A 56,102-nucleotide genomic window follows, 5' to 3' on the forward strand; every position below is an offset into this window, starting at 1 on the left:
CGATTTCGATCCGCGACCGCGGCTGGTTGGGCAGCGGCCATGGCTGGGCCGGGGCCAACTACGTCTCCTGGAATACCGAAAACGAACTCACTTCGCAGCAGCCGCCGACGGCGCAAAACTACGCGATCGGACATGTGGGGCCAAAGGTGCCCGGTCTCGTGCCAAGCGATTACGATCCGCGACCGCGCAGCGAAGGTTACTGGGAAAGCCTCGGGAAACACGTGAAGGTGGAAAGCTTGTACAAACAGCAGCTGCTGGAACGTCTGGGGAAAAAAGCGCTGGACAATATCAAGCAATAGCTTCGGTTTTGTAAGCAAAGCTATGGATGCCGTTACTCGGTATCTGTAGCTTTCTTTTTCGTTCACACTAAGATAACTCGTTCTGGGATGGACTCTTTGCCTGGATTGCAAGGAATACGAAAACGCAACGTCGAATCAAAAGTAGAATAGGTTAAACGTATAAAAAGGAGCATACCCAATGGCTGATGAAAAAATAGTGATCGGCGCTGAAACAAAATACCCCCTCCATGGAATATTGACCCTTCCTAATGAAAATCACCGCTTGTTTCCCGCGGTCGTTTTGGTTCAAGGCTCCGGCCCAAGCAATATGGACGAAAAAATCGGAAATAATTATCCTTTTAAAGATATTGCCGAGGGCTTGTCGGAAAAAGGAATCGCAGTGCTGCGTTACGATAAGAGAACATTCGTATATGGCAAGGAAATGAAAAACGACACCGGGTTAACGGTAAAAGAAGAAACCATGGAAGATGCCATTCTTGCGGCTGATTTCTTGCGGAAAGATGCACGTATTGATTCAAGCAAAATTTTTATTTTAGGCCATAGTTTAGGAGGAATGCTGGCGCCTCGGATTGACGCGGAAGGAGGAAATTTTGCCGGATTCATTATTCTGGGCGGTTCACCGCGTAAACTGGAAGAAATTATAATGGATCAGAATCATCTTGTTTTAAACTCGTTGAATAAGTTTTTGAAAATGATTGCAAAGAAACAAATCGCAAAATTATCGTCCAGGTTTCAGAACATCTATAACCTTAGCGATGAGGAAGCAAAATCAACCGTAATCTTCGGGAAGCATTCCCGGGCATACTACTTTAAAGAAATGGGTGAACATCCATCTACGGATTATCTCAAAGTACTGAATAAACCCATACTGATTTTGCAAGGGGATAAAGACTTTCAGGTATCCGTAGAAAAAGACTTTAATGGTTATAAAAACTTGTTGGGCGATAAACCCAATGTAACGTTTAAACGATATGCGAACTTAAATCATTTGTTTATGCCTGCTGTTTATGGAGACATTCTTAAAGCCAAAAAAGAGTACAACGTTGCACAGCATGTCGATAAGCAAGTCATAAGCGATATTTCAGACTGGATTTTTTCAATATAAAGCTTATCGAAGGAATCATATAATGTGTATCCAATGGAGGTAGCACGTCACATGAGAAACGAGCAGCAATTTATGGATTTGCTCGTCGACTTCGCCGTCAATGATCCCCGGATCCGAATGGTGACGCTGGAAGGGTCGCGAACCAACGCCAACATCCCTCGGGATGAGTTTCAGGATTTCGATATTTCGTATTTTGTGACGGATATGGATTCGTTTAAAGCAAGCGATGAGTGGATGAACGTCTTCGGGGAACGCCTGATGATGCAAAAGCCGGAAGATATGGAGCTTTTTCCGCCCGAACTCGGCAATTGGTTTTCGTACATCATTCTTTTTGAGGATGGGCTTAAATTGGATCTGACGCTGATCCCGGTGGACGAAACCGATAATTATTTTGAGAGCGGCGACGGTTTGGTTGAAGTATTGCTGGATAAGGACGGTCTCGTCAAACATGACGTTTCTGCGAGCGACCGGCAGTATTGGATCCAAAAGCCGACCGCCAGGGAGTTCGACGATTGCTGCAACGAATTTTGGATGGTATCCACGTACGTCGTCAAGGGACTGGCCCGAAAAGAAATACTGTTTGCCATCGACCATTTGAACGAGATTGCCCGGCCCAATTTGCTGCGCATGATGTCCTGGCAGATCGGGACAGAGAAGGGCTTCTCTTTTAGCGTGGGCAAAAACTATAAATTCATCGACCGCTATCTTCCGCCGGAAGATTGGGAAAAGCTGCTGTCCACGTATGCCGGGCACGGTTACGCAAGCATGTGGCAATCCTTGTCGGTCTGTTATGAGCTGTTTCGAAAATATTCCAAAATGGTCGCCGCAAGCCTGGGATACGACTATCCGGATTATGACGCGGCCATCACCGGCTACACGGAACGGATTTATGCAAAATCTAACACTCCATGACAAAGATCGATAAAAGTGCTATGCTGAAATAGAAAGAAAACACAACTTTTTTTCGATGAGGGAGATTGAAAAATCTCTACGATTTCATGCGGCTTCTTTTTCTGAAAGAGGCTGCTTTTTACGGAAAAGTTTGTGAAAAATATCATTTGTTCGGTGGCTTTGTTTTTGCGCCGAATCCATATTCCCGAAAGAATAGGGGTATCCTTAGAAGAAAGGAGCATCGGTGAACATGCTCAAGCAATTTCGAAAAGCTTCCCGGTTCGGCGTCGTGCCGGTCATGCTCATCCCGGTTGCACTCGGGGCGCTTGGCGCTTTCGTATGGGACGGCGTGTTTAACGTCTGGCTGTTCCTGATTACGCTTGTCGGGGCTGCGGCGGCGCATTTGTTTTCCAACATGATCAACGACCTGTGGGATTACAAAAGCGGGACGGATACCGCAGCGAAAGAAACGGTGGACGCCGTATCGACCAACTCCGGGTTTTTGACCAACCAGGTGTGGAGCGTCCGCAAGTTTGCGGCCGTCACTTGGGGGTTGTTTGCGTTGGCGGCCGTTTGCGGCATCGTGCTGGCGATCTATTCCGGCATCTGGGCGTTTGTTTTCGGAGCACTTGGCGGGCTGATCGCCTACTTTTACGTGGCGCCTCCGCTGAAGTTCGGTTACCGGGGAAAAGGGTACAGCGAAATCGCGATCCTGCTTTCCTTCGGCGTGCTTCCTGTGATGGGGGCCTATTACGTGCAGACTTCCCATTTGGATCTGAGGGCATTGCTGCTTTCGCTGCCGATCGGACTTTTGACGACGCTGATTTTGTTCAACCACCATTTCCTGCATTGGCAGGCCGACCGTCAGGCGGGCAAACGCACGCTGGTCGTCGTGTGGGGCGAGAAGCGGGCTTTGGCGTTTTCCAGGTATCTTCTTTTCCTTGCCGCCGTCATGCTGATCGTCAGCGTACTTGCCGGAGCGCTTCCGGTTTACGGGCTGCTGGCTTTGCCGGCCATGATCCCGCTGTACCAGGTATACGGCAAGCTGAAGCCGCAAAACAGCTCTCATGCTTATTTGCCTTTGATGGGCGCATCCGTCAAATCGGCGCAGTTAAGCGGCCTGATTATGATCGTGTGCCTTGTGATTCAAGGACTCATCTGATGACAAGATCGGTTATTGGCGATTTCGCCCGCCGGATTTTTAATATTCTAACCGCAAGCAGAAAGGAAGTCTTAGACACATGGAACAACAAAAAGTGATCGGCGATTTTCATACCATTTTATCGGAAGGCGAGGTTTGGAAAATCGGCGGATTTCCGCTGCCGGACGGTTCGTTCTGGGAATACCGCGAGCCGAATGCGGTCGTCATCGTCCGCAACGGCATCCTGTACGTGCGAGCTCCGCTGAGCCGCCAAAACGACCAGATTCAAATTTTGGACAACGCCAAACATATGTATTACTCCGTGGAAACGATCAAAGTGCCGGAATCCGGCGAAGTCAGCTTTGAGCTGCAAATCCGCGCGCGCACGCAAAATACGGTTCCGGGCGATTTGTACGACGGGTATGTTTCCCTTAATTTGCTTGATTTCACGACCGGCGCGGCGCTCGACTTTTTTGCCGGAAACGACAAGTACGCCAGCGTCTACGCCGTGCTTCCTTTCCCTGGGGTAGAGGTGCCGCCGTCCGATAAGACGCGCTACTTTTGTATTTTCAAGGAAGATACCAACTTCAAAGCGCGCGAGTTCAACACGTACAAAATTACGTATGACCGCGGGAACGACGAAGCGATCTTTTATCTGAACGGCGTAGAAATCCGCCGCGAAAAACAGATCCCGATCAAATTCAACGAATTTACGATCGCGCTTGGCATCATGACCGAAAAAGACATTTCGCCGGAGGGCAGCGTGTCCGTTCACGGGCAAACGGTCACCGCGGAATATTCGCCGGTCACGGTTACGATCAAAGACGGAAGCAAGCAGACAAATACCTCGGAAGAGAAGTAATGTCCGATGGAACAAAGGCGACCCTGCTCCAGCATTGGAGATCGGGGCCGCCTTTTTTTAGCGAATTACCGGAGACGCCGCAATAGTACCTTAAACCCGCTTTGAAGTGTTACATGCCCCGCTTTGGTGGCGATTTTACAGAACGCGGGAACGACGGGAGGCTTGCGCCGCCGATGGCGTGAAAATCCGGTCCGACGGCGTATTGCGAAGCACAAATACTCCAGCGAGAAGCGAGACCAGGAAGCATGCGCCGGCCGCAATCGGCAGGAATGACCATTCGAGCACCGCATGGCCAAGCACCGTCTGCCAGCCGATCGCGACCAGACCTAAAATGTAGCTTACGCCGGTGACATGAATCATCCGCTTCCGCATAGCCTTGGGAAGGGAGGAACGCTCCGCCAGCCAGGCGACGAGCGGGATGGCCTGAAGCGCATGGAAGCCAAGGCCGTGCAGCCAAATGATGTTGCCGTGAAGGCCTACCATCCGGCCTTGGTTCATCGAAATCCATATTCCCGCGGCGAAAGACATCATGACGGCAATCATCGCATAACGAATCCCGGCCGCCATCTCCGGATAACTCGCGTATATTCGGGGGCGGAAATAAGCGATGGCCAGAACCAGATAAAAAAGGACGAGCAGCAATGCCACCGTAGCGAAAATGGAGCCGACGGCCGCATCGAAAGGAACGCCATCCTTGACAAACCTGGGATTCACGCCCCGAAAGTTTTGTACGGTTTCGGCTGCATAGGCATACAGCGCGAGGACGATATAAGGATAGCGGAAGAAGGCTCTGCCCGTTCTCCCCAATCCCGAATACGGCAAAATGGCCGCCGTCGACAGCAGAAAGATGCCGATCGCGGCATTAAAAGAGAACGCATTGAGGATGTTTCCCCCCGGAGGCGCTTCGCTCCCGAACGCGAGCACCCAAAGCCCGCAAAACGCCGACAGCAAAAAACCGAGGACGGACGTAAGGACAAGCCCTTTTTCCCCTTCGAATAAACGAATCGTTTTGTTTCCTTCTAAGCTCCTGACCGTTTTCATCATTCTCATCTCCCCATCCGATACAATTTAAGATTAATTGTATTTTATTGGAATTCGAAAGCTCGAGCCTCCACCGGCGGACCGGACTTTATTCTGGACTTTGGTCGATAGGTTTCCCCGACCAAAGCCTGAGCCCATTTGTTTCAAGTTTGTCGCGAGCATCCTTCCCGAAATCCGAGGAGAACGTCTATAGGGGGGGTTCATTTTCGAGGTAATTTAGGTCTCAATACTCATAAAAAAATATCGAACCATGTCGATAAACTACATTAGATTGACTACAAGCCGGCCGGCTCTTAGGCGGCCCTCAAGAATGCAGGGAGTGTTCGAAGTTAGTTCATATAGGCCGGCTGAATAAAGCAATCAACTTTGAAGGAGATGAGTCTTCGTTGAAAACAGCTAGAAATCTGCTCATGCTTGCGCTGGTCTTCATCCTGACCGTCGGCTTTTCCGGGCTGACCTCGGCGGCAAGCGACAAAAAATCGGCGGCAAAAGACGCGGTATCCCCGTTTGCCCTCGACTTTAAAGATATCGAGGATGCGAATTGGGCCTCGGCCTACATCGCGAAAATGAAATCGAAAAACGTCCTTCAAGGGTTCGAGGACGGATCGTTCCGGCCAAACCAGCCGGTTACCCGGGTAGAGGCGATTGTCATGGCCGTCCGGCTGCTTGGGCTGGAGGATCAGGCTAAAGCGCAGAAGCCGGATGCCAAACTCTTTTTCAAGGATGCCGAACAGATCAACAAAAAATATCCTTGGGCGAAAGGTTATATTTTGACGGCACTGGAAAACGGCTTGTTTGACGCATCCGAGCAATCCGTCCAGCCGGAAAAACCGGCAAGCCGCGTATGGATTGCGGGGCTGCTGGTCAAATCGCTCGGTTTGCAGCAGGAGGCGCTGCATGAAATGAACAAGACGCCTTCCTTCAAGGATGCGGCTTCCATTCCGGCCGGCTCCATCGGTTACGTCAACGTTGCGGTCGAGAAAGGAATCATCGGCGGTTATCCGGACGGCACGTTCAAACCGAACAAAAGCGTGACCCGCGCCGAAATCGCCGCGCTGCTGGACAGAACCGGCGGAGGTTTGCTTGATCAAGCTGGGGCCGTTAAAGCAAGCGGCGTGATTCAAAACATCGAGTTTAAAAAGACTGCGGAAGGCACATCTCCATCGACGGTCAGCGGCAGCGTGTACGGTTCCGTCGACGGAAGCGTCACCATTGCGACGTACGACAACAAGTCGCTTACCTACGGCATTTCTTCGGAGCTGCTCGTGACGTACCATAACAAATACGTTCGCGCAGACCAGCTCGCGGTCAATGATTCCGTGCAGTTGACCGTTTTGGACAACATCGTCCGGGAAGCCGTACTGCTGGATTCAAAGCCGGATGAAGGCGCAAAAGATCCCGCAACGAATCCGGGAAACTCCTCCAAAGCGACGGTCGTGGAATTGGATCTCGAGATCAAGCTGGGCGGCCAGGGAGAAGTGAACGTGGAGTATAAAAACAAAAAAGGTAAAATCGAAGCGGAGTTTGAACTCAAATCCGGCCAAATGAAACAGAAGCTGGAGGGCAAGGCAGCCGCGGCGGCGATCGAAAAATTGATCGGCGACGCAGCGATTGCCGAGGAAACGACGGCCGAGGAAGCCGTAAGCAAACTGGTATCCGCGTTGAAATTGAACAACGACGACATCCAAAAGCTGGAGCTTTCGGTGAAGTTCTCGAACGGAAAAGAAATCAAGATCGAGAAAAAGCAGTCGGAAAAAAACCTGAGCAAAGGCAAAGATAAAGAAAACGATCAGGGACGCGGGAATGAAAAAGGTCACGGGAATGAAAAAGGCCGCGGGAACGGCAAAAAATAAATAAAGAAGAAACGGCACGAGCCTTGGGCTTGTGCCGTATTTTTAGGTATGCCCAGCCATTCATATTTCCGCCCGAAAGGTCTTCCCTAACGGCTTGCCAAGGGAGAAATAATGCCTGAAATTGTAAATTAATGGGCCCCATTTTCGAGGATCGATATGATGTTCTCCCGTCACGATTTCTTTATGGGCGTGCACCTGCACGGACTGCGTCTCCACAATGGCAAACATGGGGGAATGGTCCGGGATACGAATATGTTTGACCTTCGCCTCGATTTGAATGGGGCATTCCGCGATCCGGGAAGGTTTTACGGCAATCGATGCTGTAGGAGTAAGCCCGCCGATGTCGTATTTTTCTTTTCCATATAAAAATCCGTTCTGTTTTTTGAAATCCGGAACCGGATTTTTTCCCGTATAAGGAGCCAGCCTTTCCACGTTCTCCCAAAGCGAAGGATCCGGAACGTTGATGACGCATTCGGGATGCCGCTGCACGTTTTCGATGGCTTTTCCTCCAAGGCCGAGCCCCAATACGATGCAGTCTCCCAGTGCCCAAGATGATGAGATCGGGCTAATATTGACGGTTCCATCCTCGTTCAGCGTGTTCAGCAGAATCACCGGCGTGCCATAGTATAGAATTTTAGGTTGAATCGTCACGGCTTCAAAAATCGGATTTTGTATTTCCATGCTGCATGTTCCTCCTTTTCGTCTTCTTTGTGATTGTAAAGCATAAATATTTCAATTATCATCGAAGTGTGGATTGCATATTTTGAAGGGGGATACTTCCAATGCGTACAAATTCCAATCCGAATGTGGCCTTGATCGCTTCCCTTGTGAGCGAGCCTTCGCGTGCAGCCATGTTGACGGCCCTGCTCGACGGCAGATTTCACCCTGCAAGCGAATTGGCCAATATGGCGGGCATCAAGCCGCAAACGGCCAGCTTTCATTTAGCCAAAATGGTCGAAGGTAACGTCATTGTCTTTGAAAAACATGGAAGACACCGATACTACGGCATACGGGATTCCACAGTCGCGCAGACGATGGAGTCGCTTCTTGCCCTGGCTCCGCCGGTTGAAATTAAATCGCTGCGGCAAGCGACGGAGGATCAAGCCATCCGATGGGCCAGAACTTGTTATGATCACTTGGCGGGCAACGTGGGGGTGCAGCTGACGGATTCTATGAAACAAAGGGGAATCATTCAAGAGACAACCGAAGGGTTTGCAGTGACCGAAAGCGGAGAGGCGTTTTTCGAATCCCTTCAAATCAACATTGCGCAGGTCAAGAAAAAGCGGCGGTCGTTCTCCCACAAATGTTTGGATTGGAGCGAAAGGCGCCACCATCTGGGCGGTGCTTTGGGGAACGCTTTGCTTGACAGGCTGGTAGAGCTGCAGTGGGTACAGCGCGTGCCCAAAACGCGGGCGGTCAGCATCACTTCGGAAGGCAAGCAGGGGCTTAAAGAAACATTTTCAGTAGATATTTGATCCAAAAGAAAAACGTCGATCGACGTACTCCCTAAGAAGACAGACCGCGTTTAAAGGTAGTTTTTTTGCAATATCAGGACGAAATAACTCCGTAGTTAATACTCTCTCATATTATAAAAAAAGACCGCCCAAATTGCGTTTGGGCGGTCGGAACGTTTCCAGCGTTATGCTTGGCTTCGGGACCGAAACCTCATTATTTTTTCAAATCCTCGATCGAGTTGATGTCGACGTACGACGGCACGACCAGCCCGGTTTTGACGCCGGTCATGTTGGGGCCAAGGTCATCGACTTTATCCTTGTATTTCTCCATGTAGTCCGCGTGGGTCAGCGGCAGCCAAGCGGCGGCGGATGCGTCCACATCGCCGTTTGCGACGCCGGTCCACATCGGGCCGGCTTCGACCTGGAGCGCGGTCACTTTGTAGCCGAGCTTATCCTGCAAAACGTATTGCAGCAGGTTGGTGCTGGCGATTTCCGAATCCCAGGCGACATAGCTGAGCTTCAGCGGCTTGCCGTTTACCGGCTTCAGATCCTTGATCCATTCGTTCACGCGGTCCGGATGGTCGTCGGCCCATTTTTTGGCCGCGTCTTCGGGTTTTGCGCCTTCTTCGATGGCGGTCATGATTTCGCCCATTTCATCCGAGGTCCACTCGAAACGGTCCAGGAACTGATAGGCGGTCGGCTCATCATCCTTCAAGCCTTGACGGGCGATGGTATGAATTTCTTCCGCTTCGCCGTACACCTTCTTCGGATCGTCAAGGTACTTCAGATCGTATTTGGAAAACATCCAATGCGGCGTCCAGCCGGTAATCACCACGGGTTTTTTGGCTTTGATATCCTTAGCCAGCGTCGCCGTCATGGCAGCGCTCGAGCCTTCGACCAGTTTCCAGTCGGACAAGCCGTATTCCTCAATCGCTTTGCTGGTGGCCTTCATGATGCCGGCGCCCGGGTCGATCCCGATGATTTCGTGTTTGACCTGTTTTCCGAAGGATTCGGCGCCGTTCCCGCCACTTGCCTTGTTATCCGCGCCGCCGCTCGTGTTGCAGGCCGAAAGTGTCAGTACGCCGGCGAGTCCAAGCAGAAGCATCCATTTACTTTGTTTTCTCATCTTATCTTCCCCTTTTTCGTTCGGATTTGAATAAACCTTGCGTAAAACGGTCAAGTACAATGGCCAAAATAACAACAACGAGACCGGCTTCGAAGCCCTTGCCGATTTGGAGCTGGGTTACGGCCCGGTACACTTCCGCGCCGATGCCCTGCGCGCCGATCATGGAAGCGATGACGACCATGGACAAGGAGAGCATGATCGTCTGGTTCACGCCTGCCATCAGCGTCGGCAGGGCCAGCGGAAGCTGCACCTTGAACAGCTTCTGGCCGGAAGTGGAACCGAAGGCGTCCGCCGCTTCGGTCAGCTCGCCTGACACCTGCTGGATCCCCAGCAGGGTCAGGCGTATGGTCGGCGGAATCGCAAAGATGACCGAGGCGATCACGCCAGGCACGACCCCCAGGCTGAAGAAGAAGACGGCGGGCAGCAGGTACACGAACGCCGGCATGGTCTGCATGAAATCAAGCAGTGGCGTAATGATCCGGGCGGCGCCTTTGCTATAGGCGCACCAGATGCCGATCGGAATGCCGACCACAACGGAGATGAGGGCCGAGGTAATGACGAGGCTCAGCGTATCCATCGTTTGCGACCAGTAGTCCAGGTTGTAGATGAGCAAAAATCCGACGACGGAGAACAGAGCCAGCGGCCAGCGTCCCACCAAGTAGGCAAGAATGCCCAAAATAACGATAAAAAGAAACGGATGAGGCAGCATAAACAGCCAGGTGAAAGCATTCACGATGCCCTCAATGGCGCCCGAGATGATATCGAATAAAAACGTCAGATGATCCTCCATCCAGCCGACCAAAGTTTCGACCCAATTATCCAGCGGTATTTTCTGCATCCGGGTTCACCTCCTTCGAGCCGTTTTCTCCCGCAAGAGCGCCGAGCAGGGCGCCGCGGACAATGACGCCGAGGAGACGGTTTTCGTCGTCGACGACGGCGAGAGGCACTTTGGCGAGGCTGGTTACCTCGAACAATTCGTTTATGACGACGTCCGGATGGACGCGCGGCCCGTCGACGATCAAGATGTGCTCCAGCGACTGCCCGCTGCGCATCGCGGCCGACGCGTCTTCCGCCGTGATGACGCCGAGCAGCCGTTTGGCGCGGTCGACGACGAACAGGTTGGAAATGCCGCGTTCGCGCATCATTTCCAGCGCCACGCGCGGCCCCCGTTCGACCATGATCGTTTCGGGACGGCGCATGACATGCGAAGCGGTCAGCACCTTCGACAGGTCGACGTCCTCCACGAAACGTTCCACATACGCGTTGGCCGGCTGCGTCAATATTTCCTCCGGCGTTCCGACCTGCACGACGGCCCCGTCCTTCATCAGGGCGATGCGGTCGCCGATCCGAAGCGCTTCATCAAGATCGTGGGTGATGAAGATGATCGTCTTTTTCATCTTCTCCTGCAGGTCCAGCAGTTCGTCCTGCATATCCCGCCGGATGAGCGGATCAAGCGCGCTGAAGGCTTCGTCCATGAGCAAAATTTCGGGATCGTTCGCCAGCGCTCTGGCCAGGCCGACGCGCTGCTGCATCCCGCCGCTCAGTTCATCCGGGCGTTTGTCCTCCCAGCCCTTCAGCCCGACGAGCTCCAGCGACTGCTTCGCTTTTTCCCGCCGCAGGCGCTTCTCCGCCTTTTGGATTTCAAGGCCGTATTCCACGTTTTCGAGCACGGTGCGGTGCGGAAAAAGCGCGAACTTTTGAAACACCATGCTGATCGTTTGACGGCGTACGGTTCGCAGCTGCTCCTTGTTCATTTTCATCAAGTCTTTGCCATGCACCAGGATTTCCCCGGACGTCGGCTCAATGAGGCGGTTCAGCATCCGCACCAGCGTCGACTTGCCGCTGCCGGACAATCCCATGATGACGAAAATTTCGCCTGCCTCGATGTCGAGGCTGACGCGGTTGACGCCGACGGTCACGTTTTTCTCCTTGGCTATTCTTTCTTTGGTCCAACCTTGTTCGAGCAGCTCCACGCAGCTCTCCGCGTGGGGTCCGAACAATTTGCTTACCTTCTGAAGCTGTAAGATGGACAAATCAATCCCCCCTTAAAAACCAGTTCGAGCAAAAAAATGGCAAACTCCCCATTACCCGTTCCGGCGGTTCCTTAAACAGCAGAAAAAAGGAACGCCGGTTTGAATACGGGGTGTTGAACTGTGCAACAACTAAAAACTATCGTAACAAAGGTTTTAACCGTATGTAAAGAACGTACAGTAAAAACTGTACAAACCATTTCTTGATTTTCCTCGCGGATGCTCCTGTTTGCGGCTTCTGAGGCTTCTTTACTTTTAAAAGGCGTTTTTTTACAATAGACCAAGAAGGTTGTTGCCTCTGGATTTTCGTCTAAGCGATGAGTGATCTAACGGAAAACACCCGAGAGTATGGCTGAACATAAGGAGGTTGCAAGCATGGGCTTGGACCCGGGCAAGGAAACACAGCATGCGGCGCTGGACAAAATACGAAAACGCGTGATCGAAACGATCGGAAGAAACATGGACTTATACGGCATCTCTTTATCTACGGGGCATCTCTATGGTCTGCTTTTTTTTGCGGACAAGCCGATGACGCTGGACGAGATGGGCTCCGAGATGAAGATGAGCAAAACCAGCATGAGCACGGGCGTCCGCACGCTTCTCGATTTGAAAATGGTGAACAAGGTTTGGGAAAAGGGTTCGCGAAAAGACCTGTACGAGGTGGAATACGACTGGTACCAAACGTTTACCGACTTTTTTGACGTCAAATGGAGAAAATCCGTGGAGTCCAACATGACGGTCCTTCGCAAGGCGACGGAAGAGATCGAAAAAATGGAGAAAGAATACGCGGAAGATCCGGAAATGGCGGAAATGCTGCGGAAGGACAAAGCCAAGCTCCGGGATGCGTTTGCTTATTACGAGTGGCTGGACCGGCTGATCGACACTTTTGAAAACGGGGACATCTACAAGCTGGTGCCGAAAGTGCCGCCACGGGAAAATTAAACATATAGGACCGGGATGTTAGGACATCCAAGGTCCTTTTTTTGTTTTGAGCGTCTGACTTCCGGTTATGTAACCTTTCCCAAAAGGGGCCGTCAACGGGGTTCTTTTGCATTTTCAACGGATCGGTTATTTTGATTTTGGTTATTTTGATAGCGAATTTGAATATACCTCGGGTCGCCGTTTCCAGTATATTAGAACTACAGGGAATGAATAGAAAGGCGTGAGTACATGGCTTCGAACATACTTCTTGTAGAGGATGACGCCTCGATCGGCGAAATGGTGGAAAGTTATTTGACGATGGAAGGTTTTCAGGTGGTGCTTGCCAAAGACGGGGAGGAGGCGCTCCAGCGGTTTGCCGAACGTGATTATGACCTGGTGCTGCTGGATATGATGCTGCCCAAGATCAGCGGGATGGATTTCCTGAAAAAGCTCCGGGAAAGCAGCCATGTGCCGGTTCTGATCGTATCCGCAAAGGATGGGGAAGTGGATAAGGCGCTTGGCCTCGGTTTTGGCGCGGACGACTATATTACGAAACCTTTTTCCATGATTGAGCTGACGGCGAGGGTGAAGGCCGCGATCCGCCGCGTGACGGCTTATGCGCAAGCGGCCCCGGCCCAGCAGAATCGAATCATCCGGGTGCATGAACTGGAGATGGATCTGGATCATTTGACCGTGACCAAAAACGGCGAGGAGATCAAGCTGACGGCCAAAGAACTGCAAATTTTGAAGCTGTTTATGACGAATCCGAAAAAGGTATTCACCAAGCAGCACATTTTCACCTCCGTCTGGAATGACGACTATTTCGGCGATGAAAATGTCATTAATGTGCATATGAGCCGTTTGCGCGAAAAAATCGAAGATCAGCCTTCCGATCCGCAGTATATCAAAACGCTGTGGGGCATCGGCTACCGTCTGGGGGAATTTTAGTGGTTGCCGTTCTGCTGATTCTTTCGATCGTGCTGGCGCTGCTGAACGTGATGCAGTGGGTGGGCCGGAAAAAAAGAGCCGGGCAGCTTGGGTACATCATCGATAAACTGAATGCGATTGTGGATTCGTCTTCGCAGGAGCAGCTTTTGCTTTTTACGGAGTATCCCGAATATCGTCAACTGCTGATTGCTGTCAATCGTTTGCTTTTGCAAACCAGGCAGTCGGAGACAGGATTTATGCGTACAGAAATCGCGATGCGACGGATGCTGGCCAACATATCGCATGATTTGAAGACGCCGCTTACCGTGGTGCTCGGATATATTGAAACGTTGAACCGGAAGGGCGGCTTGCCGCAGGAGGAAAGGGAACGGCTGCTGGATAAGGTGCATGCGAAGACGGTGGAGATCGTGGAGCTGATCAACCGTTTCTTTGATCTGGCCAAGCTGGAATCGGGAGATAAGGAGCTGCCGCTGACCCGTTTACATATCAATGAAGTGTCCAGAAACAGCATGCTGATGTTTTATGATCTGATCGAATCCGAAGGGCTGCAGACGGACATCGACATTCCGGATAAGCCGCTTTATGCTTGGGGGAATGAAGAAGGACTGAAACGCGCATTAAACAATGTGCTGAGCAATGCGATCCGTTACGGGTCACAGGGCAAGGTGGTCGGGATGAAGCTGCGGGAAGAGCAGGGCCGGGTACTGATCGATGTTTGGGACAAGGGCAAAGGCATCCAGGAACGCGATCAGGAGCTGATTTTCGAACGGATGTACACGCTGGAGGATTCAAGGAATAAAAGATTTCAAGGCAGCGGTTTGGGCCTGACGATTACGAAAAGACTGATTGAGCTGATGGGCGGGGAAATCCGGGTGGCGAGCAAGCCGTATGAACGGACCGTTTTTACGATCTCGTTAAAAAAGCTGCCTTAACGCTAGCGAAAGCAGCGAAGGGGACGGAATCGTTCTGAAGATGCTTACCGGAGCGGCCACCCCGCACACTTAAGAGATTCGTAAGAATTGCGCAAGAAATATGAAAATGTTGGCGGTTATACTGTGATCAAGCAACAAAGGAGAGGGGCAAAGATCAATGGGTTATGTCATCAGTACCCGCCATGTCAGCAAAACCTATAAAGGCAAAGAAGTTGTCTCCGATGTCAGCATGAATATCCAGCAGGGACAAATTTACGGACTGCTCGGTCCAAACGGAGCGGGCAAAACGACGCTGATGAAAATGATGCTGAATCTTGTTAAACCGACCAGCGGCGAAATTGAAATTTTCGGAGAGAAGCTTACGCCTTCGTCGGTTGAAATATTTAAACGCATTGGCAACATCATCGAGTATCCGATTTTTTACGAGAAAATGACGGCGATCGAGAATCTGGAGCTGCATGCGGAATATATGGGTTATTATAACAAACGAGAGATCAACGAAGCGCTAGAGATGGTCAACCTCACTTCCATCCAAGGCAAATCGGTATCCGAGTTTTCGCTTGGCATGAAGCAGCGATTGGGCATGGCCCGCGCGATAATAACCAAACCCGAGCTGCTTATTCTGGATGAACCGATCAACGGGCTCGATCCGGTCGGGATCAAGGATTTTCGCAATCTGCTTCGTATGTTGAGCAAGGAGTACCGGATGACGCTGCTGGTCTCCAGCCATTTGCTGAGCGAGATCGAGCAGGTTGCAGATACAATCGGCATTCTCCAGGGCGGCAAATTTATCCGCGAAGTGTCCATGAGTGAGATGCGCAGCGAAAATACCGATTATATCGAACTCGTGACCCCGCATTGCAAACAAGCTGTTTTTGTATTGGAAAACGAACTGGGTGTCAGCAATTTTAAAATCGTCGGCGATTCGGTCATACGCATTTATGAGTCCAAGTGGACGCAGCAGGAATTAACCAAAGCGCTGGTACTGAACGATGTGGCGATTGAAGCCATAAACCATAAGCATACTTCGCTTGAGGAGTATTTTATGCATCAGATCAGCGGAGGTGGGCAGCATGCTTAGGCTCATCCGGCTGGAGATGAAAAAGCAGAAGTTAGGCTGGTTTTATAGAGGCACGGTTATTGCGACGATCCTGATGGCTGGATTCATATTTCTTATAGTCTTCACGGAGGGGAAAGGAGATCCTGCATTCGGGAGTTTCGCCGATGCGTTATCGACAGTGGGGCTACTTTGCCGTGCAGTATTTATCGTGTTTGCTTCCGTTTTGCTCAGTAAATTGATTATCGAGGAATACAGAAATAAAACGATTAGCTTATTGTTTACGTACCCGATCGAGCGTAAAAAGCTGATCATGGCAAAAATGCTGCTGGTCCTGGCTCTTACGTTTGGAGCGATGCTCATCTCGACTTTTATTATCTGTACGTCGTTTCTGGCTCTGAACAGCCATTTTCAGTTTGTTTCGGGAAAACCGGAGGCTGGCGTATTATTGCATACTGGGATCCAATTGTTGATCCAAACGCTGTCAGCAGCGGGCCTCAGCCTCATTCCTTTATTCTTCGGGATGCGAAAGAAATCCGTACCGACAACGATCGTATCCTCGATCCTTATCGGGGGCTTGATCAGTTCCAACAACCAGGGATTTTCGCTCGGCACAAATGTAACGGTCCCGTTGATCCTTGGGGTTATCGGTACCCTGGTTGCTTATCTTTCGTTCCGCAACGTAGACAAGAATGATATTAATTAACTTAAAATAGCACCTTCTTAGCGGGAGATGATCCCGAAAGGAGGTGCTATTTTTATGATTCAGCAGGGACGTCTGTATTCCAAGCATCACTTTTCCATAACCCCCAGCATTGCGTCTTAAGAAAACCGTAAGAAACAAGAAAGGGAAACGATAGATTCATTTTTTAAAATAGTGGCATGGATTTCCGGTTTGCCGTCGTCTAACTAAACAAATGCCTTTCCTGCAGGAATAAAGGCGCCGGTCTAACTGCAGAAGACCAAATCAAATATGGAAAAGAAAGATGTGACCAATCGTGAACATGTTAGCTGCCATTACGAAGGCAAGCGCACAGTCGGCATGGATGGCTTGGGAAGCGGTTTTTGACCAAATTACGAAACTGCGCAGCGCCGCAGTAAAAAGATACGGGATTTGCAAGCTGGTTGTCCGTCGGCATCACGGAAAAAACCTGAAGTGCCAGGACGGGGAGTGGATATATTCGGGGGATTGGGTCGGCGAGCTCCATTTGGATAACCGGCAGGTATTGGAGCTCTCCAGAGAGCTGGGGGCTGACCGGGCTGCGCTTTTGACCGCAAGAATGCTGCGGAGATCGATCAAGCAGATCAGCGAGGCGATGAAGACGGAACCGGAGCTTGCGCAGGTCAAAGCGTTGACCGGAATTACGCTGCTGCACCGCGGTATCATTCACGGGCTCGGTTTTGAGCTGCATCCGCTGGAATCCAAGGGGTTTCGCGTGTTTTCCACCCATTATTTACGGCTTTTGCTCAAGGTGCTGCATCCGGTGGGCCGGGAACGCACGAAAAAAAATGCGCCCAAGCTTGTGCCCAAAATGCTGATGCTGACCCGAAAATCCTTGCTTTTGCGTTATGCTAAGGAAACGGCATGAGTATGGCGATCGTGAATCTGCTGCTGCTGTTTGTCCTTGTATATATGATCATTCCGTATGTGATCACCCGGATCTGGGGATTGGGGGTAACGATGCGGGGCCGGCGCGGCAGGCAGATCGCTTTTACCTTTGACGATGGCCCTGACCCGCTGCATACTCCTAAACTGCTGGATCTTCTTAAGAAAAAAAGGATCAAAGCGACATTTTTTGTCCTGGGCGGCAAAGCGGAGCGGCATCCGGAGCTGATGAGGCGGATTCACAGGGAAGGGCATCAAATCGGGATCCACAACTATTCCCATCTTCCCAATTGGCTCATGAGTCCGCGCCATATCCGGAACAAGCATGTCCGCAGGTCAGCCGATATCATCGAGCGGATCACGGGCGAGCGCCCGACATTTTACCGTCCTCCATGGGGGATTTTGAATTTAGGCGATTTGTTCGCTTTGCGAAAATACCGGATCGTATTGTGGTCGGTCATGGGGTGGGATTGGGGCAAAAAAAGCAGGAACAAACCGCTTAAAGAGCGGATCCTGGATCAGCTTGAGCCCGGCTCGATTATTTTGCTGCACGATAGCGGGGATACTTGGGGAGCGGAGCCTGATGCGCCGGGTCGAATGATCGCAAGCCTTGAGGAAGTCCTTGACACGGTTCATATCCAAGGGTATAAATGCGTCCGTGCCGACGAACTGCTGCATAAACCGAATGGTTTAAGTAACAAGTTTTCGGAAGGATTCCGGGTCGGTTGATGGGCGATCATAAAAAATGAATAATCAAGGTGATAGGCATGTTGCGATGAAGCCGTGCTCGATCATACAGGTACAGCCTGATGTTTTTGAGGTTGTACCTTTTTATTTTGCCTATTTACAAATGGAAAATGGCGGGTTATTATCGATTCATAATCGATCTAGAAAATTAGAATGAATAAATAATGTAGATTGTACTAAATAAATTAGATTGGAGCGATTGGGATGAAAGACGAACAACCTCAATTTGCCGAGGTTTCCGTAGAGCAGGCTAAATTACTGGGCAGCGCGCAGAGGGTTAAAATTATTAAGGCGTTGGTTGATACGGCGAAAACCTCCAAACAGGTGGCGGATGAACTGGGAGAATCCCCCGGAAGCATCCATTACCATATTCAAAAGCTCTACGACGGTGGGTTGATCGATCTGGTGGAAACCCGGACGGTGGGCGGTATTGTGGAAAAATATTATAAGTCCAAGGCCAAATGGTTCAACACCCGCGGGGCCCATTTAATCGATCCTGTACTGGCTGATGAATATGATGCGGCTTCCAGTACAAAAATCAACCTGCGTGTACAGCTTTCGCCTGAACAGAGGGAAGAGATGCTGGCGGAATTCAGGTCATTGCTCGAGAAGTGGGTTACGGTTTCCACAACCTCCAAGACGGCGGACAGCGAGGAATATGCGGTCGGCATTAAAGTGGTTTCAGCGGAAAGCCCGAAAGAAAAAGCTTAATCCTGAACAGCTCATTATTATGGAATGGTGGTGTTCGCATGGAAATCTTTAAAAATCGCAATTTCACGCTGCTTTTTATCGGCCGTATTCTGACGAATATCGGCGATAGTTTATATGGCGTTGCGGCCATGTGGTTGGTCTATAGTCTGGGGGGATCAACTTTATATACGGGGCTTGCAGGTTTTCTGTCGATCCTTCCCCGGATCATTCAACTGTTTTCAGGTCCCATGATCGACCGGGTCCCGCTCCGGGGCCTGCTGGTATACACCCAGCTGTTTCAGGCGCTTTTACTGCTTGTGGTGCCCGTTGCCTACTACTTTGATTTTTTGACCGTGGGACTGGTGCTGGCCATTACCCCGATCTTGTCGACAATAAACATGTGGTTCTACCCCGCCCAAATGTCCGCACTTCCGAAAATACTCGACAAAAAGCAGCTGACGCAGGGCAACTCTTTGTTTTCAATCGCTTATCAGGGGATTGACGTCGCGTGCAATGCGGCATCGGGGGCGCTGATTCTATTGCTCGGAGCGGTTGCGATTTACTTCTGGAACTCGCTAGGGTTCTTTGTCGGAGCGCTGCTGTTTATGCAGCTGAAAATCAAGAAAACATCAAACGATTCATCTAACAACGGGAAAACGACGTCTAAAAATAAAACTTCTGAATTAAAATCCCGGTACAATCCTATGAAGAAATACGTATCGGATATGAAAGATGGGCTTAGGTTCATCTTCGCTACGCCGCTCTCGCGCATCCAGCTCGGGATGATCGTCATCAATGCGGCGGGCGGGGCTACCTTTACGGTCATGCCCGCTTTTGCCAACAGCCTCGGCGGGGCCGGAATTTATGGAATGCTGCTCATGGCGGGGGCTTGCGGAAGTTTGCTTGGCGCGTTCCTTGCGCCTTACATGAGGCTGGAGCGTGTTCGCCTTGGCGTTGTTTTTGCCGCAGCCTTTTGCTTGTCCGGAACCGCCTGGTGTCTGAGCATATTCAGCACATGGACGTGGCTTATCATCCTGGTTTACGGCTTAGCCTGGTTTCCCGGAGGCGTAACGAATGTCATCATCAACACCGTCATCCAAAAAGGCGTGCCGGAAAAGAGCATGGGCACCGTGTTTGCGGCGGCTTCCAGTTTAAGCGGAATTGCGATGCCCCTTGGCAGTCTGTTTGGCGGTATCGCCGGTACAGCGGTGGCAGGCTCGTCCGTCATTGCCGTTTCCGGGCTCGCGGTATTTGGCGTCGGCGTTTATTGGATGCTGGATCCGGTCACGCGGCGTCTTCCGACGGCTCATGAGACGGACCAATCGTGGTTCGCTTCTCCTGAAAAATCGAATGCCGCGCATGCGACCACAACTTTATGATTCCTCGTATTTTGCTTCATAATAACTGGGCTTCTAGTTTTAGATGAAGAAGGTTGCGAAGAAAATACTAGGGTATGGCCCAGACAGGGAGGGGAGCATAGACTTCTTATGTACGTACGGCCCCGGAGGATGAATCTTAACGGGGCCGTACATATAAAACCGGCTGCCTGCGGGCATGTGATTACGAAATGGCAATTCTTCCTCCAGGGTTTTAGTTGCTTTCCCTAAGAGCAGTACCCATGGCTGCCGGCGCTTCAGAGTTGTAGAGACTAATATTGGCACCCAGTGCGCGAAAGGAACCGACAACATCTTCATAGCCGCGATCAATATGCTGCACGCCGGCTATGGTCGTCGTCCCTTCGGCGCAGAGGCCGGCAAGAATAAGGCAGATGCCCGCCCTGACGTCCGACGCATGCACCAAGCTGCCGTGCAGTTTCGTACCGCCTTTAATGTACGCCACGCCCGAACGAACTTTGATATCGGCCCCCATCCGGTTAAGCTGGTATGCATGGTTGAATCTTGCCGGATAGATGCGCTCGCCGATAATGCTTTTACCGCCTGCTTGCGTTAACAGCGCAGTTAACGGCTGCTGCAGATCGGTGGCAAACCCCGGATACATCGCGGTTCGGACCCTTGTCGCCCGCAAAATCCCTGTAGAATGTGCCATGATGGAATGGTTGTCTACTTCAATCTCTATGCCGATTTCACGCAGCTTGGCAATGCATGAAGTTAGGTGCTCCGGGATGACGTTTTGTACTGTCACCGAGCCGCCGGTAACGCCTGCCGCCATTAAAAATGCGCCTGCAATCAACCGGTCCGGGATGACGGTGTACGTACACCCTTTTAATGCGGACACGCCTTCGATTCGAATGGTGTCGGTACCGGCTCCTGTTATTCTGGCGCCCATCTGATTCAAAAAGTTCGCGGTATCCGTTACTTCCGGATCACGTGCGGCATTGAGCAAAACGGTGGTCCCTTTGGCGCGAACGGCGGCAAGCATGACGTTAATTGTCGCGCCGCAGGTGATCATATCAAAATAAATGGTTGCACCCTTTAATTCCTTGGCTTCCACCGTATAATAACGGTCGAAAAAAGCGAATGAAGCTCCCATCATCTTCAAGGCTTTAATATGCTGGTCCATCGGCCGGCTGACGAAGTCGTCCCCGCCCGGATAACCGATGGATACTTTGCCGAATTTGGCCAAGAGGGCACCAACAAAATAATAAGCCGATCTGAACGTGGATGATTTCACCGGATCCATATGGGCGCTGCTGATGTTTCTCGGGTCGATCAGCACAGCTCCGTCTGCTGCGTGTTCAACGTTCAGACCGATTTCAGATCCCAGTTCATAGATGACCCTTAGATCGGCAATGTTCGGAATGCCAAGCAGCGTAACCGGCTCATCGGCCAAGCATGCTGCCGCAAGCAGGGCGAGAGAGCTGTTTTTCGAGCCGGGAATGTTCACGCTACCTTGTAATGGCGAGGATTGTTCGACCTTAATCGCTTCCATGTTCAGCTTCTCCTTCGTCCGGATTCATTTCATCCGCGATCATAATTTTGACGTTCAGGCTTTCGATTTCACGTATCGTTTTATCCGAAGCGCCTTGATCGGTAATCAGCAAATCGATGTGATGCAGGGGGATGGAGGTGGCGAACATCTGGACGCCCATCTTCTCGTGCGGGGCAAGACATACCGTGCGCCGCGAAACCTCGGCGACCGCTCTGGTCAAAGCGGCTCCCTCCGGCGTAGCCGTGCTGATACCGTTAAGGGCTATTCCGCCTCCGGTAACGAAGCCGATATCGAAGTTAAACTTTTTGATCATTTCGAACGCAATCGTATCGATCATGCTGTCGCCGTTCGCCCGCAGCTTGCCTCCAACGAGATAAGCCTCAATATGGTGGAGGTTGCGAATCGATTCTGCAATCGTCAGCGAATTGGTGACGATCGTAAATGGAATGTCATCCGGAAGAAATTTGAGCATTCCATACTGAATGCCGGCCCCGCCGATAAAGACGGTGTCATGCTTTTGAATCAGCGATGCCGCATATTTCGAAATGGCGTCTTGATGCGACGCCGCATTTCCGTATCGAATGGACCGGGGCTGGGCTAACGTGCGCACCTTCGGAGGCGGAGTCAGCGGAATGGCGCCCCCGTATGTTTTCTGCAGCAATCCCTGTTCCTCCATCATGGTCAGGTCCCGCCGAATCGAATCGATCGAAAGTTCAAACATGACGGCCAGGTCTTTTGCGATCACCCTGCCGTCTTTCGCGAGCAGCTCCAGTATCCGCTGCCGACGTTCCTCAGCTAACATAACGATCCCCCATGATTGGATATAATGGTACGCTTTTATCCTATTCCTGATTCTTCATTATTGTCAATCAAATTATTCATGTTGTTTCATTTTCATTCGTTTTTTTTATGCTGGTTACCCTATCAAGGGGATGGCCTTCCGCAACTGTGGCCCTTTTCTGTGCTTGTCAGGCTAGTCTGCATAATGTGAACAAGTCCCTCATAGACATGTATCAATCAAGTAAAACATGTGCCAAAGGGGATGATGTCATGCGCCGGATGTCATGGGTACTCGCCATGATCGTGTGCGTTACCGTCGTATTTGCCGGGTGCGGCAAAAAGGACGCCGATACCGTAGTTAAAGGACTAAATGATGTGGCCGCCACATTGCAAAGCAAGGAGGGATCTTATAAAGGAACGGGGAAGATGACGCTCTATACGGGTGAAAAGCCGCAAGAGTACAATATTGAGGTCTGGTACCAAAATCCTTCCTATTACCGCATCAGCTTGACCAATGCCCAAAAGGACGTGACGCAGATCGTCCTCCGCAATGACGACGGCGTGTTCGTCCTGACGCCAAGCCTTAACAAAAGCTTCCGCTTCAAGAGCGACTGGCCGGAAAACCAAGGGCAGGTTTACCTGTACCAGACGCTGGTGCAGGGCATTTTGAACGACAAAACGCGCCAGTTCGCCGAGGATAAAGACAGCTACGTATTTGACGTTGCCGCCAATTATCACAGCCAGTCGCTCGTACGCCAAAAAATTTGGCTCAGTAAAGACAATTATGCTCCGAAGCAGGTGAGGGTATCCGATGCCGAGGCGCATGTCATGGTCGAAGTGAAGTTCAGCGAGTTCAAGTTCGACGCCAAATTCGAAAAGGATTCTTTCGACATGAAGCGGAACATGGCCGCCGTCGACGACCCGACGCTGGGCATGGTGACGGAGGTCGACGAGAACGGCAACCCGATCTCGGCGGACGATCCGCAGGCAGCCGAAAACGAAAACAATTCCGCGGCGGCTCCGAAAGAACTAGGAGACTTCGGAACGATCGAGCCGGTATACATGCCGGAAGGCGTTGAGCGGAAGGATATCAACAAAATGGAAGATAACCCGAACCATTCGGTTCTGATCCGTTATGACGGAACCTATCAATACACCATCATAGAATCGCGTTCCTCGGACATGGCCGTGTCCTCCGTGGCATCGGGAGAAGTCGTCGATCTCGGCTTCACGGCAGGCCTTTATACCAAGGACGAGCAAAAAACGCTGACCTGGATGAATGACGAAGGCATCGAATTCCGGATCACGAGCAGCAACCTTCCGCTTGACGAAATGAAGTTAATCGCCGCGTCGCTCCAGGAGCAAACGGGCAAATAATCCTTTACGGGCGGGGTCCCGCGCCGCAGAGCATCTTTCTGCCGCCGGGGGCTCCGCCTTTGCCTTTGGCTGCCGTGGTACGGTAAAGACGCCTGAATCCGCCCTGCCGTGGTTCATTGACAGGGGCCTTCTCGGACATTACGCTTAATAAGCGAGCTAGGTGCAATACGTAAGAGAAGGTGACTGCAAACAATGCAAGTTCAATATAGAGCGACACAAGCGGAAATCAATTTGGATCATTTGCGGGATAACTACCAAGCATTCCGCCGGGCGCTTCCCGAAGGGATGCGTCTGCTTGCATGCGTCAAAGCGGATGCGTACGGGCATGGCGCCGTCGAAACGGCGAGAGAGCTGGAGCGGGCCGGCGCGGACTATTTGAGCGTGGCTTTTTTGGATGAGGCGATTCAGCTTCGCCGGGCCGGCATACAAGCGCCCGTGCTTGTGCTGGGGTATACGCCGCCGGAAGGGATCCGGGCCGCCTGGGAGCACCGGATTACGGTAACGGCGTTCAGCCCCGAGGTGCTGGAAGCCATCCGGAACCTGCCCGAAGAAAGCTTGAAGCAGCCTTTGAAGGTCCACATCAAAATCGACAGCGGCATGGGTCGGCTGGGCCTGCTTCCCGGCGACGCGGCGGTGTCCTTCGTCGAGAAAGCCTTGGAGATGCCGCAGGCCGAGGTCGAAGGGTTGTTCACCCATTTTTCCAGAGCCGACGAAGAGAACAAAAGCTACACGCACGAGCAATACCGCCGCTTTGCAAGCGTCGTAGCCGCGCTGGAGCAAAAGGGCATCCGCCTCCCGATTCTTCATACCGGAAACAGCGCGACGGCCATCGATATGCCGGAGCTGTCATTTAACATGGTCCGGATCGGCATCAGCATGTACGGCCTGTACCCTTCGGACGAAGTCAACCGGCAGCGGATCGCTTTGAAGCCCGTGTTGACGCTGAAGACGAAAGCCGCGTTCGTCAAAAAGCTGCCGCCGCATTGGGGCGTCAGCTACGGCGCCAGATACGTGACGGAAGCAGAGGAAATGATCGCTACGCTTCCGATCGGTTATGCCGACGGCTACTCCCGCATGCTGAGCGGCAAGGCGGAAGTGCTGATCCGCGGGCGCCGCGTGCCCGTCGTCGGTACGATCTGCATGGACCAGTGCATGGTTTCGCTGCGATCTTTCGGCAAAGATGCGGAAGGGATTCAAGCCGGCGAAGAGGTGGTACTGATCGGAAGCCAATCCGGTTCGAGCATCACGGCGGATGAGTTGGCCTCCTGGCTCGGCACGATCAACTACGAGGTCGTCTGCATGATCGCGGGCCGGGTGCCGCGTTTGTATGTTCGCAGCGGTCATCCCGTCCGTTTGGTCAATTCCTTGCTCCCTGATTCCGAGGAAAAAACTGGATAAAACCCTTTTGCACACGATAAGAAGGAATAACTTGCCTGCGGCTCGAATAAGGATTTATGCCGAGATTGTCTGTACGGGAACGGCGGCTGTAGTTTATAATGGAATGCAGCATACCTGATATACCTTCGGCATATATATTCCTTTGTATAAAATTCCTTGAATAAAGTAATACTGGTGCACAAGGGTGTGAAGGTTGTGGGGGTGGAAGAAAAGGTGGCTAATATGCAGAATACCAAACGAATTATGATCAGCTTGCCGGATCATCTTTTGCAGGAAGTGGATGGCATCGTTGCGATGGAAAATTCCAACCGCAGCGAATTGATTCGGCAGGCCATGAAGCTGTACTTGCTGGAACGGAAAAAACGTTATATCCGTGAATCCATGCAGCGCGGTTACATGGAAATGGCCAAAATCAATTTGACGATGGCCTCTGAGGCGTTTCATGCGGAGGAAGATGCAGACAGCACTTTAGGTCGCTTAGTGAGCGGGGTGTAAACATTGATCGTAAAACGCGGCGACGTTTTTTTTGCGGATCTGTCACCCGTTGTCGGTTCTGAACAAGGCGGAGTGAGACCGGTGCTGGTCATCCAAAACGATATCGGCAACCGCTTCAGTCCTACGGTCATCGTAGCGGCGATCACGGCCCAGATTCAAAAAGCCAAGCTGCCGACGCACGTGGAAATCGACGCGGCTTCGCATGGCTTTGACAGGGACTCTGTCATATTGCTGGAGCAAATCCGAACCATTGACAAGCAAAGGCTGACGGACAAAATCACCCATCTGGACGAAGAAACGATGAAAAAGGTGGATGAATCTTTGCAGATCAGCTTAAGCTTGATCGACTTTTAACCAAACAGTGCAGTGAAAAGGCGCGCCCCAAAGGCTCGCCTTTTTTCGTTGGCCGACTTTTCTACTTGCCGACGCCTTGATGAAACTTGTAAAGAGATTGTAAAATACAAGCCTCGGCGGAGCATCCTTCGGAAACGGCAGGAAATCAGGGGAAACATCGCCCCGCGAAGAAGCTTCTCCCATCCTTGTTTGCCTCTTCCAAAGATGTCCGCTGGAAATGTAGGCAAAAGTTTGTGATAATATACAAGAACCTTGCTTTACTTTTTAGAAAAATATCTAAATTTTATTTACGAGGATTTTACGATCATTTTACGCAAACGTTGAACTTGAAGCTCCGGAACCCGCTCGGAAACCGCGGACGGAGAACGAAATTTTACATGACGAACTTAAATGCATAAAAAGCGCCAATAAACGAACGAATCTACGGACTTTGAAATATCGCCGAACCAGGCGAATCGAACGGGAAAGAGGGATTTATCAATGACGGAAAAGGCAGTAGTCGACATGAATACGGAAGAACAGAAAGCGAAAGAACAGGAACGCATCATTTCGCAGACCGCAAAGGAATTGCAGCTTTCGCTGAAGCAGATCCGCACGACGGTCGAGCTTTTGGACGAAGGGAACACCATTCCTTTTATTGCGAGATACCGGAAGGAAATGACCGGGGAACTGGACGAAAACCAGCTGCGCGACATCGAAGAGCGTGTCCATTACTTGCGCAATTTGGAGGAACGGAAACGCGAGGTTATCCGGATCATCGATGAGCAGGGCAAACTGACGGGCGAGCTGAAGACGGCCATCGAAAAGGCGGTCAAGCTGCAGGAAGTGGAGGATTTGTACCGTCCATACCGGCAAAAGCGGAAAACCCGGGCCAGCGTCGCGAAGGAAAAAGGCCTTGAACCGCTGGCGGAGTGGATCATGGGGCAGCCGAAGCAGGGGGATGTGCAGCAGGAAGCTTCCAAATACGTCGATGCGGAAAAGGGCGTGGAAAACGCGGATGAAGCCATTGCCGGCGCGATGGACATTTTGGCGGAAAACTTGGCCGATGACGCGACGATCCGCTCTTGGGTGCGCCGTTATACGATGGATCACGCCATGCTGACTTCCGAAGCCAAAGACGCGGAGCAGGAATCGGTGTACGAAAATTACTACAATTACCGTGAGCTTGCGAAAAAGATGCCGCCTCACCGGATTTTGGCGATCAACCGGGGCGAACGCGAAAACGTGCTGAAGGTAGGGCTCGAGGTATCGGCGGAGCCGATTCACAACTTTATGGCCCGCCAGACGGTCAAGGGGCCGTCCGTCGTGCAGCCGATTCTGACGGCGGTTATTGAAGATGCCTACAAGCGCCTGATCGCGCCTTCGATCGAGCGGGAAATCCGTGCCGAGCTGACGGAAAAAGGAGAAAACCAGGCGATCTCGATCTTCTCCGGCAATCTGCGCAGCCTGCTGCTGCAGCCGCCGGTCAAAGGAAGATGCGTGCTTGGCGTGGACCCGGCGTACCGGACCGGATGCAAGCTGGCCGTGGTCGACGAGACGGGCAAGCTGCTTGAAGTGGCGGTCACCTATCCGACGCCCCCGAACAATAAGAAAAAAGAAGCCGCGGACAAATTCCGCGAGCTGATCAACAAATATGCGATCGAGCTGATCGTCATCGGCAACGGCACCGCTTCGCGCGAAACGGAGCAGTTCGTGGCCGAGGTGATCGGGGAGCTGCATGATTCGAACCTGGCGTACCTGATCGTCAATGAAGCAGGAGCGAGCGTGTATTCGGCGTCCAAGCTGGCGCAGGAGGAATTCCCGGGTCTGGACGTGGCGGAACGCAGCGCGGTTTCCATCGCCCGCCGGGTGCAGGATCCGCTTGCGGAGCTGGTCAAAATCGAGCCGAAAGCCATCGGCGTGGGGCAATACCAGCATGACGTATCGCAAAAACACTTGGATGAAAGCCTCAAGGCTGTCGTGGAATCGGCCGTAAACCATGTGGGCGTGGACGTCAATACGGCTTCGCCTTCGCTATTGTCTTACGTGGCCGGCGTCAACGCGACCTTGGCGAAAAACATCGTGAAATACCGCGATTCGAACGGCAAATTCGTCAGCCGCAAGCAGCTGCAAAACGTGCCTCGCCTTGGAGCCAAAACGTACGAGCAGTGCGTCGGCTTCCTCCGGATTTCCGATGGGGAGAACCCGCTCGACCGGACGCCGATCCACCCGGAATCGTATCCGGTGGTCGACCGTCTGTTCAAGGAGCTGGGCATCGGCATGGACAAGCTTGGCACGCAGGAGCTGTCCGATTTGCTGGCGCAGCAGCATGTAGGGCAGCTCGCCGAAGCGCTTGACGTCGGCGTGCCGACGCTGCGCGACATTCTGGAAAGCTTGCAGCGTCCGGGCCGCGACCCGCGCGAGGAGCTTCCGCTTCCGATCTTCCGTACGGACGTGCTGAAGATTGAGGATTTGGCTCCGGGCATGGAGCTTCAGGGTACGGTGCGCAACGTCATCGACTTCGGGGCATTCGTGGACATCGGCATCAAAAGCGACGGGCTTGTCCATATCTCGCAGCTTAGCGAAGGTTACGTCAAACATCCGATGGACGTCGTCTCCGTCGGGGACAATGTAACGGTGTGGGTGCTGAACGTAGATTTGAAAAAGGGCCGCGTCGGGCTGACGATGCGCAAGCCGAAAGACCAGCAGTAATAGACCGGAAAAACAAATAAGCCCCTGTCAAAAAAATCGGATGATCGGGGCTTATTTAAGCATGTTCTTTTTAAAATGTTTCGTCATTCTTTAGCGGTTTGGTCCGCGTCGGCCGAAGTTAGGGCGGAGAGCTTCTTTTTGGCTCGAAAACGCCGAACCTTCATCAGATTGCCGCACATTTTATCGTCGCAATACCGCTTGGAGCGGTTGCGCGTATCGTCGTAATAAACCCAAAGGCAGTCCGGATTGCCGCAAATGCGTATTCTGGACGTTTCGCCTTTTTCCAGCACGGACGCAAAGGAGGCTGCAATTTCGGCCATACTCTGCGTCCAATTGGCGTTGGCCGGAATATACGCAAGGCTTACCGTTTGATCGGCGGAACGGGTCACCTTGCGGTACACCGGCTCTTTTTCCATCCAGCCGTTTAGCATGGCGATCTGAAGGTCGGTCAACCCTTCACCGGCAACGATCTGACGAATCAGCTCCAGCAAAAACGCCCGGAGCTTTTTTAGCTCGCCCAATTCTTTTTTATCCGGAAGGTTGGCGGCCGTAATGCCGTCTTCCTGCATAAAACGGCGAAGCCATTTCTCCTGCTCCAGACGGTCCTCCTCGCGTCCGCTGCCCCGCCAATCATGCCAATGGCTGTTCACTAAATCATCCCAAAGCATCGCGAGAATCATCCTTTCTATATGAGCATTGTAGCAATCGCGGATTGCTTTTGCCATCTCCGGCTGCGAACCGCCAGGAGAAAAATCGTTTAAAACAAACTTGCGCTTGTGCAGGAAGAATATGTATGTTATCGTCGTTGTAACCATCATAGTTGAATATGGTGGTTACAAACGAATGGAGGCGATGGAATGAGCATCCGGAATCTGCTGCTGGAATATTGGGATTCTTGCATGGAAAAAGAAGATTGGTATCCGCCGCTGCAGTCTGCCCTTCAGAATGTATCAATCGAGCAGGCGGTGTGGAAACCCGCGGAAGGGGCGGCCAACAGCATTTGGGAAAACGTACAGCACCTGTTGTATTATAAGGAGCGCTTGCTCGCCCGGTTAAGGGGGACTTCGGAAGTATTCAACTTAACCAACGATGAAACGTTCCGGATTCCGAAAGCCGGCAGCGAGGAGTGGGAGCAGGTCAAGTCAAGGCTTGTGGATGTGCACACGGCGCTGCAAAGCGAGCTGGAGCGGCTGCCGGAGGAGGAACTCGAAGCGAATCCCCAGCGTTTTATGAGCCTGATTACACATGATGCCTACCATACCGGGCAAATCATATTATTGAGCAAACTGCAGGGCTCCTGGCCGGCGACAAGAAGCTTTGAATAAGCGGCAGAGGTCCGGTTTTCGCGGCTCATTTTCTCTACAGCGAAACGATATCGCCATATATATGGATACGACATAAAAAATATGCCGGACGTTCCCGTCCGGCTTGGCATTTTTTGCTTTCGTTATGGATGTCAAAGCCTATGAGTGATCCGAGCCCTCGCTGGCTGAATTCCGGTAAAAGAACCAGCAGTCGTTCAGCAGCTTGATTTGGCGTCTGTCCTTTTTGCGGAAGGCGCGTGTCAGTTGATTGCAGAGCCATTGCGGCAAGGGTATCTCCTCCTCTTGCTAAAACCGTCTGTATGGATAGCATATGGGGGAGACGCCCAAAGCGTGCAGGTCTACATCGTTAAATTGGCGGGGAAGCCGGCAGCCAAAAACGGGCGAAGCCGGCTCCGGCTCCGGCTTCGGCTTCGGTTAGGTCCATTCTTGAACATCTCTATCCGTCAGATCCTCAAGGCACGCCTGCGGGCCGCTTAAACGATGAGAATGGGATCAGACGGCTTCTTCTTCGTACCACTGCTCCAGCTGCGCCTGCAGGGCACGGATTTCCGTGAGCAGCGAAATGAGCGGATAATTCGTTTCGTCGAGGGAAGCAAAGGACTTCTCCAATTCGTTGATATAATCGAGGCCGCTCACGATCGAAGAAGTCTCCTGCAGAAGCTCGAGATGATCACATTCGGCCACGGCCAGCGGCAGGTCCGGCGTTCCTTGCGCGGTGAGCTTGCTGACTTCCTTATGAAGCCTCAAATTCAGGGCGCTGAGCTGATAGGCATAATCGGCAGGCATCTCCACGTATTGTAGCTTGTCTCCAAGCTGTAGAATAACGTATCGCATGTTTGGCATAATGAAGTTTCTCCCTCCGTACTTGCTGCTTGCATAGGCTTGCAGATCGGTCAAAACAATCCTTACTTGACAGTGTAGCTTAGGGAGAAGTTAAAATTCAAGTAGATTCCTGTGCGGAAAAATGACATGTCCGTGCAAATAGATGGAAAGGGAGCATTCGGTAAGGACATGGCGATGATGAGCAATGAAGAACTTCAGGCTTGGGTGGAGCGCGTGTCGCTGGAAAGCTTCGGCGTACCGTTCAGGCATCGGGCGTCATTTAACGCAAGGCTGTCCTCTACGGGGGGACGTTATTTTACGCATACCCATGACATCGAGATCAACCCGCATCAGCTGGCGGAAAACGGCAGGGAAGAGGTGGAGAAAATCATCAAGCATGAGCTCTGCCACTACCACCTGCATCTGGCCGGAAAAGGGTACAAGCATCGCGACCCCGATTTTAAAACGCTGCTCCGGCATGTCGGGGGAAGCCGGTTCTGCAGCGCGCTTCAGAGCCGCGGGAGTAGAAAAACGCAGCCGTACCGTTACGTGCTCCTATGCCAGGAGTGCGGGATGAAATATATGCGCAAGCGGAAGGTCGATACGAGACGTTTTCGATGCGGCAAATGCAGGGGCAGGCTGCGGCAGGCAACGCTTGACTCGCCCCAAAAATCGTGATAAATTATTACTTGTCACCATATTGAAAACGTTCCCCGATAGCTCAGTCGGTAGAGCACTCGACTGTTAATCGAGTTGTCACAGGTTCGAGTCCTGTTCGGGGAGCCAGTATCTTGGAGAGATACCCAAGTGGCTATAAGGGGACCCTCTGCTAAGGGGTTAGACTGCGTAAGCGGTGCGAGGGTTCGAATCCCTCTCTCTCCGTTGAACATACATCGAATAAAGGCTCCCGGCGCTATTGCGCTGGGAGCCTTTGCTGTAAAGGGATGAGAACCCTCGAAGAGGGGGCGTCGGAGCGTAGACATCGGTAGGAACAGCGTCGCAGTCCCGACCGAAGGGAGGGTATCCCTCTCTCTCCGTTGAACATACATCGAATAAAGGCTCCCGGCGCTATTGCGCTGGGAGCCTTTGCTGTAAAGGGGTGAGAACCCTTCGTCAAACTTATTGGTTCTTTTCATCCTGATATTCGGCTTCAAAGCCTTCGATGGCTCTTTCGCGTTTCGTGTTTTTATGCTGCAGATTGTGAAGTTCCTTCCCGGAGATTTCATCGGCATGCTCATCCAGGTAGTCGTTTGTCTTTTGAATGTTCTCGCGCGTATTGTCGATGGCGTTTTGGAGTTTCTCTGCGTTATCGGAGCGGTCATCAGGTTTAGCCATGGTTTTAATCTCCTTTTGATGTGTATTTTTTAGGTCCAGGACGAGATCATCCCGGTGATGACATATCAATCCTAAGATGCCATGATTAAGTCGAACTTATTCATTCATAACGGGGGAAAATGGCCGTCCAAAAACAATTAAAAAAATTCAAAAAAAACACTTGTCATGTCCCAAAATTTCTGTTAAGATAATTTTTGTTGTCACGCTTGATGATATGGCCCGTTGGTCAAGGGGTTAAGACACCTCCCTTTCACGGAGGTAACAGGGGTTCGAATCCCCTACGGGTCATCTTGCAATATTGCTTCGATTGGGATGAGAACCCAAAAGGGTCGGAGCATTAACTTCGATAGGATTGCATCGCAGTCTCGAACGAAGGGAAGCGTGGACTTCTAGAAATTTTGGCGCACATCTTAGTGAGTCAGCGAGAGCCATTAGCTCAGTTGGTAGAGCACCTGACTTTTAATCAGGGTGTCGAAGGTTCGAGTCCTTCATGGCTCACCAGTTTTTCATTTCTCAAACGTGCGGTAGTGGTGGAATGGCAGACACGCTATCTTGAGGGGGTAGTGGGCGTACGCCCGTGGAGGTTCGAGTCCTCTCTACCGCACCATAATATAACAACGACAATCCTTGCGAAGCCAAGGATTTTTTTGTGTTAATAATGAAATAAAAAAAGCGCACCCGCGCTGTTTCAGGAGGGGCCCATTTCCCTTTAGGAGCTTCTTTCCCTGGCAACAAGAGGTGTGCTTTTTTACGATAAAATGGAATTTTGATCATTTAATTGCATTCCGGCTAAGCAAGTTACGGATTATGGCAATTCGTCGGCGGATCGTTTGCTTTTTGCGGTATTTGCGGCATGGATTAAGGGGAGATATACTGCTCGAAGCATTAGGCTGCAGGCTTGAAAACAAGGCTCGACGAAAGCGGGGGGCGAAGAAGTCCATGCCTATCGTTTAGGCGATATGAGGGCTGCTTGCCTTGGATTCAAAACGTTCTTTCGTCAGAGCGTCTTTTTCGAGCAGCCAAGCTTTTTCCATTTCGGCTGTCCATTTGCCGGCCAGCATCTTGGCTTCCGGACGAGGAATGTTCAGGGGGCGGGCGGTACCGTAAACGCATGTGTATACCGCGGACTGCATGTAACCGTACACGGCTTGGTCGCAGCTTGTGCCCAATTGATAATTGATGTAAGCGTGAACGGTAGCCAGACAGGCGGGGGTTATGTTGTTATGGACCATTTCCTCCAGTACGGCGAGGTTTAGAAAAGGATATAGGGCCTGCGCCAGTTTTACCAGCTTTTTGCCCCGTTTGCTTGCGGCTTCGAGTTCTTGCGCCTTTAAAGTTTGGCCGAGCAGCAGCCGGTCGATCCGGGCGATCGAAGGGATATCCAGTAGCTCGGCAGCCTCGTAAATGGCTTGGATCGCGGCGCCGTCCTGTCGTACCAAACGGTCCGTCATAGGATGCAGGAAAAATCCTTCAAGTTCGGCTTGCGTCTGGATGCGTCCGTCCGAGATGCGATTTTTTAAGTCCGGTAGGCAGCTGAAGCTTCCAACCGACAAGTCATGATCCAGCATTTGCACGTAATCAAGTAATTTGGTGCTTTTGTCATTCAAAACAGTCACCCCCAGTGAAAAATAGGTTAAGCAAAGTGAAGTAAAACGCAAAGATATATAAATGTTATATAATGTAACACTAATTTCGGATTTGCCCTCGATATAATAGAAATTTGTAAAATAATATCACATAAAAATCCCCTTTTGTCAATGGAATTCTGAACTTTTGTTGTGGATCAAATGATTTGTGTTAGTTAACATAACATATTATTGCATAAAAAGCGAAGGTAGCGGGTTTATTTGCTCCTTCGGTTTAGCTTCCCTTGTGTATTACGTGCAAGGTGGGTGTCTTAGACAGAAGGCATCGTTAGAAAGGATTTCCGGTGAGCTTCATGATCCAAAAAGGTTAAGGTTATTGGTTCAGACAGGGCGGAAAATTTACTGGGATGCTGTTTAAGCTTCCATGACGCATCCATGAACAAGCCGCATCAAAAAACCTTCCGGCAATCCGGAAGGTTTTTGTACACGGTGCGGGTTACCAATGATTGACCGCATGCTCGACGAAAGCCAGCATGTCTTTCACTTCGATGACGGTACCGTCGTCCAGGACGGCTTTACCGTTTAACCGTCCGAAGATCTGATGGCAGCGATTGTCCACAAACAGCATTTTCGTTTCCGTATAACGGTCGTACAACGGCTCAAAATCCATTTCAAACCGCCCGTCGTCGCTGGCGATGGTTTTCGGGGACATATAACCTCCTGCCGCCAGATCCACGTACACCTCGTTTAGTTTATGGGCGTTTCCGTCGTAAAACAGCATGTTTTCGGTGGCGTCCTCCGTATTGCCGAACCCGAAGCCGATGTTGAAGCCGAACCGTTTGCCGCCGATCCAGGCGCTGCCGTTGCCCCAGACCCACTCGTGGCTGAACGGCCACGCGCCGCGTCCCCAGTCGAGAAGCCCAAAGGCCGTTTCCGGCTCAAACACGATGGTCCGGCCGCCCATGCTGACCGTGCCGCCGGCGGGCATGCAGTTGATTTTGTGGTTGTAGTAAAAATAACGCGGATTTTCGTCAAACGGCGTCGCGATGACCAGCGATTCCAAATCGGGCTGGCAAAGCTCGAGGTCGATGTCCACAGGCTGCCCCGCACGGGGACTCCGGGTGCGGCAGCGCAGCCGCCGGCCGCCTTTGTATACTTCAAAGCTCATCTCGATATTTTTGCGGCGCACGGCCAAATCGCCATGCTCTGCGGAAGCCGGCATCCTCAGCCGATTGAACGGCAGCGCCAGCATTTCCCTGACGGCGTATGTCTTTTTCTCATTCAAATCGATCAGCATCACGGAAAGTTCGCCCGCGTAAGAAGTATGGCCGATGGTCAGCTGCAGGCAGAAGTCGTCGTTCAGCACCTGGTAAAAATCCCACTCCTTGATGCGCCACGGCGGGGCTTTGATCTGTTTGCGGTTGTAGCGCATGACCGCCTTGGTCGAATACCCTTTTTGCATCAAGGTTCCGTTCGGGTACAGCAAATCCGAGAAAGTGGTGATCCGGTGGTTGCGCATCGTTTCATCTCCTTATGTGCGAGTCGTCGGGATGAGGTAAAAGCGATTCAGGCCATTGCCGGCAAAAGCGGTTCAAGGTCGGAGGACGAAAGCCGCGGTTATTTGCCTTGAGTAAGCGTTTTCAAAATGGATGGCGCGGCTGCAATAAATCTTAAGACCATTATATGGGAAAGCCGGGCGGAGAATCACCCTTAATTTCATTTATCGCTTTGAGAAGCGTTTTGTCCGGGATTAAAAAGGGGATCTCGCCATAGCCAATGACGCTCAATATAGCAAAAAGCCCTTCCGCTGCATGCGGAAAGGCTTGAGGGTTTAACCGTTGATCGAGGTATTGTCCGGGGATAACTTCGGCGACGCCTGTTCTCCTTCTTTCGGCCGGGTCAGCAGATACAATACGTAAACCGCGATGAAAACGCCAAGGAACAGCGAAGAATAGCGGTACATGGTGCCGTACGTGCTAAAAGCGGCGATCTGTCCCAAAATCAGGGCGCCGACCGCGACGCCCAAATCAAGCGAATTGAAATACATGCTGTTCGCCATCCCCTGACGCTGCGGCGGAACCAGCTGAAGCATCCAGGATTGCAGCGTCGGCTGCAGCGTCCCGAACCCAAGCCCGTAGCAGAGTGCGGCCAACGCGAGAAACCAGGTCGACGTCGAAAAGGACAACAGCCACAGCCCGACGATCAAACATGCCGCCGCCGGAATGAGCAGTGCTTTATGTCCTTTTTTATCATAAATTTTACCGGAAATCGGCCGGATTAAAATAACGGCTACCGCATTAAACAAAAAGAACAGCGAAGCGTTGGCCAAATGGACCTCTTTGCCGAACAGGTTCATGAAGCTGAGCAGCCCCCCATAAGTCACGGACATGAGCAGGTTCAAAAGGCTTGGCAGCAACAGCGCCTTCGGAAATCCTTTGTTTTGCGGCACGGCCGAAAACTCCTTCGGTACGGCGGCGGGGCCGGGCTGCTTTACCTTTTTCGCCAGCGGATAGACGAGCGGGAAAATGAGGGCGATGACGATCAGCGTCGTGTAGACCAGGGCGGGAAACCCCTGCTTGTCGAGTATCGTGCTTCCGATAACCGGACCCAGCGATAAGGCGATGCTGGTGGACAAGCCGAAATAGCCCATGCCTTCGCCCAAACGGCGGACCGGAACGATGCCGGATGCCATCGTCGGAAGGGTGGTGCTTCCCATGCCGAAGCCGACGCCGAACACGATCCGCATCGCAAGCAGCAAAGCCAACGAGCTGCTCCACAAATAGCCCAAAGTGGCTAGAAGGGCAAGGACGAGCCCGAGAAAAAGAATGGCGTTGCGTTTTCCTTTTTCCAGCGCCTTGGCCGAAAAAAGGCGGGAGACGATGGCGGATAAAGCGAACATGGTCGTAAATAAGCTGACCGTCAGCGCGCTTGCGTGAAAATGTTCCTTGACGTATCCCGATAGCGGCGACAATATCATCTGCAGGTTCAAAAACAGCAGCAGATTGCAAACCGTCAGCATGATGAACTCCCGCGTCCATAATTTGTCTTTGATGTCTTTCATGATGTGTTAGCTCCTACTCTACGAATATTCGGTCAATATTGGCATTGATCTGTTTCATGATTTGGTCGAGCATCTGCAGCTGTTCGTCCGAAATGCCGGCGATCAACTCGTCGTTCAAGCTGAGCTCGAGCGGTTCTGTTTCGTTTATGAGCTGCTTCACGTCCGGGGTGGCGTAGATCAAATAGGCTCTGCGGTCGCCCGGGTCGGGTTTGCGCTGGATGAACCCTTTCTTGTCCAGAACGTCGAGGATCCGGGTGATGGAGGGCTGATCCTTGCCGGATCGGAGCGCCAGCTCTTTTTGGTTGATCCCTTCCTGAAGATATACCTGGTACAGAACCGTCCACTGCTCGGGCGTAATGCCGTAAGGCTTCAGTCTGCTTGCAAAAAGCGAGGACATTTTACGCGACATGTTGCCGAAACGGAAACCGATCGATTGGTGGGTCAATTTGGACCTTTTCAGAGAGATACACCCCTTTAAATTAATTGTTATAACAATTATATTCATGTAAAAAGAATTCGTCAATGATGTCTTCCTGAAAATGGAATAATATGCAATGCCGCGGACGAAGGTTATGTATACGATACAAAGATGCAGCTGGATGACGGTTAGGAGTAGGATGATCCGTCCAACACGGAGGAATATTTCGGGTACAGGCGCCGGATGCAGTCCGGGCAAATGTCATGGGTGAACTCCGCATGCGTATGTTTTTGGAGAAAGCTCTCGACGGAATTCCAAATATCGTGCTCGTCGCGGATTCTTTTGCATACTGCACAGATCGGGAGAAGGCCGCGAAGCGTTCGAATTTGGGTCAGGGCTTCCATGAGGTCATGTTCGATCATTTTGCTTTTCGTAATGTCCGTGAAGCAGATGGTCATTCCTTTGACGGTGGTGCGGTCATCATGAAAAATGGTCGAGGCCTCAAGCAAATACCATTTTACCGGGCGGTGAGCAGAGGACTGGATCTCATCGCGAAAATACGGCTGCGTTCCGTTTAGCACGGAATCCAGATCAATCGGAAGCTGCCCGTCGGCTTCGGAAAGCGCGGCGTAAATCTGCATGAAACTGACGCCCAACCACTCGAACGATTCGGGGATGCCCGCTTCGATCGAATTTTGGAGCCAAACCCGGTTGACGGAGACGATGCAGCCCTTGGCATCAACGATCGCGACGGCCTGCTTTAACGAATCGATAATTTCGGGAAAAGTGAAGCTTGTTTTATGCAACGAAGGTCGCTCCCTCTTTTTGAATTGGAAGTGCTCGTATCGCAGGTAAGTAAGGCTTTCTCGTTTCAGTCTGACGGAGGGGTGAACAAAGGTGCGTGAGATTTGCACGAAAACGGGAATAAACTTATGACACCAATTATCAGTATGTTATAATTACTTCAGCATAAAGAAAAGTATATACTTTTTTACGTCATATTGCAAGACAAAAATTACTTAAATGCGTCGTCAGAAGAAATTTTGGAAGGCGGTCTTATATGCAATCCATTTACGATCGAATCGAATCGTTAATCAAAATGCGGGGGATGACGAAAAAATCGTTTTGCGAAAAGCTCGGCATCAGCACGGGGAATCTGGGGGACTGGAAAAGGGGTAAGTCGACGCCCAGCACCCATAAGCTCGTGGAAATCGCCTCCTTTTTTGAGGTAAGCCTGGATTGGTTGATTTTGGGCAAAGAGCAGGAGCCTTTTCATTTAAAAGAAAACACGGGTACATACGAATGGGATGATGACGGTCCTCCGTTGTCCGAGAAGGAAAAAGCATTCATAAAAGAATATATCGACTTTACGCGGTACAGAAAAATGCAGTCGGACGGCGAGTGACCTTTGAACGTGCAAAGGCCGAGGCAACGGTATGCATCATCCTGCGCGAGGGCTTTAGCCATTTTTCAAAAATAGCGGAAGAAGCGCGGATGGCTCGAGTCCAAAATGATTCGGGCAAGAGGCGGGGGGAGGCAAGCCCTGTCTCCTTTCCGCGGAGTTGAGCTTATGGAGGATATTCAGGCGATCGCAGCTGTGTCCGCCGGGCGGTAGTAGGCCGACGCGGTAGGGGCATCATGGGATGACGTCGCGGGCGCTTGCATTAAAAGAGGCTATGCTTGTAGAGCAAAGCCTCTTTTAGTATTGGAATGAAATGTTTTTTCGCTTCCGTCCATGGCGGGTTACCGCGTTTTGCGCCCGATAAAGGTTAACGAAAGCAGGCTCCCGGCGAATAGAATAACCGCCGTCACGGAAAGGGCAAGGCGCATCCCTGCAGCAGGCGACGGGCTGCCGCCGATGATCGAGCCGATCAGGGCGACGCCAAGGGTGGCGCCCAGCTGCCGGCTTGAGTTTAATGCGCCGGATACGGCCCCGGTTTGTTCCTGGGGGGCGGCGCCTATAACCGCGGTCATGAGCGCTGGGATCGTAAAGGAAACGCCCAGGCCGATCAGGAACAGGCCGATCAAAGGGACGGCGTATCCGGAGCCGTAAACGATCCGCAGCTGCATGAATGTTCCGATGGCTGCTAGGAGGAACCCCGACGTCATTGGGATTCTGGCGCCGATCCGGCTGACGACGCGTCCGGTGACAATCGGGTTGAAAGCCAGCGGGACCGTCATCGGCAGGAGAACCAAACCTGCTGCATGCGCCGTTAGTCCGAGCGTTTGCTGAAAAAAGAGCGGCATAACGAATAAAACGCCCGACAGTCCGATGTTGACCGCCATGCCGGCGAACATTCCCGCCGACACGGTGGCGTCACGAAACAGACCAAACGGAAGCAGCGGGTCCGCGCCTTTCGTTTCCGCCCGCACAAACAGAACGGCGCCGAGGAGCGCCAGAACGAAAGCGGCCATTACGACCGGCGAAGCCCACCCGTAAACAGGTCCTTCCATCAGCGCGAAGGAAAGCGCGGCGATGGCCGTCACCGCCGTCCACTGCCCCGTCCAATCCAAGCGCCGCCGCTTGCGGGCCGTTTCGGCGCCAAGAGGCAGGACGATGGCCAGGCCGATGACGGCGAGCGGCACGTTCAGAAGGAAGATGCTCCGCCACCCGAACGAATCCGCCAGCAGGCCGCCGACGACGGGGCCGGCAGCCATGGCGATCCCGGTAACCGCAGCCCAGACGCCAAGCGCCCGGGCACGTGCGGACGGTTCGGGAAACGCATGGGCAATCAGCGTTAGCGAAGCCGGCGTCAGAGCCGCTCCTCCCACGCCCAGGACCGCGCGCAAGGCGATCAGCATGCCAAGCGAAGAGGCGGCCGCAGACAAGGCCGAAGCGGCCAAAAACAAGATCAGGCCCCCGACATAGACCCGGCGAGCTCCCAGCTTGTCGGCGAGTCCGCCCATCGAGAGCAGAAAACCGGCAAACACGATCGTATACGCATTGACGACCCATTGAAGGCCGGAAATCCCTCCGCCGAGGTCGGCGCGGATCGCAGGCGGCGCGACGTTGACTACCGTCGTGTCCAGCAGCACCATAAAGTATCCGAGCGACAATCCGGCGATCAGCAGCGCTTTCGCCAGCCTCCTGCGGCTGCCGGTCTTGATTTGCATTGCTTTTTCCAAAGGCGATCCCTCCAGTAAGGCAAAATCGGCATCATCGCCGTTACCGGGAAAGTGTATAATGGTTCATATCATGGGACTAGATGAGGGTTTATCCTAGGAGAAATGATCCTAGGTAAGCCGGGACGGGGGAAGAAACGTGAGGGAACAAGAGGATCGTGAACGCCATCGGGAGCTTGCCCAGTTTTTGCGGACGCGGCGCGCCCGCATGACGCCGGAGCGGGCCGGTTTGCCCGCGGAAGGGAGGAGGCGGACTCCGGGACTCCGGCGCAGCGAGGTGGCGCTTCTTGCAGGCATCAGCGTCGACTGGTATACGTGGCTGGAGCAGGGCCGAAACATCCAGGTGTCTTCCCAGGTGCTGGAGAGCATCGCGCACGCCCTGCAGCTGGATGCCGACGAAAAAAAACATCTGTTTCTCCTTGCCTTGCAGCAGTACCCTGCTGCATCAACGCAGGCTGCCCCGGAAATTTCGCCGGCGCTTCAGCGGTTTCTTGATCTGCAGGGAACAAGCCCGGCTTACGTGACCGACCAGCGTCTGAATATCGTGGCATGGAACCGGATCGCCAGTATGCTGTACGGCGGGTATGAAACGATGTCAGCGCGCGAACGCAACTCCGTCTGGCGTACGTTTACTTCCCCGGATGTCCGGGAACTGCTTCGCGAACATTGGGAATCGCATGCCCGGCACCGGCTGGCGCAGTTTCGGGCAAGCTACGCCAAATACGCCGGCGATCCATGGTGGACGGACATGATCGGGGAATTAAGCCGCACAAGCGAAGAATTCAGGGCGTGGTGGCCGCGGCATGACGTATTAAACGGTCCCGAAGGGGAAAAAATCAATTATCATCGGGCTGTTGGCAAGCTCACATTCGAGCAGGTCTCGTTTATCATGTCCGATGAACCGAATCTGACCGTTACGCTCAACGTTCCAGCGGCGGACGGCGATACCGTCGCCAAGTTAAGCAAGCTTTTAAAGGAATAAGCGGGCTGGTTTTACACCCCCTTTTGCCGCAAGAAGAACTTTTGCCCGGGATCTGACCCGTAAAAAGGAATAAACTATTTACATTTCTTAATTATCGGTGTATAATAACAGAGTTGCTGAAAAAGTTGATGCGCGGTAGTGGTGGAATGGCAGACACGCTATCTTGAGGGGGTAGTGGGCGTACGCCCGTGGAGGTTCGAGTCCTCTCTACCGCATTTATAATCAGAACGACGAGAAAATCCCTGTTTTGCAGGGATTTTTTGTTTTGTTTCGGTTTTTTTACGTCGTCACGATGCGTTCAGGATTTTGCAAAAACTGTAGTTTTTTGCGGGCTCCGCTTCAAAATAATGAGACATAGGCTTCGGCCATGTTCATTAAAATGCTGCGCTCCACCTGTTCGCCCGCAGCTCCCAGACCTCGGCCGCTCGTGCCCGAAAGTCCTTGAAGGGCGTCGCACAACAGATGGAGCCTTGCCAGATGGAATGGGCGCAGATTTGAAATCAAGCCGGTTTCGATGCTCGAAACGCTTTTGAAATTCCTATGCAACACCTGTTCGAACCATGAAGCCCACGCGGTCCAATCTACCGGCCGGTTCCTTTCGTTGAAGTACATTTCCCCCCAGCCGCAGCCTCCGCTTGTCACAATCCGCATCAATACCCTGTAATGATCACCGAAACCGCAAAAGGTACCCGCGTTCTCTTTTGTTAGATGAATTACGAACAACTCAATGGCATGCAGGCGAATCGTCCCCTGGGCAGCCAGTGGCTCCGTGTCGGATTCGGTATGAAGCATAGATTTCTCTCCTTTTGTCGCTTACGGAGTTAGCTGCCGGATTCGGGCCAGGAGAAGCCCTACGCAGGTTGCCCTGCGATTCACCCCGCGGCCTTGGCGGCCGGATGGTTCCCCCGTTTCCCGGGTAGCGGGAATTCAGCGCGTGATTGTTTAAAGGTACTAGGATTTCAGATTTTTACCTCCTTGGATTTTTGCAAACTCCTCAAGTAATTGGCATTTATAATAACGGACGGCAGAGCGTTTGTAAAATGAAATGTAAATCGTGAAAGGCCGGGCTTTGCCGAAATCGGACCGTGTCGATGGCAATCTGGCGATGACGGCTGTTTTTCTCCCGTTTTCTCATTTTGCCACGGTTCTTCGTCTGTTTGCGAAAATAGCTTGCGTACATAATAAGCCGGAAAAGGCAGGCCGCTTCATCAAACGTCAAAAACAAGAAAATAGAGAGCATGCGAGAGTTTAACGGAGATAAATGCTTTTGTAAGCGATAACCTGCTCATTAAGGCCGCCATTTTACGTGAATAGCGATTTCGCGCTGCCTTTACATGCCGATACGCGCAGGTGTATGATTCAAATCGTAATTCAACATGTTTCCATTTTTTGAATCGCTGAGTTTCCGTTCGTTTAGGAACGGGAATCGGGGGAACCAATCGCGCGCTCCCGTCGTCCGGTGTGAGAGTCGGACGGCAGGCAGGCCGCAGGGGTGAATCCCGTGACCGGATGCCATGGATCCGCCATCACGGGTAGAGCGACTCTCACCGCTCGAATCCGTCAGCTAACCTCGTAAGCGTCGTTTGGGAGAGGAATGATGAAACTTGTGATCGATGCAGATCGACCGCAGGGGACCTAATGACCTCTGTGGTTTTTTGTTGCCAAAATACGAAAAATAAGCAGCTTATAAAAAATGAAACGTCTTTAACGCTGAATTCCGGCTTCGGCCGGAAGCGGGGGAACCAACGCGCCGTATGCATCCAATTTGCCGATGGCGCCGGGGTGAATCCCTATGTCCGAAACGGACGAGGGAAGGGCGACTCTCACGCCCTAATCCGTCAGCTAACCTCGTAAGCGTATAGGGAGAGGCCCCATTTGTCGTGAGCATATATTCATGGCTTTCTTTGGTCATGGATTTTTGAAGCCGCGGGAAAGATCCTCTTTCCTGCGGCTTTTTCCATTCTATCGGAACGTAAAAACCGCTGAATCGCCGTTTCTGTTATTGCAAGAAGTATTCATTCGAATCCGATTCTTCGAAAAAAGGAGGCGAAAGCCGTGGAAGAAGAGCTCATCGTTGTGACGGCTCCGAACGAAGCAGGGCGCAATTTTATCAAGCTTCTGATGTATCTCAAGCGGCCTTTCGCCGCGCTGACGAACAATGCGAAAGAAGAACGGGAGCTGAGGAAGCTGGGAGTGCCCAAAATCATCCGCCTTCACACCAACAACACGGATGAGTGGGTTGTTCCCGAAGGGCGGATCGGCCGGATTTTCATATTCGAGAACAGCTTGAATCTAACGTGCCGATACCTGCAAATTTGCCGTCCCTGGACGCCGTGTTCCATCTACGTGATCACCCAGGCCCATCATTCGCCGGGCATTTACCGGGGGCTTGGGGCGGACCATGTCATTCATACGCTAAACGGCGAGGTCGGCTTTTTGCTGAAGTAACGGTTAGGATGATTGAAACATGATGCGGAAGGCTGAAGCAAGAAATGTCCGGAGCTTGCAAAAGGCAGGCAGCCGGGCAGAAAAAGGAGAGAGTTTGATCCATGATGGACCTTTTCATGATATTGACGCTGGCGGGCGTGTTCGGAATATTTTTGCTGTTTCTGATGTGGTGCGGCCATATCGTGGACGGGGGAGGAGACGGCAAATGATTGTGGTAATGGTGCTGACGGCGTTTGTGTTCATCTACCTGGTGTATGCCCTGATCCATCCGGAACGGTTTTAAAAAAAGGCTGTGCGGGTAAGGCGAAGCCGCCTTCATCCCGCGTTTGAAGAGGAGGAAGCGAATTTGGATATGTTGCAGATTGGCATCGTGATCGTGGTGCTGCTGCTATTGGTTAAACCGGTCGGCAGTTACATCTACCACGTTTTTTCTAATGAACCGAATCGGACGGACCGGATGTTCGGTCCCGTGGAAAAGCTTTTTTACGCCATCATCGGCCTTCGGAAGCGCTCGGGAATGAGCTGGAAAACATACGCCCTGAGCATGATCGCAACTAACATCGTGTTGGTGGCCGTAAGTTACGCGGTGCTGAGACTGATGGGCGGGCTGCCGGTCAACCCGAACGGGACGGGAAACATGGACGCCAGCTTGTCCTTCAATACCGTCATCAGTTTCATGACCAATACGAACCTGCAGCATTACAGCGGCGAAAGCGGCATGTCGTATTTGGGGCAGATGATCGTTATCACGATGATGATGTTTACTTCGGCCGCATCCGGCTTGGCCGTGGCGATCGCTTTTATTCGGGGCATCACGCGCCGCGAAGGCGGGCTGGGCAACTTTTTCGAGGATTTCATCAAGGCGCATGTCCGGGTGTTCCTGCCGCTGGCCTTGATCGTCACCCTGGTGCTTGTGGGGTTGAAGGTGCCCCAAACGCTTGATCCGACAGTGACCGTCCATACTTTAAGCGGAGCGGTGCAGCATATTGCGATGGGGCCGGTGGCCTCCTTGGAGTCGATCAAACATCTGGGGACGAACGGGGGCGGTTTTTTCGGAGCGAACTCGTCGCATCCGTTTGAAAATCCGAGTCCGCTCACGAATGTCATTGAAATTTTGAGCATGTGGACGATTTCGGCCGCATTGCCGTACACGTTCGGGCGTTTCGCCAACAACCGCAAGCAGGGCTGGATCATCTTTTCGGCCATGATGGTGCTGTTCCTGGCGTTCCTGTCCCTGACGTACGTATCGGAAAAAAGCGGCAACCCGCTGATCAATCAGTTGGGTATCGATGCCTCGCAGGGCAGCATGGAAGGAAAAGAGGTTCGTTTCGGCGTGGCGCAATCCGCCTTGTTCACGGCCGTGACGACCGCGGCGACCACCGGTTCGGTCAACAACATGCATGATACGCTGACCCCGCTCGGCGGACTGGCTCCGCTGGCGGAGATGATGCTGAACGTCGTCTTCGGCGGCAAAGGCGTCGGTCTTGTCAACATGCTGATGTACGCGATATTGGGCGTTTTCATTTGCGGCCTGATGGTCGGGCGGACGCCGGAGTTTCTTGGGAAAAAAATCGAAAGCCGGGAAATGAAGCTGATCGCCGTCGCGATCCTGGCGCATCCGCTGATCATTCTGGCGCCGACGGCGATTTCGTTTATGACGCATCTCGGCACGGACGCCTTGTCCAATCCGCTGTATCACGGGCTCAGCCAATCGCTGTACGAATATACGTCATCCGCGGCGAACAACGGCTCCGGCTTTGAAGGGCTGGGGGATAACACGGTGTTCTGGAACGTCAGCACGGGGCTCGTCATGCTTCTGGGACGGTATGTATCCATCATCGCGCTGCTGGCGGTGGCGGGCTCGCTGTCCGGCAAGAAGCTCGTTCCCGAATCGATCGGCACCTTCCGGACGGACACGAAGCTGTTTGCCGGCATTTTGGTCGGAACGGTGCTCCTGATCGGGGCGCTGACTTTCCTGCCTGTGCTGGTGCTGGGGCCGATCGCGGAGTTTTTGACGATGTAAGGCCGAATCGGTTGTTTGGAAAATGGACGCGGGAGCGGTTTCGCGGGGAGCATCCCCGTAAAAAGCTCAAAGCGATTGAATAAACGAGGTGGAAAAACGATGGAAGGAAAACGAAAAAGCATGCTGACGGGAAACATCGCAAAGCAGGCGCTGAAGGAGAGCTTCATCAAACTGAATCCGGTCGTCATGATGAAAAACCCTGTCATGTTCGTCGTAGAGGTCGGAACGTTCGTCGTCCTGCTGATGGTGCTGTTTCCGGGTTACTTCAATACGACCGGTCGCACCGGCTTTAATTTGGCGGTGTTCCTGATTCTGCTGTTCACGGTCCTGTTCGCCAATTTTGCCGAGGCGCTGGCGGAAGGACGTGGAAAGGCGCAGGCCGACTCCCTGAAAAAGACGAAAAAGGAAACGACCGCGAACAAATGCGTCGGTTCCGAAATCAAAGTCGTCAACTCGACGGAGCTGCGCAAGGGCGACGTCGTCGTCGTATCCCAGGGCGAAATGATTCCGGGCGACGGCGAGGTCATCGAAGGGCTCGCGTCGGTCGACGAATCGGCGATCACCGGGGAATCGGCTCCGGTCATGAAGGAAGCGGGCGGCGACTTCAGCTCCGTGACCGGTGGAACCCGGGTCGTGAGCGACCGGATCAAGGTCGTCATCACCAGCGACCCCGGGGAGTCGTTTCTCGATCGGATGATCTCGCTCGTCGAAGGCGCGTCGCGCCAGAAAACGCCGAACGAAATCGCGCTTAATACGCTGCTGACCACGCTGACGCTGATTTTTTTGATCGTGGTCGTCACGTTGGCGCCGATTGCCAAGCATTTGGGCGTTTCGCTGGATATTCCGGTGCTCATTTCTTTGCTTGTCTGCCTGATCCCGACGACGATCGGCGGCCTGCTGTCCGCGATCGGGATCGCCGGGATGGACCGGGTGACGCAGTTCAACGTGCTGGCCATGTCCGGGAAGGCGGTGGAAGCCTCCGGCGACATCAACACGATGATCCTTGATAAAACGGGAACGATCACGTACGGGAACCGGATGGCGAGCGAATTTATCCCGGTTGGGGGAGCGGCGCCGGCCGAAACGGCGTATTGGGCGGCTGTCAGTTCGCTGAAGGACGAGACGCCCGAAGGGCGATCCGTGCTAGAGCTGATGAAAAAGCAGCAGCTTGCTTATGATGCCGAGGTGGCGACCGGCGGCGAGTTTATTGAATTCAAAGCCGAAACCCGCATGAGCGGCATCGATTTGGTGGACGGGCGGCATGTCCGCAAGGGCGCGGTCGACGCGGTGCGGCAGTGGGTGCTCGCCCAAGGCGGCAGCATTCCGGAGGATTTGGCGGCGAAGTCCGACGCGATTGCGTCGGAAGGCGGCACTCCGCTGGCCGTGGCGGTCGGCAGCCAAATCTACGGTTTGATCCATTTGAAGGATACCGTCAAACCCGGGATGAAGGAACGTTTCGGGCAGCTGCGCCAAATGGGCATCAAAACGATCATGTGCACGGGGGATAACCCGCTCACGGCGGCCACCATCGCCCGCGAAGCCGGCGTCGACGAGTTTATCGCCGAAAGCAAGCCGGAGGACAAAATCGCCGTCATCCGCCGCGAGCAGGCCGAAGGCAAGCTGGTTGCGATGACGGGGGACGGAACAAACGACGCGCCGGCGCTCGCCCAGGCGGACGTCGGGATCGCGATGAACAGCGGCACCGTCGCCGCCAAGGAGGCGGCCAACATGGTCGATTTGGATTCCGACCCGTCCAAAATCATCGAAGTCGTGGCGATCGGCAAGCAGCTGCTGATGACGCGCGGCGCGCTCACGACGTTCAGCATCGCAAACGACGTCGCCAAATATTTCGCGATCATTCCGGCGATGTTTATGGCAGCCATTCCGCAGATGAAGGCGCTGAACGTGATGGGGCTGGGTTCTCCGCTGTCCGCGATCCTCAGCGCGCTTATTTTCAATGCGGTCATCATCCCGCTGCTGATTCCGCTCGCGATGAAAGGGGTCAAATACAAACCGATGAGCTCGGCGCGGCTGCTGAGCCGAAACCTGATGATTTACGGGCTCGGCGGCGTCATCGCCCCGTTTGCCGGCATCAAGCTGATCGATCTGGTCGTGCATCTGTTGATCTGACCATGGAGATTGATTTTTAATGGCAGAGAAAAAAAGGGAACATTCCTTATCGACGATATGAAAAAGGGTGATATCCAATGAAAACAACGGCGAAATTCGAAGAAATGCCGCACGGCTCCATTTGGATGATGGCGCTGCGCTCCAGCTTGCTGCTGATCATTGTCTGCGGGCTTGCTTATCCGCTGGCCAGCACCGGGCTGGCCCAGCTGATTTTCCCGTATCAAGCCAACGGCAGCATGATCAAGGACAGCTCAGGAAGAACGGTGGGCTCGGAGCTCATCGGACAGACGTTTGCCGATCCATCGTTTTTCCAGGGACGGATCTCCAGCATCGACAATAACGCCGCCGGTTCCGGTTCCAACAACTATGCCCCGTCCAATCCCGAGCTGCTCAAGCGGGTTCAAGCTTCCGTCGCCCGGTGGGAGAAGGAAAATCCGCAGGTTCCGATCGCCAGACTGCCGGTGGACCTGATCACCAATTCCGGCTCGGGGCTTGACCCGCACATCTCACCTGCGGCCGCCGAGGCGCAAATTCCGCGAATCGGCGCACTCCGGCAGCTTCCCGAGGAGCAGCTGAAGCAGCTGGTCGAAAAAAATACCGAGGGGCGCGACCTGGGCGTGTTCGGGGAGAAGAGAGTGAACGTGCTGAAGCTGAATTTGGCGCTTCAGGAGCTGGCATTAACCAAGAAATAGGTTCCGGAAATAAATCCGGCGGCTGAAAAACCGCAAAAAAATCCGCCATGGACGTCCGAAGAAGAGTCCTGGCGGATTTTTTACTTGCCGACAGAATGTTGATAGCTTTTATAACTTCTATAAAGCTGAGGGGCATAGGGTCCTAGGCAAGCGGTGTAGCATATCGAGGGTGAAAGACCAACCGCATCGATCATCACCCTGCAAAGGTTTGGTAAATAAGAAACGCGTTCAAAACGACGATCACCGCGGACACGCACCAGGCGAGTACAGTCATCCATGGAGGGTTGGCGAATGTGCCCATGATTTTTTTGCTTCCGGTAAATTGGACGAGCGGAATGACCGCAAACGGGAGCTGGAGCGACAAAATAACCTGGCTTAAGATCAGAAGCTCTTCGGTTCCTTGCTCCCCGGCGATCATCGTGACGATAACGGCGGGAATGACGGCGATCAGCCGCGTAACCAGCCGGCGAAGCCAGGGCGGCAGCTGGATGTCCAGGAAACCCTCCATGACGATTTGCCCGGCCAGCGTGCCCGTCAGCGTCGAGTTTTGCCCGGAGGCGAGCAGCGCAACCCCAAACAAAATGCTTGCGAGCGTGGTCCCGACCAGCGGCGTCAACAAATGATACGCATCGCTGATATCGGCGACTTCCGTCATGCCGGCCTTATGGAAGGTAGCGGCCGAGACGATCAGGATGGCTGCATTGATGAAAAGGGCGAGCGTCAGCGCAATCGCCGAATCCCAAGCGGAGAAGCGGATGGCTTCGCGCTTGCCTTGATCGGAGTTTTCATACCGGCGGGTTTGCACGATGGAGGAATGAAGGTACAGGTTATGCGGCATCACCGTGGCTCCGAGAATGGCGATGGCGATATACAGTTTTTCGTGATCGGCAACCAGATCGGGCGTCGGGATAAAACCTGAAAGGATGCTCTGCATATGGGGTTTGGCCAGCCATAAATCAATGGCAAAACAGGTTCCGATCGTTGCCACAAGCACGATAACCAGCGTTTCGATCGCCCGAAATCCTTGATGCTGCAAAAGCAGAATGAGCAGAACGTCGAGCGCCGTAATCAGCACGCCGTACAGCAGCGGGAGGCCGAACAGCAGCTTCAGGGCGATGGCGGAACCGACCACCTCGGCCAAATCGCAGGCCGCGATCGCCAGTTCGCACAAAATCCACAGGCCGATGGCAACCGGCTTGCTGTATTGGCTGCGGCAGGCCTGCGCCAAGTCATGACCCGTCACGATGCCAAGCTTGCTGGAAAGCGATTGAAGCAGCACCGCCATCAGATTGGAAAAAAGAATGACGGACAGCAGGGAATAACCGAAACGGGAGCCGCCGGCGATATCCGTCGCCCAGTTTCCCGGGTCCATGTAACCGACGGCGACAAGGTAGCCGGGACCGACGAAGGCGAGAAATTTCCGGAATGCCGGGCCTCGATGCGGTACCTCCAGAGAATGGTTAATTTCGGTGAGCGAGGAGCGTTTTTTGGGTTTGGTCCAGCTCTTCATCGGATATCACGCACCTTGTTGCGTTTAGTCTTGTAATTCCGCCGGTTTGCTATTCATTTGAGGGTTCGATCTTTTGGTATAGAGATCCATGGATATGGGCATGCAGGGAGTAAAGCGAAGGCGGGCCTTGCGTGCCGATTTTCACGAGGCTGAAATTACCAAAAAGCTTCGCGGCCGGGCGGACCGCATTCCCGCCGGAGTTTCCATATACATGCGGAATATCGGCGGGGGAAGTGACGCAACCTTTTATTGACATGAAGTTTAAAATTCTTTAATATGTCTAGGTACTTGATTCAGAAATTTATATAAACGGGTGATGCATATGTCTTACAGACCAGTGATTGCGAACATGAAGGAAGCCAGCAGCAACGAGCAAAGCGGATTGTACGAATTCATCATGAACCTGGCTGACGGAACAGTGTGCCGCGTGTTCTATAGCCGTTTTCCGGAATGGAAAATGACAAACATCAGCCGGTTGCAAAAAACGCCTTGCCCTGTATGCCGCAAAGATTTTATCTGCAAATGCATCGAGAGCTACAAAGGCGAGCTGGAACAGCAAATCGAAGAAAACCAATGGATCGATAAAGCTTTGGCCAAATAAGCTGTCGAACCGAGATACAGGCGCGGGAAGCTACCCGGGCTTTTTTCTTTTTTCGCCAAAAAGGGCCGATTCGCTTGATTTCAAGGGGAATACGGAGGATACTAGCTTCAGGAGGTGCCAGACATGGAAACAAAACGCGCGCCTGAAAGCGGCAGCGAAGGCATCGTGCTGGTGGACGGGGTCTGCCACTTATGCCAAGGATTGACGCGTTTCATCATAGAGCGCGACCCTAAAGCGAAGTTCCGCTTTGCTTCCCTGCAATCCGAAATCGGAGCCGAACTGTTGACGAAAGGCGGTATGCCCGCGGACGAGATCGATACGGTGGTCCTGATCGAAAACGGCCGCTATTACGTCCGTTCGGCCGCGGTGCTGCGGATTTTCCGTCAGTTAAGGATGCCATGGCCCCTGTTGTGTATATTCGTCATCGTGCCGACGCCGATCCGGGACCGGCTGTACCGTTACGTCGCCCGCAATCGGTATCGCTGGTTCGGCAAGGAAGAGCAGTGCCTGCTTCCGACGCCCGAGTTGAAGAAACGTTTTCTGTAAGAGTCGTCCGGAGCCCATTTTACATGAATTGTCGATATTTTACATATTTTGTATTGTTTTTTGCCGCAGAATATGGTAAATTTCTAATGAAGTCAGGTTTGCAAATCGTGAACGAGTTTAATATAGAAGCCGATAACGGAAGCACCGTTTGACAGCCGCAGGTAGCGGTTGTTAAGCGGTGTTTTTTTGTTTGCCTGATCTTGTTCGCGAAATGAAGCAAGTGTCGGATATGGGTTTAAGCATTCGGTTAGAGCGACGAAACTTCCGCTATTTGCGGTTTGTCGGCTTTAAACCGTCGCTGGATATTTCTTGGTTTGGAATGGGGGATTGGGAGGCTTATGGTGCCGTATACGGTAGTGCTGGCCGTGAGCGAGCCGGAATATTTGGAGCCGCTGCTTCATTACGTGCATGCAAGCGAATACGGGAGCAAATTGCGGATGGTCGGATTCACGAAGCCGGAGGCTTTTTTGGCATACATGAACGGCGAAAATCGCCCGGATTTGGTCGTCGGGGACCGCGAACTCCTTTCGCCCTGGCTCGAGGGAGGGGCAACCTGTTCTTGGAGGGCGCTGGGCCTAAGCGGCGGAACGCCCCAGGAGGTGGCGAAATATCAGCCGCTTCCAGCGTTATGCGAAGATATGCTGCAGGCTTGCTTCAAGGATAAGGCGCGTCCCGGATCTACGGTTCAGAAAGGGGAAGGCGCAGTCACGATCGGCTTTGTTTCCGCGGTAGGCGGAAGCGGCAAAACGACGGCTGCGGCCAATATGGCGAAGCAGCTGGGAGGGCTGGGATTATCGGTGTTTTACTTGAACCTGGAGGCGATGAACAGCAGCGCCGTTTTTTCCAGGCCGGACCGGAAAGCGGAGGATGCCCAGGGGCTTCCGAGGCTCCTGTATGAAATGAAGGCGGCCCAGGAAACGAAAAGCGTGGAGGCCGTGCCGATCGGGCCGTTCGCGGTAAGCCATCCGGCGATGAAATGCGATTGGTTTGAGCCTGTTCTGAACCGGAACGAAATCCTTCAGTTGAGCAAAACGGACGTGCTTGGCCTGATCGAACGGATAGCCTGCGCCGGGGGCTATGACGTCGTCATCGCCGACACGGACACCGGAATGAACGAGCGGACGGCCGCCGTCATCGAGGGATGCGGACATTTAATCTGGATGCTGCTGGACGACCGGATCCATATGTACAAAAGCGGGGAGCAGCTGGCCTTTTTGGAGCGAAGCGATCCCGAAGCGTTTGATGCCGCGATGGGCAAAAGCCGGTTTATCGTCAACCGGTTTGTCGGCAGCTTGGCCAATACGCCCCCGGGAATCATTCGGGAAATTGACGGCGTCCTTCCCTACATTCCGTCCTGGAAGCAAAACCATAACGAAGAGCTGCTGCTGAGCTCGCCGATTTTTCAGCGCGACATATTGAAGCTCTGCCGGGCACTGCTTGGCGAGGATTGGGTCAAAGGAAACGGGGTGAAGGCATATGGATGACGAACTGTTCAGGCAGCTGCGCGGGGAGGTCCGTTCCGGGCTGGACGTGACGTCCGCGCTCGACAACGGCGAGCTGATGAAATTCATCGAGAGGACGGTGTTCAGCCGCAGGGAGCTGCTGGAGCTGACCGCGACGGAAAAAAGAAAGCTGATCCGGCGCATTTACGATTCGTTCCGCGGGCTCGACATTTTGCAGCCGCTCGTCGACGATCCGGCGATCACGGAAATTATGGTCAACAGCCATCGGGACATTTTTATTGAACAAAACGGCGAAATATCAAAGCTGCCGCTCGAGTTCGAATCCCAAACGAGGCTGGAGGACATCATCCAGGCGATCGTTTCCGGGGTGAACCGGGTCGTCAATGAATCGTCGCCCATCGTCGACGCAAGGCTGAAGGACGGTTCCCGCGTCAATATCGTCCTGCCGCCGATCGCGCTCAAAGGGCCGACGATGACGATCCGGAAGTTTCCGGAAAAGCCGATGACGATGGAGGATTTGGTGCGGCGGGGGGCGCTCGGCCCGGACGCGTCGCTGTTTTTGCAAAAGCTGGTGGCCGGTAAATACAACATTTTTATCAGCGGGGGAACGGGTTCGGGGAAAACGACCTTTTTGAACGCTTTGTCGCAGTTCATCCCGGCTGACGAACGGGTGATTACGATCGAAGATTCGGCGGAGCTGCAGATCGTGACCGTGCCGAACCTCGTGTCGCTGGAAACGCGAAATGCCAATACGGAAGGGCGGGGTGAAATATCGATCCGCGATCTGATCCGGTCTTCGCTGCGGATGCGGCCAAACCGGATTGTCGTCGGCGAGGTGCGCGGGAGCGAAGCGCTGGACATGCTGCAGGCAATGAACACCGGACATGACGGTTCGTTGTCGACCGGGCATGCCAACAGCACGCGGGATATGATCAGCCGGCTCGAGACGATGGTGCTGAGCGGGGCGGATTTGCCGATCGGGGTCGTTCGTCAGCAGATCGCTTCGGCGATCGATATTTTTGTCCATTTAAGCAGGCTGCGCGACCGGTCGCGGCGGGTTGTGGAAATCAGCGAGTTGGCGGGCATGGAAAACGGCGAGGTCGTTCTTCATCCGCTCTACAGGTTCATGGAGACGGGAGAAAAGGATGGCAAAGTAACCGGAGTATTGAAGCCGCAAGAGCCGCTGCAGAACCGGAATAAGCTGAACATGGCCGGGATTCCTTACGATCCGCCGGCGCAGGCGAAGGAGGCTGCCGTATGAAATCGGGACATGTTGCCAAAGGGCGGGACAGCCACGGCGGGGACGCGGTCGGGATCCGTGGCGGCAGCATGCTACGCCGCATGCGCGGCCGCCCCAAGGCTAAGCCGGCCTTGAGGAAGGAACTGCCCGATTACAGCGTGTACGTGCTTGGCAGGTTTGAGCGGGTGGCGTGCGTCATGTCGGGGGCCCTCGTGTTTTTCGGCATCGGCTACCTCTTTTACCATCAATGGTTTATGGCACTTGTTCTTTCGCTTGGCGGTTTGTTTGTCCCCAAATTTTGGAGGAGACATATGCTTGAGCGCAGACGTGCGGCATTGAAGGTGCATTTTAAGCAGGCCCTTTACTCGCTCTCATCCTCGCTGTCCGCCGGCCGGTCGGTGGAGAACGGGTTTCGGGAGGCGATTTCCGATTTGCGGATGCTGGATCCGGATGCCGAAAACGATTTGATCACCGAATTGTCCATTATTTGCGCGCGTTTGGAATATGGGGAACCGATCGAAGACGCGCTGCGGGATTTCAGCCGCAGGGCGTCCATGGAGGACATTACGAATTTTGCGGATGTTTTCATTACGTGCAAACGGACCGGAGGGGATCTGGTGGAGGTGATCCGCAGAACTTCGTCCATCATCGGCGAAAAACTCGACATTCAGCAGGAAATCGCCGTCCTCGTGGCCCAGAAAAAATTCGAGTCGAAGGCGCTTCTTGCCGCGCCCGTCTTGATGCTGGTATTCATGAACTTGACCTCGGGCGATTACATGACGCCGATGTTCAGCGGCATCGGGATGATCATTTCGACGTTTGCCCTGCTTGGGCTGGCAGGCTGTTTGATTTGGATCGTCAAAATCATGAACATCAACATTTGAGCGGGGTGAGGATATGAAGCTGCTTGCGGTCGTGGTGCTGGTTCTGCTGGCGGGAGGTTGGGTGGTGCTGAACCGGATCGGGGGCGCGAAATACCGGAGCGTGACCAAGCTCCGAATGGAGGGGATCCGGCTGAAGAAGCTGGTTCCTCCGATGCTGTTCATTTTGGAACGATTGAAGCTGATGTCCCGGTTCCCGCTGTTTTTCTTCAAAATCCAGCGTTCGATTCAGAAGCTGAACGGGCAGCGCCACAGCCCCGAAATGACGCTGTTGTACGTCGGGGAAATGATGGGTTACAGCTGGCTTTTGCTTGTGACGGGCTGTTTGTTGACGGTCGCCATGGGCGATGCTGCCGGGTTGGCGATCGGCGGGGCGATGGCCGTGCTTCTGCCTGCCGCCATGATCAAGGATATGCACGGCAAGGTCGTCAAACGGGACCATGACATCCTGATGGAGCTTCCGGAGCTTCTGAACAAGATCGTCCTCCTGGTCGGGGCGGGAGAAACGGTCCAGAAAGCGATCATCCGCTGCGTGGAGCAGAAGAAGCATGAAACCGGCCATCCGCTCTACCGCGAGCTGATCAAGATGACGGATGACCTTGAAGGGGGATATTCCTTTCAACAATCTTTCGAAAATTTCAGCAAACGCTGCGCGGTGCAGGAGGTTTCGATTTTTACGACCACCGTGCTGCTTAATTTCAGGCGGGGCGGCAACGACTTCGCGATGGCGTTGACGGATTTGTCCCGGGTCTTATGGGAAAAGCGGAAGGCCATTACGCGAACGCGGGGAGAACAGGCTTCTTCCAAGCTGATTTTCCCGATGGTCGTCATATTCATGATTGTCATCGTGCTTGTCGGAACCCCTGCGTTTATGATGATGAATTTATAGGAGGAATGAGGCAATGTTGACGTTCGCATGGAGCAAGGCAAAGGATTTTTGGAAGCGGGAAGATGGGCTAGGGATGCTCGAGATGATTTTGATCATCGCGGTCATCATTATTATCGCGCTGTTGTTCAGGAAGGAGCTTCTCCGCATCGTTCAGCGGCTGTTGACGAAAGTGGATAAGAAAAGCGATGAAGTTTTTTCGGACAACTAATCCTCTTAAAAGCAGCGAGGGAAGTTTTACGGTCGAGGCTTCCCTCGTCCTTCCGATCGTCCTGTTTGTCACGATGATCCTCGTATTTTTTTGCCTGTACGTTTATCAGCAGAGCTTCCTGCACCAGACGGC

The 56,102-nt window shown here is 52.9% G+C and carries 57 protein-coding genes, 6 tRNA genes and 3 riboswitches (2 of these 66 running past the window's edge); of the genes, 44 read left to right on the forward strand and 19 right to left on the reverse strand.

The features are described 5' to 3' along the window. The 5 genes from RJP21_RS20900 to RJP21_RS20920 all read left to right on the forward strand — a co-directional run. Positions 1-299, forward strand: the final stretch of a protein-coding gene (locus tag RJP21_RS20900; RefSeq protein WP_310861024.1) for a discoidin domain-containing protein. The gene continues 2,374 nt to the left of window position 1, outside the view; the window shows 299 of its 2,673 coding nt (coding positions 2,375-2,673); its start codon lies beyond the left edge, outside the window; the stop codon is at positions 297-299. A 178-nt stretch (positions 300-477) separates the two neighbouring features. Beyond that, entirely contained in the window at positions 478-1,404 is a 927-nt protein-coding gene (locus RJP21_RS20905) for an alpha/beta hydrolase family protein (RefSeq protein ID WP_310861025.1), read from the forward strand. 51 nt (positions 1,405-1,455) lie between these two features. Beyond that, positions 1,456-2,316 carry an aminoglycoside 6-adenylyltransferase gene (gene ant(6) / locus RJP21_RS20910; RefSeq protein WP_310861026.1) on the forward strand — a complete coding sequence of 287 codons (861 nt, stop codon included), beginning with the start codon at positions 1,456-1,458 and terminating at the stop codon, positions 2,314-2,316. Between the two features lie 223 nt (positions 2,317-2,539). Further along, complete coding sequence (locus RJP21_RS20915; RefSeq protein WP_397386251.1) at positions 2,540-3,457, forward strand: prenyltransferase; 918 nt, start codon at positions 2,540-2,542, stop codon at positions 3,455-3,457. Positions 3,458-3,536: 79 nt separating this feature from the next. After that, the gene (locus RJP21_RS20920) at positions 3,537-4,298 is read left to right on the forward strand and encodes a DUF6081 family protein (RefSeq protein WP_310861028.1); all 762 of its coding nucleotides are present in this window, start codon (positions 3,537-3,539) and stop codon (positions 4,296-4,298) included. Between the two features lie 135 nt (positions 4,299-4,433). Here the strand turns inward: RJP21_RS20920 and RJP21_RS20925 are convergent, their stop codons facing one another. Beyond that, positions 4,434-5,339, reverse strand: a complete 906-nt coding sequence (locus RJP21_RS20925) for a hypothetical protein (protein WP_397386252.1) — start codon at positions 5,337-5,339, stop codon at positions 4,434-4,436. A gap of 386 nt (positions 5,340-5,725) precedes the next feature. Here RJP21_RS20925 and RJP21_RS20930 point away from each other — a divergent pair, with 386 nt between their 5' ends. Next, entirely contained in the window at positions 5,726-7,192 is a 1,467-nt protein-coding gene (locus RJP21_RS20930; protein ID WP_310861030.1) for an S-layer homology domain-containing protein, read from the forward strand. Positions 7,193-7,252: 60 nt separating this feature from the next. Here RJP21_RS20930 and RJP21_RS20935 read toward each other — a convergent pair whose 3' ends face one another. Beyond that, positions 7,253-7,873 (reverse strand): flavin reductase family protein, encoded by a 621-nt coding sequence (locus tag RJP21_RS20935; RefSeq protein WP_310861031.1) that lies wholly within the window; start codon positions 7,871-7,873, stop codon positions 7,253-7,255. Between the two features lie 101 nt (positions 7,874-7,974). Between RJP21_RS20935 and RJP21_RS20940 the strand changes: the two genes are divergently transcribed. Continuing rightward, a complete protein-coding gene (locus RJP21_RS20940; protein WP_310861032.1) occupies positions 7,975-8,667 on the forward strand; it encodes an ArsR/SmtB family transcription factor in 693 nt (230 codons plus the stop codon). A 193-nt stretch (positions 8,668-8,860) separates the two neighbouring features. Here the strand turns inward: RJP21_RS20940 and RJP21_RS20945 are convergent, their stop codons facing one another. From RJP21_RS20945 to RJP21_RS20955, 3 genes are read right to left on the reverse strand one after another with little or no spacing between them, the layout of a single operon-like run. Continuing rightward, positions 8,861-9,772, reverse strand: a complete 912-nt coding sequence (locus RJP21_RS20945) for a glycine betaine ABC transporter substrate-binding protein (protein WP_160042786.1) — start codon at positions 9,770-9,772, stop codon at positions 8,861-8,863. A gap of 1 nt (position 9,773) precedes the next feature. After that, entirely contained in the window at positions 9,774-10,610 is an 837-nt protein-coding gene (locus RJP21_RS20950; RefSeq protein WP_310861033.1) for an ABC transporter permease, read from the reverse strand. Then, positions 10,588-11,805, reverse strand: a complete 1,218-nt coding sequence (locus RJP21_RS20955) for a quaternary amine ABC transporter ATP-binding protein (RefSeq protein WP_310861034.1) — start codon at positions 11,803-11,805, stop codon at positions 10,588-10,590. Before RJP21_RS20955 ends, RJP21_RS20950 begins: the two co-directional genes overlap by 23 nt. Before the next feature lie 372 nt (positions 11,806-12,177). Here RJP21_RS20955 and RJP21_RS20960 point away from each other — a divergent pair, with 372 nt between their 5' ends. The 9 genes from RJP21_RS20960 (at position 12,178) to RJP21_RS21000 (ending at position 20,082) form a co-directional block, all read left to right on the forward strand. Continuing rightward, positions 12,178-12,744: a GbsR/MarR family transcriptional regulator gene (locus tag RJP21_RS20960; protein ID WP_160042783.1), complete on the forward strand. Its 567-nt coding sequence runs from the start codon at positions 12,178-12,180 to the stop codon at positions 12,742-12,744. A gap of 228 nt (positions 12,745-12,972) precedes the next feature. After that, the gene (locus RJP21_RS20965) at positions 12,973-13,671 is read left to right on the forward strand and encodes a response regulator transcription factor (protein ID WP_310861035.1); all 699 of its coding nucleotides are present in this window, start codon (positions 12,973-12,975) and stop codon (positions 13,669-13,671) included. Further along, complete coding sequence (locus RJP21_RS20970; RefSeq protein WP_310861036.1) at positions 13,671-14,603, forward strand: sensor histidine kinase; 933 nt, start codon at positions 13,671-13,673, stop codon at positions 14,601-14,603. Before RJP21_RS20965 ends, RJP21_RS20970 begins: the two co-directional genes overlap by 1 nt. 157 nt (positions 14,604-14,760) lie before the next feature. Next, entirely contained in the window at positions 14,761-15,684 is a 924-nt protein-coding gene (locus RJP21_RS20975; RefSeq protein WP_310861037.1) for an ABC transporter ATP-binding protein, read from the forward strand. Continuing rightward, complete coding sequence (locus tag RJP21_RS20980; RefSeq protein ID WP_310861038.1) at positions 15,677-16,366, forward strand: ABC transporter permease; 690 nt, start codon at positions 15,677-15,679, stop codon at positions 16,364-16,366. The genes RJP21_RS20975 and RJP21_RS20980 overlap by 8 nt, the downstream gene beginning before the upstream one ends. Positions 16,367-16,664: 298 nt before the next feature. Next, entirely contained in the window at positions 16,665-17,249 is a 585-nt protein-coding gene (locus RJP21_RS20985; protein WP_310861150.1) for a YkoP family protein, read from the forward strand. After that, on the forward strand, positions 17,246-17,995 hold the full coding sequence (locus RJP21_RS20990) for a polysaccharide deacetylase family protein (RefSeq protein ID WP_397386253.1): 750 nt from the start codon (positions 17,246-17,248) through the stop codon (positions 17,993-17,995). Before RJP21_RS20985 ends, RJP21_RS20990 begins: the two co-directional genes overlap by 4 nt. A 222-nt stretch (positions 17,996-18,217) precedes the next feature. Continuing rightward, positions 18,218-18,724 carry an ArsR/SmtB family transcription factor gene (locus RJP21_RS20995; RefSeq protein ID WP_310861040.1) on the forward strand — a complete coding sequence of 169 codons (507 nt, stop codon included), beginning with the start codon at positions 18,218-18,220 and terminating at the stop codon, positions 18,722-18,724. A gap of 38 nt (positions 18,725-18,762) precedes the next feature. After that, positions 18,763-20,082: an MFS transporter gene (locus RJP21_RS21000; RefSeq protein ID WP_310861041.1), complete on the forward strand. Its 1,320-nt coding sequence runs from the start codon at positions 18,763-18,765 to the stop codon at positions 20,080-20,082. Between the two features lie 211 nt (positions 20,083-20,293). Here the strand turns inward: RJP21_RS21000 and murA are convergent, their stop codons facing one another. Both murA and RJP21_RS21010 read right to left on the reverse strand, forming a co-directional pair. Next, positions 20,294-21,592, reverse strand: a complete 1,299-nt coding sequence (murA, locus tag RJP21_RS21005) for a UDP-N-acetylglucosamine 1-carboxyvinyltransferase (protein ID WP_310861042.1) — start codon at positions 21,590-21,592, stop codon at positions 20,294-20,296. Next, positions 21,579-22,394 carry a DeoR/GlpR family DNA-binding transcription regulator gene (locus RJP21_RS21010; protein WP_310861043.1) on the reverse strand — a complete coding sequence of 272 codons (816 nt, stop codon included), beginning with the start codon at positions 22,392-22,394 and terminating at the stop codon, positions 21,579-21,581. Before RJP21_RS21010 ends, murA begins: the two co-directional genes overlap by 14 nt. A 248-nt stretch (positions 22,395-22,642) precedes the next feature. Between RJP21_RS21010 and RJP21_RS21015 the strand changes: the two genes are divergently transcribed. The 5 genes from RJP21_RS21015 (at position 22,643) to RJP21_RS21035 (ending at position 28,687) form a co-directional block, all read left to right on the forward strand. Next, the gene (locus RJP21_RS21015; protein WP_160042773.1) at positions 22,643-23,749 is read left to right on the forward strand and encodes an outer membrane lipoprotein-sorting protein; all 1,107 of its coding nucleotides are present in this window, start codon (positions 22,643-22,645) and stop codon (positions 23,747-23,749) included. Positions 23,750-23,941: 192 nt separating this feature from the next. Continuing rightward, a complete protein-coding gene (gene alr, locus RJP21_RS21020; RefSeq protein ID WP_310861044.1) occupies positions 23,942-25,147 on the forward strand; it encodes an alanine racemase in 1,206 nt (401 codons plus the stop codon). Positions 25,148-25,360: 213 nt separating this feature from the next. Then, complete coding sequence (locus RJP21_RS21025; RefSeq protein ID WP_127606059.1) at positions 25,361-25,642, forward strand: CopG family ribbon-helix-helix protein; 282 nt, start codon at positions 25,361-25,363, stop codon at positions 25,640-25,642. A gap of 3 nt (positions 25,643-25,645) precedes the next feature. Next, entirely contained in the window at positions 25,646-25,996 is a 351-nt protein-coding gene (locus RJP21_RS21030) for a type II toxin-antitoxin system PemK/MazF family toxin (RefSeq protein WP_160042771.1), read from the forward strand. Positions 25,997-26,476: 480 nt separating this feature from the next. After that, positions 26,477-28,687 (forward strand): Tex family protein, encoded by a 2,211-nt coding sequence (locus tag RJP21_RS21035; protein ID WP_310861045.1) that lies wholly within the window; start codon positions 26,477-26,479, stop codon positions 28,685-28,687. A gap of 83 nt (positions 28,688-28,770) precedes the next feature. Here RJP21_RS21035 and RJP21_RS21040 read toward each other — a convergent pair whose 3' ends face one another. After that, positions 28,771-29,355 carry a CGNR zinc finger domain-containing protein gene (locus RJP21_RS21040; RefSeq protein WP_310861046.1) on the reverse strand — a complete coding sequence of 195 codons (585 nt, stop codon included), beginning with the start codon at positions 29,353-29,355 and terminating at the stop codon, positions 28,771-28,773. Between the two features lie 189 nt (positions 29,356-29,544). On the opposite strand from RJP21_RS21040, the gene RJP21_RS21045 reads away from it, so the two are divergent. After that, complete coding sequence (locus tag RJP21_RS21045) at positions 29,545-30,012, forward strand: DinB family protein (protein WP_160042767.1); 468 nt, start codon at positions 29,545-29,547, stop codon at positions 30,010-30,012. A 138-nt stretch (positions 30,013-30,150) separates the two neighbouring features. On the opposite strand, the gene cmpA is transcribed toward RJP21_RS21045, so the two are convergent. Beyond that, positions 30,151-30,279, reverse strand: coding sequence for a cortex morphogenetic protein CmpA (gene cmpA / locus RJP21_RS21050; protein ID WP_160042766.1), 129 nt, complete (start codon positions 30,277-30,279; stop codon positions 30,151-30,153). Between the two features lie 225 nt (positions 30,280-30,504). Continuing rightward, complete coding sequence (locus tag RJP21_RS21055; RefSeq protein ID WP_310861047.1) at positions 30,505-30,855, reverse strand: hydrolase/acyltransferase; 351 nt, start codon at positions 30,853-30,855, stop codon at positions 30,505-30,507. Between the two features lie 177 nt (positions 30,856-31,032). On the opposite strand from RJP21_RS21055, the gene RJP21_RS21060 reads away from it, so the two are divergent. The 3 genes from RJP21_RS21060 to RJP21_RS21070 all read left to right on the forward strand — a co-directional run bounded on the left by RJP21_RS21060 (position 31,033) and on the right by RJP21_RS21070 (position 31,716). Continuing rightward, positions 31,033-31,512, forward strand: coding sequence for a SprT family protein (locus RJP21_RS21060; RefSeq protein ID WP_310861151.1), 480 nt, complete (start codon positions 31,033-31,035; stop codon positions 31,510-31,512). Positions 31,513-31,544: 32 nt separating this feature from the next. Then, positions 31,545-31,620, forward strand: a tRNA-Asn gene (locus tag RJP21_RS21065). A gap of 7 nt (positions 31,621-31,627) precedes the next feature. Continuing rightward, positions 31,628-31,716, forward strand: a tRNA-Ser gene (locus RJP21_RS21070). A 237-nt stretch (positions 31,717-31,953) separates the two neighbouring features. Here the strand turns inward: RJP21_RS21070 and tlp are convergent. Next, positions 31,954-32,169, reverse strand: a complete 216-nt coding sequence (tlp, locus tag RJP21_RS21075; RefSeq protein ID WP_160042764.1) for a small acid-soluble spore protein Tlp — start codon at positions 32,167-32,169, stop codon at positions 31,954-31,956. Between the two features lie 216 nt (positions 32,170-32,385). Here tlp and RJP21_RS21080 point away from each other — a divergent pair. From RJP21_RS21080 to RJP21_RS21090, 3 genes are all read left to right on the forward strand, one after another. Next, positions 32,386-32,457 (forward strand) — tRNA-Glu (locus RJP21_RS21080). Between the two features lie 137 nt (positions 32,458-32,594). Next, positions 32,595-32,670: transfer RNA gene (locus RJP21_RS21085), tRNA-Lys, on the forward strand. 20 nt (positions 32,671-32,690) lie between these two features. Beyond that, positions 32,691-32,776 (forward strand) — tRNA-Leu (locus RJP21_RS21090). Between the two features lie 343 nt (positions 32,777-33,119). Here RJP21_RS21090 and RJP21_RS21095 read toward each other — a convergent pair. The 5 genes from RJP21_RS21095 to RJP21_RS21115 all read right to left on the reverse strand — a co-directional run bounded on the left by RJP21_RS21095 (position 33,120) and on the right by RJP21_RS21115 (position 38,040). Next, positions 33,120-33,776 (reverse strand): urease accessory UreF family protein, encoded by a 657-nt coding sequence (locus RJP21_RS21095; protein WP_310861048.1) that lies wholly within the window; start codon positions 33,774-33,776, stop codon positions 33,120-33,122. Between the two features lie 475 nt (positions 33,777-34,251). Continuing rightward, positions 34,252-35,274, reverse strand: coding sequence for a DUF2804 domain-containing protein (locus tag RJP21_RS21100; RefSeq protein WP_310861049.1), 1,023 nt, complete (start codon positions 35,272-35,274; stop codon positions 34,252-34,254). 312 nt (positions 35,275-35,586) lie between these two features. Beyond that, positions 35,587-36,816: an MFS transporter gene (locus RJP21_RS21105; RefSeq protein WP_310861050.1), complete on the reverse strand. Its 1,230-nt coding sequence runs from the start codon at positions 36,814-36,816 to the stop codon at positions 35,587-35,589. A gap of 13 nt (positions 36,817-36,829) precedes the next feature. Further along, complete coding sequence (locus RJP21_RS21110) at positions 36,830-37,261, reverse strand: MarR family winged helix-turn-helix transcriptional regulator (RefSeq protein ID WP_310861051.1); 432 nt, start codon at positions 37,259-37,261, stop codon at positions 36,830-36,832. A 161-nt stretch (positions 37,262-37,422) separates the two neighbouring features. Then, positions 37,423-38,040, reverse strand: coding sequence for a nitrogen regulation protein NR(II) (locus RJP21_RS21115; RefSeq protein ID WP_310861052.1), 618 nt, complete (start codon positions 38,038-38,040; stop codon positions 37,423-37,425). 254 nt (positions 38,041-38,294) lie between these two features. Between RJP21_RS21115 and RJP21_RS21120 the strand changes: the two genes are divergently transcribed. Beyond that, positions 38,295-38,639 carry a helix-turn-helix domain-containing protein gene (locus tag RJP21_RS21120; protein ID WP_310861053.1) on the forward strand — a complete coding sequence of 115 codons (345 nt, stop codon included), beginning with the start codon at positions 38,295-38,297 and terminating at the stop codon, positions 38,637-38,639. Between the two features lie 338 nt (positions 38,640-38,977). Here RJP21_RS21120 and RJP21_RS21125 read toward each other — a convergent pair whose 3' ends face one another. After that, positions 38,978-40,360, reverse strand: a complete 1,383-nt coding sequence (locus tag RJP21_RS21125; RefSeq protein ID WP_310861054.1) for an MFS transporter — start codon at positions 40,358-40,360, stop codon at positions 38,978-38,980. A 136-nt stretch (positions 40,361-40,496) separates the two neighbouring features. Between RJP21_RS21125 and RJP21_RS21130 the strand changes: the two genes are divergently transcribed. Beyond that, complete coding sequence (locus tag RJP21_RS21130) at positions 40,497-41,339, forward strand: helix-turn-helix transcriptional regulator (protein ID WP_310861055.1); 843 nt, start codon at positions 40,497-40,499, stop codon at positions 41,337-41,339. A 132-nt stretch (positions 41,340-41,471) separates the two neighbouring features. Then, a tRNA-Leu gene (locus tag RJP21_RS21135) sits at positions 41,472-41,554 on the forward strand. A gap of 124 nt (positions 41,555-41,678) precedes the next feature. Here RJP21_RS21135 and RJP21_RS21140 read toward each other — a convergent pair. Then, complete coding sequence (locus RJP21_RS21140) at positions 41,679-42,131, reverse strand: hypothetical protein (protein ID WP_310861056.1); 453 nt, start codon at positions 42,129-42,131, stop codon at positions 41,679-41,681. Between the two features lie 3 nt (positions 42,132-42,134). Beyond that, a riboswitch (cyclic di-AMP (ydaO/yuaA leader) is annotated at positions 42,135-42,282 on the reverse strand. A 442-nt stretch (positions 42,283-42,724) separates the two neighbouring features. After that, a riboswitch (cyclic di-AMP (ydaO/yuaA leader) is annotated at positions 42,725-42,934 on the forward strand. A 103-nt stretch (positions 42,935-43,037) separates the two neighbouring features. After that, a riboswitch (cyclic di-AMP (ydaO/yuaA leader) is annotated at positions 43,038-43,210 on the forward strand. Between the two features lie 184 nt (positions 43,211-43,394). Between RJP21_RS21140 and RJP21_RS21145 the strand changes: the two genes are divergently transcribed. The 5 genes from RJP21_RS21145 (at position 43,395) to kdpC (ending at position 48,632) form a co-directional block, all read left to right on the forward strand. Next, positions 43,395-43,787: a hypothetical protein gene (locus RJP21_RS21145; protein ID WP_310861057.1), complete on the forward strand. Its 393-nt coding sequence runs from the start codon at positions 43,395-43,397 to the stop codon at positions 43,785-43,787. A 217-nt stretch (positions 43,788-44,004) separates the two neighbouring features. Next, on the forward strand, positions 44,005-44,070 hold the full coding sequence (kdpF, locus tag RJP21_RS31325; RefSeq protein WP_397386256.1) for a K(+)-transporting ATPase subunit F: 66 nt from the start codon (positions 44,005-44,007) through the stop codon (positions 44,068-44,070). 63 nt (positions 44,071-44,133) lie between these two features. Beyond that, a complete protein-coding gene (gene kdpA / locus RJP21_RS21150; RefSeq protein ID WP_310861058.1) occupies positions 44,134-45,810 on the forward strand; it encodes a potassium-transporting ATPase subunit KdpA in 1,677 nt (558 codons plus the stop codon). Positions 45,811-45,909: 99 nt separating this feature from the next. Beyond that, a complete protein-coding gene (gene kdpB / locus RJP21_RS21155) occupies positions 45,910-47,940 on the forward strand; it encodes a potassium-transporting ATPase subunit KdpB (RefSeq protein WP_310861059.1) in 2,031 nt (676 codons plus the stop codon). Positions 47,941-48,017: 77 nt separating this feature from the next. Continuing rightward, complete coding sequence (kdpC, locus tag RJP21_RS21160) at positions 48,018-48,632, forward strand: potassium-transporting ATPase subunit KdpC (protein WP_310861060.1); 615 nt, start codon at positions 48,018-48,020, stop codon at positions 48,630-48,632. Positions 48,633-48,825: 193 nt separating this feature from the next. On the opposite strand, the gene RJP21_RS21165 is transcribed toward kdpC, so the two are convergent. After that, entirely contained in the window at positions 48,826-50,142 is a 1,317-nt protein-coding gene (locus tag RJP21_RS21165) for an Nramp family divalent metal transporter (protein WP_310861061.1), read from the reverse strand. A gap of 322 nt (positions 50,143-50,464) precedes the next feature. Between RJP21_RS21165 and RJP21_RS21170 the strand changes: the two genes are divergently transcribed. From RJP21_RS21170 to RJP21_RS21205, 8 genes are all read left to right on the forward strand, one after another. Next, positions 50,465-50,743: a hypothetical protein gene (locus RJP21_RS21170; protein WP_036713108.1), complete on the forward strand. Its 279-nt coding sequence runs from the start codon at positions 50,465-50,467 to the stop codon at positions 50,741-50,743. A 123-nt stretch (positions 50,744-50,866) separates the two neighbouring features. Beyond that, positions 50,867-51,289, forward strand: a complete 423-nt coding sequence (locus tag RJP21_RS21175; RefSeq protein WP_310861062.1) for a thiol-disulfide oxidoreductase DCC family protein — start codon at positions 50,867-50,869, stop codon at positions 51,287-51,289. 338 nt (positions 51,290-51,627) lie between these two features. Further along, positions 51,628-52,773 (forward strand): P-loop NTPase family protein, encoded by a 1,146-nt coding sequence (locus RJP21_RS21180; protein ID WP_483874799.1) that lies wholly within the window; start codon positions 51,628-51,630, stop codon positions 52,771-52,773. Further along, positions 52,766-54,013, forward strand: a complete 1,248-nt coding sequence (locus RJP21_RS21185; protein WP_310861064.1) for a TadA family conjugal transfer-associated ATPase — start codon at positions 52,766-52,768, stop codon at positions 54,011-54,013. Before RJP21_RS21180 ends, RJP21_RS21185 begins: the two co-directional genes overlap by 8 nt. A gap of 68 nt (positions 54,014-54,081) precedes the next feature. After that, complete coding sequence (locus RJP21_RS21190; protein WP_397386257.1) at positions 54,082-54,876, forward strand: type II secretion system F family protein; 795 nt, start codon at positions 54,082-54,084, stop codon at positions 54,874-54,876. Positions 54,877-54,889: 13 nt separating this feature from the next. Continuing rightward, positions 54,890-55,762, forward strand: a complete 873-nt coding sequence (locus RJP21_RS21195; protein ID WP_310861065.1) for a type II secretion system F family protein — start codon at positions 54,890-54,892, stop codon at positions 55,760-55,762. Between the two features lie 13 nt (positions 55,763-55,775). Continuing rightward, positions 55,776-55,970, forward strand: a complete 195-nt coding sequence (locus RJP21_RS21200) for a Flp1 family type IVb pilin (RefSeq protein WP_160042748.1) — start codon at positions 55,776-55,778, stop codon at positions 55,968-55,970. Then, positions 55,948-56,102, forward strand: partial view of a TadE family protein gene (locus RJP21_RS21205; protein ID WP_310861066.1) — the 5' portion only. It continues 535 nt past the right edge of the window; 155 of the gene's 690 nt are visible here — the first part of the coding sequence; the start codon lies at positions 55,948-55,950; its stop codon lies beyond the right edge, outside the window. The genes RJP21_RS21200 and RJP21_RS21205 overlap by 23 nt, the downstream gene beginning before the upstream one ends.

Origin of the sequence: Paenibacillus sp. VCA1, from assembly GCF_031583795.1 — a bacterium.
Taxonomy (GTDB): domain Bacteria; phylum Bacillota; class Bacilli; order Paenibacillales; family Paenibacillaceae; genus Paenibacillus_AQ; species Paenibacillus_AQ albilobatus.

Excerpts from the sequence above, each read along its gene's own strand:
- RJP21_RS20905 (WP_310861025.1), top strand. The coding sequence starts at position 478 with ATGGCTGATGAAAAAATAGTGATCGGCGCTGAAACAAAATACCCCCTC.
- RJP21_RS20920 (WP_310861028.1), top strand. The coding sequence starts at position 3,537 with ATGGAACAACAAAAAGTGATCGGCGATTTTCATACCATTTTATCGGAA.
- RJP21_RS20925 (WP_397386252.1), bottom strand. The coding sequence starts at position 5,339 with ATGAAAACGGTCAGGAGCTTAGAAGGAAACAAAACGATTCGTTTATTC.
- RJP21_RS20935 (WP_310861031.1), bottom strand. The coding sequence starts at position 7,873 with ATGGAAATACAAAATCCGATTTTTGAAGCCGTGACGATTCAACCTAAA.
- RJP21_RS20940 (WP_310861032.1), top strand. The coding sequence starts at position 7,975 with ATGCGTACAAATTCCAATCCGAATGTGGCCTTGATCGCTTCCCTTGTG.
- RJP21_RS20945 (WP_160042786.1), bottom strand. The coding sequence starts at position 9,772 with ATGAGAAAACAAAGTAAATGGATGCTTCTGCTTGGACTCGCCGGCGTA.
- RJP21_RS20950 (WP_310861033.1), bottom strand. The coding sequence starts at position 10,610 with ATGCAGAAAATACCGCTGGATAATTGGGTCGAAACTTTGGTCGGCTGG.
- RJP21_RS20960 (WP_160042783.1), top strand. The coding sequence starts at position 12,178 with ATGGGCTTGGACCCGGGCAAGGAAACACAGCATGCGGCGCTGGACAAA.
- RJP21_RS20965 (WP_310861035.1), top strand. The coding sequence starts at position 12,973 with ATGGCTTCGAACATACTTCTTGTAGAGGATGACGCCTCGATCGGCGAA.
- RJP21_RS20975 (WP_310861037.1), top strand. The coding sequence starts at position 14,761 with ATGGGTTATGTCATCAGTACCCGCCATGTCAGCAAAACCTATAAAGGC.
- RJP21_RS20980 (WP_310861038.1), top strand. The coding sequence starts at position 15,677 with ATGCTTAGGCTCATCCGGCTGGAGATGAAAAAGCAGAAGTTAGGCTGG.
- RJP21_RS20985 (WP_310861150.1), top strand. The coding sequence starts at position 16,665 with ATGTTAGCTGCCATTACGAAGGCAAGCGCACAGTCGGCATGGATGGCT.
- RJP21_RS20990 (WP_397386253.1), top strand. The coding sequence starts at position 17,246 with ATGAGTATGGCGATCGTGAATCTGCTGCTGCTGTTTGTCCTTGTATAT.
- RJP21_RS20995 (WP_310861040.1), top strand. The coding sequence starts at position 18,218 with ATGAAAGACGAACAACCTCAATTTGCCGAGGTTTCCGTAGAGCAGGCT.
- RJP21_RS21000 (WP_310861041.1), top strand. The coding sequence starts at position 18,763 with ATGGAAATCTTTAAAAATCGCAATTTCACGCTGCTTTTTATCGGCCGT.
- murA (WP_310861042.1), bottom strand. The coding sequence starts at position 21,592 with ATGGAAGCGATTAAGGTCGAACAATCCTCGCCATTACAAGGTAGCGTG.
- RJP21_RS21010 (WP_310861043.1), bottom strand. The coding sequence starts at position 22,394 with ATGTTAGCTGAGGAACGTCGGCAGCGGATACTGGAGCTGCTCGCGAAA.
- RJP21_RS21015 (WP_160042773.1), top strand. The coding sequence starts at position 22,643 with ATGCGCCGGATGTCATGGGTACTCGCCATGATCGTGTGCGTTACCGTC.
- alr (WP_310861044.1), top strand. The coding sequence starts at position 23,942 with ATGCAAGTTCAATATAGAGCGACACAAGCGGAAATCAATTTGGATCAT.
- RJP21_RS21035 (WP_310861045.1), top strand. The coding sequence starts at position 26,477 with ATGACGGAAAAGGCAGTAGTCGACATGAATACGGAAGAACAGAAAGCG.
- RJP21_RS21040 (WP_310861046.1), bottom strand. The coding sequence starts at position 29,355 with ATGCTTTGGGATGATTTAGTGAACAGCCATTGGCATGATTGGCGGGGC.
- RJP21_RS21045 (WP_160042767.1), top strand. The coding sequence starts at position 29,545 with ATGAGCATCCGGAATCTGCTGCTGGAATATTGGGATTCTTGCATGGAA.
- RJP21_RS21055 (WP_310861047.1), bottom strand. The coding sequence starts at position 30,855 with ATGCCAAACATGCGATACGTTATTCTACAGCTTGGAGACAAGCTACAA.
- RJP21_RS21060 (WP_310861151.1), top strand. The coding sequence starts at position 31,033 with ATGAGCAATGAAGAACTTCAGGCTTGGGTGGAGCGCGTGTCGCTGGAA.
- tlp (WP_160042764.1), bottom strand. The coding sequence starts at position 32,169 with ATGGCTAAACCTGATGACCGCTCCGATAACGCAGAGAAACTCCAAAAC.
- RJP21_RS21100 (WP_310861049.1), bottom strand. The coding sequence starts at position 35,274 with ATGCGCAACCACCGGATCACCACTTTCTCGGATTTGCTGTACCCGAAC.
- RJP21_RS21105 (WP_310861050.1), bottom strand. The coding sequence starts at position 36,816 with ATGAAAGACATCAAAGACAAATTATGGACGCGGGAGTTCATCATGCTG.
- RJP21_RS21120 (WP_310861053.1), top strand. The coding sequence starts at position 38,295 with ATGCAATCCATTTACGATCGAATCGAATCGTTAATCAAAATGCGGGGG.
- RJP21_RS21140 (WP_310861056.1), bottom strand. The coding sequence starts at position 42,131 with ATGCTTCATACCGAATCCGACACGGAGCCACTGGCTGCCCAGGGGACG.
- kdpB (WP_310861059.1), top strand. The coding sequence starts at position 45,910 with ATGGAAGGAAAACGAAAAAGCATGCTGACGGGAAACATCGCAAAGCAG.
- kdpC (WP_310861060.1), top strand. The coding sequence starts at position 48,018 with ATGAAAACAACGGCGAAATTCGAAGAAATGCCGCACGGCTCCATTTGG.
- RJP21_RS21165 (WP_310861061.1), bottom strand. The coding sequence starts at position 50,142 with ATGAAGAGCTGGACCAAACCCAAAAAACGCTCCTCGCTCACCGAAATT.
- RJP21_RS21170 (WP_036713108.1), top strand. The coding sequence starts at position 50,465 with ATGTCTTACAGACCAGTGATTGCGAACATGAAGGAAGCCAGCAGCAAC.
- RJP21_RS21175 (WP_310861062.1), top strand. The coding sequence starts at position 50,867 with ATGGAAACAAAACGCGCGCCTGAAAGCGGCAGCGAAGGCATCGTGCTG.
- RJP21_RS21180 (WP_483874799.1), top strand. The coding sequence starts at position 51,628 with ATGGTGCCGTATACGGTAGTGCTGGCCGTGAGCGAGCCGGAATATTTG.
- RJP21_RS21185 (WP_310861064.1), top strand. The coding sequence starts at position 52,766 with ATGGATGACGAACTGTTCAGGCAGCTGCGCGGGGAGGTCCGTTCCGGG.
- RJP21_RS21190 (WP_397386257.1), top strand. The coding sequence starts at position 54,082 with ATGCTACGCCGCATGCGCGGCCGCCCCAAGGCTAAGCCGGCCTTGAGG.
- RJP21_RS21195 (WP_310861065.1), top strand. The coding sequence starts at position 54,890 with ATGAAGCTGCTTGCGGTCGTGGTGCTGGTTCTGCTGGCGGGAGGTTGG.
- RJP21_RS21200 (WP_160042748.1), top strand. The coding sequence starts at position 55,776 with ATGTTGACGTTCGCATGGAGCAAGGCAAAGGATTTTTGGAAGCGGGAA.